Annotated in this window: 46 protein-coding genes (2 of these 46 cut by a window edge); 25 read left to right on the top strand and 21 right to left on the bottom strand. The window is 69.8% G+C overall.

The window, feature by feature from the left end; all coding sequences use genetic code 11:
- From FB557_RS05070 to FB557_RS05060, 3 genes are all read right to left on the bottom strand, one after another.
- On the bottom strand, positions 1-1,270 hold the 5' portion of the coding sequence (locus FB557_RS05070) for an NADP-dependent isocitrate dehydrogenase (RefSeq protein ID WP_144856275.1). 947 nt of this gene lie to the left of the window's left edge; only the first 1,270 of its 2,217 coding nucleotides appear in the window; it begins with the start codon at positions 1,268-1,270; its stop codon lies beyond the left edge, outside the window.
- 102 nt (positions 1,271-1,372) lie between these two features.
- Positions 1,373-2,821 (bottom strand): hypothetical protein, encoded by a 1,449-nt coding sequence (locus FB557_RS05065; protein ID WP_144856273.1) that lies wholly within the window; start codon positions 2,819-2,821, stop codon positions 1,373-1,375.
- Complete coding sequence (locus FB557_RS05060) at positions 2,818-3,801, bottom strand: glycosyltransferase family 2 protein (RefSeq protein WP_144856271.1); 984 nt, start codon at positions 3,799-3,801, stop codon at positions 2,818-2,820. Before FB557_RS05060 ends, FB557_RS05065 begins: the two co-directional genes overlap by 4 nt.
- A 528-nt stretch (positions 3,802-4,329) precedes the next feature.
- Between FB557_RS05060 and FB557_RS05055 the strand changes: the two genes are divergently transcribed.
- The gene (locus FB557_RS05055; RefSeq protein WP_170236200.1) at positions 4,330-5,784 is read left to right on the top strand and encodes a sugar transferase; all 1,455 of its coding nucleotides are present in this window, start codon (positions 4,330-4,332) and stop codon (positions 5,782-5,784) included.
- Positions 5,785-5,811: 27 nt separating this feature from the next.
- Here the strand turns inward: FB557_RS05055 and FB557_RS05050 are convergent, their stop codons facing one another.
- From FB557_RS05050 to FB557_RS05025, 6 genes are all read right to left on the bottom strand, one after another.
- A complete protein-coding gene (locus FB557_RS05050) occupies positions 5,812-6,903 on the bottom strand; it encodes a hypothetical protein (RefSeq protein ID WP_144856267.1) in 1,092 nt (363 codons plus the stop codon).
- Positions 6,904-6,961: 58 nt separating this feature from the next.
- Positions 6,962-7,726, bottom strand: coding sequence for a hypothetical protein (locus FB557_RS05045; protein ID WP_144856265.1), 765 nt, complete (start codon positions 7,724-7,726; stop codon positions 6,962-6,964).
- A 125-nt stretch (positions 7,727-7,851) separates the two neighbouring features.
- Entirely contained in the window at positions 7,852-8,151 is a 300-nt protein-coding gene (locus FB557_RS05040) for a PqqD family protein (protein WP_144856263.1), read from the bottom strand.
- Positions 8,148-12,338, bottom strand: coding sequence for a glycosyltransferase (locus tag FB557_RS05035; RefSeq protein ID WP_144856261.1), 4,191 nt, complete (start codon positions 12,336-12,338; stop codon positions 8,148-8,150). Before FB557_RS05035 ends, FB557_RS05040 begins: the two co-directional genes overlap by 4 nt.
- Positions 12,335-13,657: an O-antigen ligase family protein gene (locus tag FB557_RS05030; protein WP_144856259.1), complete on the bottom strand. Its 1,323-nt coding sequence runs from the start codon at positions 13,655-13,657 to the stop codon at positions 12,335-12,337. The genes FB557_RS05035 and FB557_RS05030 overlap by 4 nt, the downstream gene beginning before the upstream one ends.
- Positions 13,654-15,624, bottom strand: a complete 1,971-nt coding sequence (locus FB557_RS05025; RefSeq protein ID WP_246074466.1) for a glycosyltransferase — start codon at positions 15,622-15,624, stop codon at positions 13,654-13,656. The genes FB557_RS05030 and FB557_RS05025 overlap by 4 nt, the downstream gene beginning before the upstream one ends.
- 97 nt (positions 15,625-15,721) lie before the next feature.
- On the opposite strand from FB557_RS05025, the gene FB557_RS05020 reads away from it, so the two are divergent.
- From FB557_RS05020 to FB557_RS05005, 4 genes are all read left to right on the top strand, one after another.
- Positions 15,722-17,119 carry a tyrosine-protein kinase domain-containing protein gene (locus FB557_RS05020; protein WP_144856257.1) on the top strand — a complete coding sequence of 466 codons (1,398 nt, stop codon included), beginning with the start codon at positions 15,722-15,724 and terminating at the stop codon, positions 17,117-17,119.
- 70 nt (positions 17,120-17,189) lie between these two features.
- Positions 17,190-17,777, top strand: coding sequence for an arsenate reductase/protein-tyrosine-phosphatase family protein (locus FB557_RS05015; protein WP_170236199.1), 588 nt, complete (start codon positions 17,190-17,192; stop codon positions 17,775-17,777).
- Between the two features lie 277 nt (positions 17,778-18,054).
- On the top strand, positions 18,055-18,429 hold the full coding sequence (locus FB557_RS14125) for a phosphatase PAP2 family protein (RefSeq protein ID WP_170236198.1): 375 nt from the start codon (positions 18,055-18,057) through the stop codon (positions 18,427-18,429).
- A 254-nt stretch (positions 18,430-18,683) separates the two neighbouring features.
- The gene (locus FB557_RS05005; RefSeq protein ID WP_425462980.1) at positions 18,684-19,112 is read left to right on the top strand and encodes an NAD-dependent epimerase/dehydratase family protein; all 429 of its coding nucleotides are present in this window, start codon (positions 18,684-18,686) and stop codon (positions 19,110-19,112) included.
- Between the two features lie 206 nt (positions 19,113-19,318).
- Here FB557_RS05005 and FB557_RS05000 read toward each other — a convergent pair whose 3' ends face one another.
- A complete protein-coding gene (locus tag FB557_RS05000; RefSeq protein ID WP_144856253.1) occupies positions 19,319-20,371 on the bottom strand; it encodes a glycosyltransferase family 4 protein in 1,053 nt (350 codons plus the stop codon).
- Positions 20,372-20,434: 63 nt separating this feature from the next.
- Here FB557_RS05000 and FB557_RS04995 point away from each other — a divergent pair, with 63 nt between their 5' ends.
- The 4 genes from FB557_RS04995 to FB557_RS14870 all read left to right on the top strand — a co-directional run bounded on the left by FB557_RS04995 (position 20,435) and on the right by FB557_RS14870 (position 25,020).
- Positions 20,435-21,604, top strand: a complete 1,170-nt coding sequence (locus FB557_RS04995; RefSeq protein ID WP_170236197.1) for a glycosyltransferase family 4 protein — start codon at positions 20,435-20,437, stop codon at positions 21,602-21,604.
- Positions 21,605-21,708: 104 nt separating this feature from the next.
- A complete protein-coding gene (locus tag FB557_RS04990; protein WP_170236196.1) occupies positions 21,709-22,515 on the top strand; it encodes a polysaccharide pyruvyl transferase family protein in 807 nt (268 codons plus the stop codon).
- Positions 22,512-24,050, top strand: coding sequence for a lipopolysaccharide biosynthesis protein (locus FB557_RS04985; protein WP_144856247.1), 1,539 nt, complete (start codon positions 22,512-22,514; stop codon positions 24,048-24,050). Before FB557_RS04990 ends, FB557_RS04985 begins: the two co-directional genes overlap by 4 nt.
- Before the next feature lie 280 nt (positions 24,051-24,330).
- Entirely contained in the window at positions 24,331-25,020 is a 690-nt protein-coding gene (locus tag FB557_RS14870; protein ID WP_425462984.1) for a polysaccharide pyruvyl transferase family protein, read from the top strand.
- A gap of 25 nt (positions 25,021-25,045) precedes the next feature.
- Here the strand turns inward: FB557_RS14870 and FB557_RS04975 are convergent, their stop codons facing one another.
- From FB557_RS04975 to FB557_RS14865, 3 genes are read right to left on the bottom strand one after another with little or no spacing between them, the layout of a single operon-like run.
- On the bottom strand, positions 25,046-25,978 hold the full coding sequence (locus FB557_RS04975) for a glycosyltransferase family protein (protein ID WP_144856243.1): 933 nt from the start codon (positions 25,976-25,978) through the stop codon (positions 25,046-25,048).
- Positions 25,975-27,084 carry a glycosyltransferase gene (locus tag FB557_RS04970; RefSeq protein WP_144856241.1) on the bottom strand — a complete coding sequence of 370 codons (1,110 nt, stop codon included), beginning with the start codon at positions 27,082-27,084 and terminating at the stop codon, positions 25,975-25,977. The genes FB557_RS04975 and FB557_RS04970 overlap by 4 nt, the downstream gene beginning before the upstream one ends.
- Complete coding sequence (locus FB557_RS14865) at positions 26,994-27,638, bottom strand: acyltransferase family protein (RefSeq protein WP_425462983.1); 645 nt, start codon at positions 27,636-27,638, stop codon at positions 26,994-26,996. The genes FB557_RS04970 and FB557_RS14865 overlap by 91 nt, the downstream gene beginning before the upstream one ends.
- Positions 27,639-28,073: 435 nt before the next feature.
- On the opposite strand from FB557_RS14865, the gene FB557_RS04965 reads away from it, so the two are divergent.
- Together FB557_RS04965 and FB557_RS04960 are read left to right on the top strand one after the other, a co-directional pair.
- Positions 28,074-30,356, top strand: a complete 2,283-nt coding sequence (locus FB557_RS04965) for a glycosyltransferase family 4 protein (protein ID WP_144856239.1) — start codon at positions 28,074-28,076, stop codon at positions 30,354-30,356.
- Positions 30,353-31,435: an acyltransferase family protein gene (locus tag FB557_RS04960; protein WP_170236195.1), complete on the top strand. Its 1,083-nt coding sequence runs from the start codon at positions 30,353-30,355 to the stop codon at positions 31,433-31,435. The genes FB557_RS04965 and FB557_RS04960 overlap by 4 nt, the downstream gene beginning before the upstream one ends.
- Here FB557_RS04960 and galK read toward each other — a convergent pair.
- The gene (gene galK / locus FB557_RS04955; RefSeq protein WP_144856235.1) at positions 31,393-32,547 is read right to left on the bottom strand and encodes a galactokinase; all 1,155 of its coding nucleotides are present in this window, start codon (positions 32,545-32,547) and stop codon (positions 31,393-31,395) included. The genes FB557_RS04960 and galK overlap by 43 nt on opposite strands.
- Positions 32,548-32,608: 61 nt before the next feature.
- On the opposite strand from galK, the gene trpS reads away from it, so the two are divergent.
- Together trpS and FB557_RS04945 are read left to right on the top strand one after the other, a co-directional pair.
- Positions 32,609-33,631 carry a tryptophan--tRNA ligase gene (gene trpS, locus FB557_RS04950; RefSeq protein WP_144856233.1) on the top strand — a complete coding sequence of 341 codons (1,023 nt, stop codon included), beginning with the start codon at positions 32,609-32,611 and terminating at the stop codon, positions 33,629-33,631.
- Positions 33,632-33,634: 3 nt separating this feature from the next.
- Positions 33,635-34,147 (top strand): 2'-5' RNA ligase family protein, encoded by a 513-nt coding sequence (locus FB557_RS04945; protein ID WP_144856231.1) that lies wholly within the window; start codon positions 33,635-33,637, stop codon positions 34,145-34,147.
- A 19-nt stretch (positions 34,148-34,166) separates the two neighbouring features.
- Here FB557_RS04945 and FB557_RS04940 read toward each other — a convergent pair whose 3' ends face one another.
- Positions 34,167-35,324: a glycosyltransferase family 4 protein gene (locus tag FB557_RS04940; RefSeq protein WP_211356495.1), complete on the bottom strand. Its 1,158-nt coding sequence runs from the start codon at positions 35,322-35,324 to the stop codon at positions 34,167-34,169.
- A 121-nt stretch (positions 35,325-35,445) separates the two neighbouring features.
- Here FB557_RS04940 and FB557_RS04935 point away from each other — a divergent pair, with 121 nt between their 5' ends.
- The 10 genes from FB557_RS04935 (at position 35,446) to FB557_RS04890 (ending at position 47,135) form a co-directional block, all read left to right on the top strand.
- A complete protein-coding gene (locus FB557_RS04935; RefSeq protein WP_144856227.1) occupies positions 35,446-36,525 on the top strand; it encodes a mannose-1-phosphate guanylyltransferase in 1,080 nt (359 codons plus the stop codon).
- A gap of 75 nt (positions 36,526-36,600) precedes the next feature.
- Complete coding sequence (locus FB557_RS04930) at positions 36,601-37,794, top strand: amidohydrolase (protein WP_144856225.1); 1,194 nt, start codon at positions 36,601-36,603, stop codon at positions 37,792-37,794.
- A 152-nt stretch (positions 37,795-37,946) separates the two neighbouring features.
- Positions 37,947-38,996 (top strand): BMP family lipoprotein, encoded by a 1,050-nt coding sequence (locus FB557_RS04925; protein WP_144856223.1) that lies wholly within the window; start codon positions 37,947-37,949, stop codon positions 38,994-38,996.
- A 270-nt stretch (positions 38,997-39,266) separates the two neighbouring features.
- A complete protein-coding gene (locus FB557_RS04920; protein ID WP_144857089.1) occupies positions 39,267-40,733 on the top strand; it encodes an ABC transporter ATP-binding protein in 1,467 nt (488 codons plus the stop codon).
- Positions 40,730-41,833, top strand: coding sequence for an ABC transporter permease (locus FB557_RS04915; RefSeq protein ID WP_144856221.1), 1,104 nt, complete (start codon positions 40,730-40,732; stop codon positions 41,831-41,833). The genes FB557_RS04920 and FB557_RS04915 overlap by 4 nt, the downstream gene beginning before the upstream one ends.
- Positions 41,830-43,095 (top strand): ABC transporter permease, encoded by a 1,266-nt coding sequence (locus tag FB557_RS04910; protein ID WP_144856219.1) that lies wholly within the window; start codon positions 41,830-41,832, stop codon positions 43,093-43,095. Before FB557_RS04915 ends, FB557_RS04910 begins: the two co-directional genes overlap by 4 nt.
- On the top strand, positions 43,092-43,517 hold the full coding sequence (locus tag FB557_RS04905) for a cytidine deaminase (RefSeq protein WP_144856217.1): 426 nt from the start codon (positions 43,092-43,094) through the stop codon (positions 43,515-43,517). Before FB557_RS04910 ends, FB557_RS04905 begins: the two co-directional genes overlap by 4 nt.
- Before the next feature lie 29 nt (positions 43,518-43,546).
- Positions 43,547-44,878, top strand: coding sequence for a thymidine phosphorylase (locus FB557_RS04900; RefSeq protein WP_144856216.1), 1,332 nt, complete (start codon positions 43,547-43,549; stop codon positions 44,876-44,878).
- Positions 44,875-46,044 (top strand): adenosine deaminase, encoded by a 1,170-nt coding sequence (locus FB557_RS04895; protein WP_144856214.1) that lies wholly within the window; start codon positions 44,875-44,877, stop codon positions 46,042-46,044. Before FB557_RS04900 ends, FB557_RS04895 begins: the two co-directional genes overlap by 4 nt.
- Positions 46,045-46,157: 113 nt before the next feature.
- Positions 46,158-47,135, top strand: coding sequence for a DUF559 domain-containing protein (locus tag FB557_RS04890; protein WP_144856212.1), 978 nt, complete (start codon positions 46,158-46,160; stop codon positions 47,133-47,135).
- A 42-nt stretch (positions 47,136-47,177) separates the two neighbouring features.
- Here FB557_RS04890 and deoC read toward each other — a convergent pair whose 3' ends face one another.
- The 4 genes from deoC to FB557_RS04870 are packed head-to-tail and all read right to left on the bottom strand — an operon-like array spanning position 47,178 to position 51,303.
- Positions 47,178-47,951 (bottom strand): deoxyribose-phosphate aldolase, encoded by a 774-nt coding sequence (gene deoC / locus FB557_RS04885; protein ID WP_144856210.1) that lies wholly within the window; start codon positions 47,949-47,951, stop codon positions 47,178-47,180.
- 21 nt (positions 47,952-47,972) lie between these two features.
- Positions 47,973-48,572, bottom strand: coding sequence for a uridine kinase family protein (locus tag FB557_RS04880; protein WP_246074460.1), 600 nt, complete (start codon positions 48,570-48,572; stop codon positions 47,973-47,975).
- 38 nt (positions 48,573-48,610) lie between these two features.
- Positions 48,611-50,419, bottom strand: coding sequence for a phospho-sugar mutase (locus FB557_RS04875; protein WP_246074459.1), 1,809 nt, complete (start codon positions 50,417-50,419; stop codon positions 48,611-48,613).
- A 17-nt stretch (positions 50,420-50,436) separates the two neighbouring features.
- Positions 50,437-51,303 carry a purine-nucleoside phosphorylase gene (locus tag FB557_RS04870; RefSeq protein WP_144856206.1) on the bottom strand — a complete coding sequence of 289 codons (867 nt, stop codon included), beginning with the start codon at positions 51,301-51,303 and terminating at the stop codon, positions 50,437-50,439.
- Between the two features lie 74 nt (positions 51,304-51,377).
- Here FB557_RS04870 and FB557_RS04865 point away from each other — a divergent pair, with 74 nt between their 5' ends.
- A complete protein-coding gene (locus tag FB557_RS04865; protein ID WP_144856204.1) occupies positions 51,378-52,781 on the top strand; it encodes an NAD(P)H-quinone dehydrogenase in 1,404 nt (467 codons plus the stop codon).
- A gap of 96 nt (positions 52,782-52,877) precedes the next feature.
- On the opposite strand, the gene FB557_RS04860 is transcribed toward FB557_RS04865, so the two are convergent.
- On the bottom strand, positions 52,878-54,647 hold the full coding sequence (locus FB557_RS04860; RefSeq protein WP_144856202.1) for an acetyl/propionyl/methylcrotonyl-CoA carboxylase subunit alpha: 1,770 nt from the start codon (positions 54,645-54,647) through the stop codon (positions 52,878-52,880).
- A gap of 79 nt (positions 54,648-54,726) precedes the next feature.
- On the opposite strand from FB557_RS04860, the gene FB557_RS04855 reads away from it, so the two are divergent.
- Positions 54,727-55,596, top strand: a complete 870-nt coding sequence (locus tag FB557_RS04855) for an aldo/keto reductase (protein ID WP_211356493.1) — start codon at positions 54,727-54,729, stop codon at positions 55,594-55,596.
- 75 nt (positions 55,597-55,671) lie between these two features.
- On the opposite strand, the gene FB557_RS04850 is transcribed toward FB557_RS04855, so the two are convergent.
- Positions 55,672-57,671: the 3' portion of a DUF4153 domain-containing protein gene (locus tag FB557_RS04850; RefSeq protein WP_144856200.1), read on the bottom strand. The gene runs 565 nt beyond the window's last position; the window shows 2,000 of its 2,565 coding nt (coding positions 566-2,565); its start codon lies beyond the right edge, outside the window; the stop codon is at positions 55,672-55,674.

The following is a 57,671-nucleotide window of genomic DNA, read 5'->3' as shown; positions in this document are numbered from 1 at the left end:
TGGTGGGGTGGCTGCCGTACTCCTCGGCCTTCTGCGCCATGAGACCGACATTGGGCACCGACCCGATCGTGGCGGGGTCGAGCGCGCCGTGCTTCTTGTGGTCCTCGATGACGGCCTGGTACATCGGGCCGTAGCTGCGGTCGGGGACCATCGCCAACGTCTCCTGCTGTGCGTCGTCGGCGTTCCACATCTGCCCGGAGTCGCGGATCACTACCGGCATCGAGGCGTCGATGATGATGTCGCTGGGGACGTGCAGGTTGGTGATGCCCTTGCTCGAGTCGACCATCGCCAGAGCGGGGCGCTCCTCAAAGACCGCGTCGATGTCGGCGCGGATCTCCTGCTCCGTGGCCTCGGGGAGGTCCTCGATCGAGGTGTAGAGGGCGGCCAGGCCCTGGTTGGGGTTGACCTGGACCTCGCGAAGGGCGTCCTCGTGCTTGGTCATGACTTCACCGAGCCACACCCGGACCGCGTGCCCGAACATCACCGGGTCGGAGACCTTCATCATCGTCGCCTTGAGGTGCAGGGAGAGGAGGAGGTCTTCGTCCTTGGCGGCCTCGATCTGCTCGGCGTAGAAGTCCTGGAGCGCCTGGACCGACATGTAGGTGGCGTCGACGATCTCGCCCTCGAGCACACTGACATCGTCCTTCAGGACGGTCTCGCCACCCTCGGTGTGCAGGGTGATCGCGAGGGTGTCGTCACCGGCCATGACGTGGCTCTGCTCGTTGGCGTAGAAGTCGCCCTCGCTCATCGAGACGACGCGGGCCTTGTTGTCGGCGGTCCACTCACCGAGCCGGTGCGGGTGCTTCTTGGTGAAGTTCTTCACCGACGCGGGGGCTCGGCGGTCGGAGTTGCCCTCGCGCAGCACGGGGTTGACCGCGGAGCCGAGGACGGTGGCGTAGCGCGCGTTGACCTCGCGCTCCTCGTCGGTGCTCGGCTCGGCCGGGTAGTCGGGGATGTCGTAGCCCTGCTCCTGCAGCTCGGCGATCGCCCGGCGCAGCTGGGGCACGGAGGCCGAGATGTTGGGCAGCTTGATGATGTTGGCCGACGGGTCCTGGGTCAGCTCGCCGAGCTTGCTCAGGTGGTCCTCGACCCGCTGCTCGTCGGTGAGCCGGTCGGGGAACTGGGCGAGGATCCGGCCGGCCAGGGAGATGTCGGAGGAGACCAGGTCGATGCCGCTGCCGTTGGTGAAGGCCTGGACGATCGGGTACAGCGAGTAGCTGGCCAGTGCCGGCGCCTCGTCGATCTCGGTCCAGACGATCTTCGCGGTCATGTGTGTCCCTCCGTGGGGTGTGGGGTAGGTCTCCCCTGATCCTCCCACGGGTCGGGCCGGTCGCGTCCCGCGGTCCGACGAAGGGGGGTCAGCCCCGGTTGATCACCGGATCATGTCGTCCCGGATCGCACGGAGCATCTCCAACGAGACGTCGAGGGCGCCGGCGAGGACACACAGGCCCCAGAGAAGTTCCAACGTGAGGCGCCAGCCGGGTCTGCGGGTGGCGAGATCTTCGACGGCGATGCGCACTGCCACGACGAGCATGACCCACGAGACGATGTGGAAGCGTGTCCGCAGGCCGGCCAGCCCCATGACGATCCAGTGGATCCACGCGGGGACGGCCATGAGGGCGAACCGTCTCAGCACGGCGCCTCCTCGCCAGGCCACGTAACCAATCGCGGGGATGAGCAGCACCTGGACGACGAACGACGTCCGCCCACCCCAGGGCTCGTTCGATCCGATCAGGCCGGTCACGAAGGGCATGACCGGCGCGATGAGCTTGTCGGCCGTCGTCGGCATGCGTGCGAGCATGTCGGCCGTCGGGTTGTCGACGAAGACGCCGGGGTCGGTGGGCGAGCCCGTGATGATCCAGCGCCGCAGTGTCCAGAGGGCGTAGGTCACGGCTGCGGCGGCGCCCATGACGACCCAGCTCCACGCCACGCGGCTGGCTCGCACGCCCTCATTGCGGCCGCGTGCGAGGAGGACCAGTGCGACGACACCGACTGCGCCCAATCCTGTGGGTTTGATGCTGATCGCTATTGCGCACAGCACGGCTGCCAGCGCGATCGCGTTCCGGTCGAGGGGGTGGCGGGCGCCGAGGACGACCGCGACTGCCGCCAACCCGAAGGCCCCGGTCGCCGTGTCGTTGTAGGCCACCCAGGCGCCGTCCCACACTACGGGCATGGCCATGGCCGCCGTGCCGACCGCGGCGGATCCCCGAATCCCCATCGACGTTGCGATGCCGGCGACGACCAGTCCGAGGCCCACGAGAGACATGAGGTGCAGCCAGTGCGCTGCTCCGTAGGCGCCCCACGTCGCGGGCACGGTGTAGATGACCTCCATGAGGGGAAAGCCGTCGACGTGCCGGAAGTCGCTGTCAACCCATGACCCGACCTGTGCCCACTGGAGTGCGGCTGGCCAGTGGTACTCCACCTCGTCGGTGCGTGCCGGTGGAGCCAGCCCGGCGACGAACGCGATGGACAGCGCCACGGCCACCGCGCCGATGGCGATGGGTGACTGGCGCCACTGAGGCGACCATGCGTCACGCACGCGGGACAGCAGGGCCAGGACGTTCTCGCGGTCCAACCAGGCGCAGCCCAGGCCTGCCAGCAGGGCGGCAGCGGGTAGCCACGCGCCCAGACCGTTGAGGTGACCGATGACCAACGTGGCGCTACCCAAGGTGGCGAGGCCCAGGAGCGGGATGAGACCCAGCACGGTGGACAGTGGCAGGTGCAGCCGAGTGCCCGCGCGTACCGCGGACGGGACACCCAGGCCGACGACGGCCGCGACCATGATCACAGCCGGCAGGATCTGCCCGGCGGCCGTAGTCACGACCGTTTCTCACGTTCGTCCGCCACGATGCCACTGCTGGGTGGTCCGAACCGCAGCAGCCGCAGCTGCTCAATGGTCTCCTCCAGGAGCACGCGGTTGGTGCGTTGCAGGTCCGCGATGATCAGCAGGGCGTAGCAGAAGAGCGCACCGATGAGCAGCGTCGTTCCGAAGATCAGGGACTGGATGTGGCCGCCGGAGTCGCCCATGGCCGCAAGGATGAGGAATCGGACGAAGGGGACGAGTCCGAGAAGCAGGAGCGCGGTCCCGAAGACGCCGAAGACCCTGTGTGGCTTGAACATGATGAAGGACCGGACGATGGCGGACGCGGACTTCGCCATGTGCTGCCAGATGCTCGTGAAGAGCCGCGATTCACGGGTCTTGTCGTTGGTGACGACGGGGACGGACTCGATGGCCAGCCGCTTGTGGCCGGCCTGGATGATCGTCTCCATGCAGTAGGAGAACTCGGTGACGATGTTCAGCCGCATGAGGGAGGCGGCGGAGTAGGCGCGGAAGCCGCTGGCCGCGTCGGGCAGGTCGGTGCTCGCGGCCCGGTTGACCACGGCCGACCCGAAGGACTGCATGCGCCGCTTGAAGGGGGAGAAGTGGGCGATCGTGGCGGTCTGCCGGTCGGCCACGACGATGTCCGCGCGGCCGGCGATGATCGGCGCGACGAGGTCGCCGATGCGCTCCTGGGGGTACTGGTTGTCACCGTCGGTGTTGACGAGGATGTCGGCGCGGTGACGCAGGGCGGAGTCGGCACCGTCACGGAAGGAGCGGGCCAGTCCGAGCGGCCGGCTGTGCCGGATGAGGTGCGTGACACCGAGCTCGCGGGCGACGTCTGCGGTACGGTCACTGGAGCCGTCGTCGATGACGAGGGTCTCGATGGTGTCGACGCCGGGGATGTGCGTCGGGATCGTCGCGAAGACCAGGGGCAGGGTCGCCTCTTCGTCGAGGCAGGGGATCTGGATGATCACCTTCATGGTCAGGGCCTCCGCCGACGTTTGTTTGTGGTGCCCCCCGCATCTCAACCCTGGCTGCGGTGCCGCTACGCGGGGTCGTGCGACGAGCGAGCCGTCGTGGACGATCTTCGGCGGGCGACGGAGACCACACGTGAATTTTGGTCAAGGTATGGCAAGGATGGTAAGTGAAAGGTAATGTCCCTTCTCGAGATCGTGGGGGCTGGGGGGGGGGTCCACGAGCTCGGGGCGGACAGACCGCCCCTCGACACTTTACTGGGGAGGCGAGTCCGTGCACATCGAGACGATCGTGTTCTTGGGGTGGGCTTCCGTGCCGGTGGTGGCCTACGGGGTAGGCATGGTCGCACTACGTCGGGCGGGTCGTCGGCCTGGCGACCGGAGTGCGACCGATTCCACGGCGCGGCTGGAGGAGCTGCGCCGTCGACCTGTCGAAGGGAGTGTCACCCGGGGACGGATGGCCGAGGCCATCCGGCTGGCCGACGGTCCGGTTACCGCGTCCCTGACCGACCGGCGAGGCTGACGGTGGTCGGCTTGGCCCGTGTCGTTACCGACGTCGGAGCCGGCCGCGCGGCCCTACGGCCCCTGCAGGGGCTGCTCGCGATCACCGATCTCCTCGTCATCATGTGGGCCACCTTCGGGGCCCAGGTGGTGCGCTTCGGTGTCGAGGGCCGCACGGACGTCGCCGCGAGCACCGACGACTTCTCGATCAGCTACACGTGGTTCAGCATCGCGCTCGTGTCGTTGTGGTGGCTTGCCCTGCGCTTCCACGGTGCCTACGACGTGCACATCCTCGGTCACGGCGCCGCCGAGTACCGCCTCGTGACGGCCGCGTCCCTGCAGGTGTTCGCGCTCGTCGCCATGCTCGCTTTCGCCCTGCAGGTGCAGATCGCCCGCGGTTACATCCTGCTGGCTCTACCGGCCGGCATCGTCGGTCTCTGGGCCGCCCGGAGGGTGTGGCGGACCTGGCTGGGTCGGCGGCGGGTCGCCGGCGACCTGAGCCACGACGTGCTCGTCGTGGGTGACGTGGCCACCGTGCGCCATCTGGTCGACAGCTTCGCCTCGGTGCCCGAGGCCGGGTACCGCGTCATCGGTGTGTGCACCTCCTCCGGGGGTGACGAGGTGGCCGACGTCGCGGTGCTGGGCAGCGAGCGCGAGGGCGCGCGCGTGGCCATCGAGCTGGGCGTCGACCTCGTGGCCTGCGCCGACTCGCACGCGCTCGGCCCCGGAGGTCTTCGCCGGCTCGGCTGGGCGCTCGAGGGCAGTGGGATCGAGCTGGTCGTCTCGCCGGGTCTCACCGAGATCGCCGGCCCGCGCGTGCTCACGCGACCGGTCGCCGGCCTGCCTCTCTTGCACGTCGAGGCCCCGACCTTCGCCGGGCCCCGGCTCGTGCTCAAGTCGACGATCGACTGGGTAGGTGCCCTCCTGCTGACGATCGCCTTCTCACCGCTGCTGCTCGTCGTCGCGGCCCTGGTCAAGCTGTCCGACGGTGGGCCGGTCTTCTTCCGGCAGGAGCGCGTCGGGCTCGACGGCGAGAGCTTCCGGATGACGAAGTTCCGCTCGATGACGGTCGACGCCGAGGCTCGCCTCGACGAGGTGCGGCAGCGCACCGCCGCCGAGATCGACCGTGGGGTCCTCTTCAAGCGCCAGGACGACCCGCGGGTCACGCCGATCGGCTGCTTCATCCGCCGCTGGTCCATCGACGAGCTGCCGCAGCTCTTCGACGTGCTCGCCGGCAAGATGAGCCTCGTCGGCCCCCGCCCGCCGCTGCCCTCGGAGGTCGCCCGCTACGAGGGCGACGTCGGTCGCCGCATGCTCGTCAAGCCGGGCATGACCGGGTTGTGGCAGATCAACGGCCGTAGCGACCTCACGTGGGAGGAGTCGGTGCGCTTCGACCTCTACTACGTCGAGAACTGGTCGGTGGCGCAGGACCTAGTCATCCTGTGGCGCACCCTCCATGCGGTGGTCTCCAAGGACGGGGCGTACTGACCTTTCGCTGCCCGGCCATGGCTCGCTTCACGGTGGTCGCTCATTGAGGTGAAGCAGGCCCGCGGAAATGAGTCGTTGAATGGCGTCCTGGACGAGCGCCTCAGAGGTGGCGTAAGGGCCGTGCTCGGCGACGACCGCAGCGTGGAGGTCGTCGTGTGTTGCGCCGCCCACGGCGGCCTGCCACACGGTCCGTCCGATTGCGCCGAGCAGGACGGGTACCTGCCCGACGAGCGCGAGTGCTGCCTCGCCCACCTGGATGAGGTCGTCAGGCTCGTGTGCGGCCAGGGAGCCTCCGCGAGCCTGGTCACCACTCTGGTCATCGCTCTTGGTCATGGCGATGCCCATCGGTAGCCATTCTTCGATCGGCTCAGGGCCCGCCGTGACCAGCTCCTCGAGCAGATCGTCGCAGTCCTCGATGTCCCGGTAGGTCAGGCGTCGCGCTGGTCCGCACCGACTGATGATCCGGACGGTCTGCTCCAGAGGCCGGTCCAGCTGAGTGAACGCACTCGTGTGACCAATGAGTTCCAGCACGGCGTCGAGGAGTGGGACGTCGTCGATTTTCGGAGAGCCCGCATGGTCGGGGCGTCGGGTCAGGAAGACGATCCCGGCCAGTGTCAGCGGCGTGCTCGGCGTGTGATTGATCCCAAGAGTGTCGGGGCTACGGTGCTCTTTGGCCTGAGGGTGCTGGGGATCGATGACCAAGGAGAGGGGTTTGGCGAAGGGGAAGACGCGACCCTGTGGAGTTATGGCCACGGTTTCGTCAGTGACGTAGCCAAACGTGCCACGGCACAGGTGGTGCGCGGCCGTTGTCTTGCCCGCGCCCGACTCCGCGACGAGCGCCAGGACCCGACCGTTCTCAGTCGTTACTCCAGCCGCATGCAGCATGAGCGCCCGGCCGGCCAGATCGTCGATGCCTCGCTCAGTGAGGTTTGCGACGAGGCGGTGCTTCATCTCGTGGGTGAGCGGGAGCTCCGAGTCAACGACGAGCATGCCGTCATCGGCGTGCCTTGGCTCCCCCTCAGCCACAAGGCAGCGAGACCAGTCTTCGACGACCTGAGCGACCTGGGAGTCGGCGCGCAGCCTCAGGTGCGCGTGCGTGTCCAGGTAGTGCAGATGCACGAGCCCCCCTCCGAGCCGGCGCTCGGAGGGGGGCGGCGCGTCTTCGCGTGCCGGCGTCTCAGTCACCGGTGCCGGCGGAAGGCGTCGGAGCGCTTTCCGCGGTGGGCTCGGACGCGCTGGTGGACTCCGGCGCGGCCTGCCTTGCTGAACTGCTGTTCTGTGGTTGGCACGAATTGAAGTTGATGGGGTCGCTGTTCCACCAGCCCACGCCCACAGTTCTCCACGTCGCGCCTCCGGTGACATTCAAGGTCGTCACCGGAGTCCAGGGCCCGGTACTAGAGGGGCCACGTTGCAGGACGAACTGAATGGTCACGCTTTGCGCGTTATTGGGCGTCGAGTTTTGGTTGGGGGAGTACGGGCGACTTGCCGAGGTGCGGTAGGTGAGGTTGAAGCGCTTGCAGCCGCCGACATCGCCGTACTTGGGCAATTGAAAACTGGGGCGCCACCCCTGGCCCGGCCCGTTCTGGTCGTTGTGCACCCCATCGACTTCGATCTGGAAGTTGCTCAGAGTGTCGGTCTCCTGCCACCGGAACCACTGCTCCGAGTTCTCGCAGTTGCAGATCTCCAAGTACGTTGGGAGGTAGGCGCGCCCGTAATTCGCGCGGATCGTCGTCGGGTTGAGTGTCTGCGACTGGCTGGAGCAGATGGCTCGCACGTCGACGTATTGCTTGGGGCCTACTTGGATAGAGCCCGTCACGGTGCACTTGCTGATCCCGGCATGTGCGGCAGGCGCGCCGACTGCCATCAGAGGAACAGACCAAGCGGCGCCCTTGACGACGTTGCGGCGGGTCTGGTGTGGACGCGCCTGTGGTGTGGCACTCATCGAGAGCTCCCCAATGTGACCGAGGACGAGTACGGAAAGAGTTGCTGAGCGTGACAGTAGCGGAAATTTGCCGACTGGTCCATAGCCGCCAGCAATCGAGCACCAGTCGCCAGCAACCGATACCCTCAGGCTGAGGTGTCATCCTCGCCACGCAGGAAGGGTTGCGAATCTGTGGTGAGAAGCCCCCGGGACACGAGGGAGACAAGGAATGCCTCGACGTCGTCGATGATCGCCGATTCGGCCACACCGAAGTGCTCGGCGACGATCCGAGGGAAGTCGTGCACGGTCGTGTTCGCTACGAGGGACCACAACACGGCGGCAGAACCCTCGAGCACCATGATGGGGCCGCTGGGCACCCGCGCGGCAAAGACCGTGTCGTCGTGCACGACGACGGCGACTGCCTTCGGTACGACGTACTGCGTCATGAGCGACCCCTGCGAATGATGCGGGCCGTGAGTTCGCGGAACCCAGCGGCGGACCTGCGGCCGAACTCTGCTGCAACCTCGACGCCCGTGGGGCGACGACCGAGAAGCATGGCGAGATGGTCTGTGTTGACCGTCGGAGCCCTCAGCAGCACGCTCAGGCGCGTCCTGAGGTCGGGCGCGGCGGCGATCCGAGCACGCCACTCATCGAGTCGACTGTCACCGACAGACACCGCGTGCCAGAGGTTGTGATCTGGGTGGCCGGTGTGCTCATGGAGGCGCCCCGTGGCTGCGGCGATAGCGACTTCCGCGTGCAACTCGTCGGCGAGGTCCAGAAGGGCTGGACGTAGGTGCGGATCCGGATGATGCACCACGTGCATCAGATCGTTGCGAGGTTGCGCTCCGAGCCGGCTGCGGGCCGCGTGCAGGACGAGCATGAGCGCTTGAGCGGCCAAGGGTGGGACTGCGCACTCCCGACCCCCGAGCAAGACCGTGTTCCGGCGCTCCCAGAGCAGATCAAAGCTCTCCTTCGGAGTGGGGCCAATGCCGGGGAAGAGTCGGTGGACGTCGACATCGCCCCATTGGTCGTGCCGAAGGGTGGCGGAGTGCTCGAAGGGGGAGCTCGTCGCGAAGCGTCCAAGGAGTTCGAAGCCCACGCCCTGGAGCGCACCCACCAACGCGTCAGCGTCGTCCGGTCGCGCGAGGACGTCGACATCGGTTGGGGTGCGGCCGGGGTACTGCAAAGAATCGTCCAGGGCGAGCCCCTTGATGTGGAGTATGTCGATGCCGTGTGTTTCCGCGACATGCTGGACGACGTGGTGAGCCATCTCGAGACGTACTGAGAGCGGGACGTCGCGGAGCGTGCCGAGCCTCGTCGGAGACTCCTGTACGTTGGCGATCACTGTCGCCATCTCGTCAACCCGCTCAGCCCACGACGGGATGTCGTCCTGGATGTCGTCTTGACCGCTTGGCAGGTCGTGGGTAGCGCTCGCAAGCACTGCCGCGACCATGTTGGCGAAGTCCGACCGATTGACCACAGTGATGGCAGTACCGCGAACCTCGCGGAACCCTGCCACTGGGGTGGTGACGATCGGTCGGCCGACCGCCCTGTACTCGTAGAGCTTGATCGGATCGAGGCTGTCGGTGAAGGCATCGACGACGTGGGGAACGACGAGGACGTCCGCGTGTTGGAGGTATCCAGGGACCTCGCGATGGTCTTTGGGTCCCAGCAGTGCAACTCCGGCGTCGTCGAGTCGTCGCCGCTGGGCAGAGGTCAGGGCATCGGGGCCGACCAGGACGAGGCGGCCGGGCGGCAACCGGCGCGCCGTGTCGACGCAGAGGCTGATGTCGAGGCGGTCGCTGTGCAGCGTCCCCAGGTACAGCGCCACCGGGCGGCTGGGCAGGTCCTGCGGCCGGGGTGCTGGGGCGCGGTAGGCCGGGACATCAACGGCGTTGCGCACGAGGACGACCGGTCGGGTGGTGCCCTTGCTCTGCTGGAGACCTTTCGAGCACACAACGACCTGGCGGGCACGATCCATAAGCGTGCGTTCCTGTCGAACGAGACGTGCGTGGGTCGCAGCGTCACGGTCGGCTTCGAGCCAGTCGTCGGTGATGTCGTAGAGTGCCGGCCACTCGCTGAGGTCGAGGAGCTCGGCACCTTGGGGGTCGTTGACCCACAGGGTCGGTTCGGTGATCCCGATCCTGCTCGCGGCACGCACAACAGAGCGTGCCCAGCGTTGGTCTTGCTGAGGGTCCAGAAGACGGGGCAGGGACTTCGTCGGCTGATACAGCCACAGTGCACCGGGATCAACGCCCTCGACACGCGGGCCCCGTCTCAGGCCAGCGCCACGACGGGGTGCGTTGCCCGAGCGCAGGGCATGAAGGAGATCCACGGCGGGCTCAACAAAGAGCACTGTCAGAGACGGGTCGCGTCTCAGCAGACCGCTGATGAGGTGCTGGTTGCGTCGCCAGATGCGGTCCCAGGGCTCGAGTGAGACGATGACGAGGTCGGGCCCGTCGGTGCGCACGTGTGCAGCACGCGCGTGTGCATACACCGCATCCATCTGCTCAGCTTGAGCCGTGGGGGAGAAGTGCATCCGCTGTCGGCGGCGCAACGCCAGCCCATAGGCGTGGCGACGGTCAGCCTCGGAGGCCAGCTCGCGCAGGAGTTGTCCAGCGGCGGCCGGGTCCCCCGGGGGGAAGAGTGCAGCGCCCTCGGTACCCCCGACGCTCTCGAGGTGGCCGCCAGCTGCCGCCGCAACGACAGGGAGGCCGTTGGACATGGCTTCCAGCACACTCATGCCCAACCCCTCGACGGCGCAGGGCGCGAGAAAGATTGCGGCGTCGGACATGAGCTGGTCTACATCGGTACGGTGACCGAGGAAGTCTGTCGCGTCCGCGATCTCCAGCCGTGCGGCCAAGTCCTCCAAAGTGCCGCGCTGGGATCCACCACCGGCGATCTGCAAGCGCCAACCCTCCTTGGGGAGCCCGGAGGCCGCGAATGCCTCGAGGGCCGTGTCGGTGGATTTCTCAATCTCGAGCCGCTGGGCGACGAGCACGGTCCGTTCACGGTCGTGGGCGGCCCGACCCTCAGGCCGGGTTGTGACACCTGGGTGGACCACCCAGGTGTCACCAGCCACGTGTCGCGCGATGTACTCGCTCACAGCCACCTCACTGCAGATGCGCTTCGCAACGATGGCCAACAGTGCCCGGTGAGGGCCCCGTGCGCCGCGTCGCGCCGCAAAGTGTCGCGTGCTCACAATGGGCGCCCCGCGCAAAGGGATCATGCTGGCTGCGAGCTCTGCGGCACTCATGTGCGTGTGCACTACGCTGGGCCGGTCCGTGATCACCAAACGGGCCAGTTGCCATGCAGCTCCCGCCACCGTGGCGGCCGGACGGAATCGAACCCTGGCGGGCAGGCTGGTACGCATGTCCTCGGCCCGACCACCGATGACGCTGACGCGATGCCCGAGTTGGGCTTGCGCACCCGCGAGCGTTGCAACGTGCCTTTCGACTCCCGCGAAGCCTGTGGAGCGGATGACGTGTGCAATGTGGGTGCGGCTGGTTTGGGATTCTCCCTCGTGCAGTTCCTCGAAGAGCTGGAGGTATCGCTGGGCGATGGAACGCCATGAATGGCGCATGGCGACGGCTCGGGCGGCCTCACGCATTCGCCGGCGGTCGGCGTTCGCCACACGCTGCAGGGCCGCTCGGATCGAGGAGGGCTCTTGCGTGCAGAGCCAGCCCGTTGCACCGTCGAGGACGAGGTCGGCGGCACAACCGGTCGGCGTCGCCACGACAGGAAGGCCGCAGGCCATCGCTTCAAGAACCACGAGGCCGTAGGACTCGTAACTGCTCGGGGTGGCGAGCACGTCCGCGGCGTGGAGGAAGGAAGTCGGGTCCGCAACCGGCCCGACGAGGTGGAGACGCTCGGCAAGACTTCCTGCGGCCGTTGTTGCCCTGAGTCGATCGAGGAGACCGTCGTCGCCACCGACCACGACGAGGTGCCACTCCGGTGGGCCCGCGGCGACGGCCTCGACGAGCTGAGACAGCCCCTTTCGCTCGAACTCGTGCCCGACGAAGAGGATGGTGAAGTCCTCAGCGGGGATGCCTGCCGCCGCGCGCGCGGCAGTTCGCTCGTTGACGGTCGGTGGTCGATAGGTATCCGTGTCCACGCCGTTGCCGATGACGCGGCTCGGGACTCGCATGCGAGGGTAGGTCGCGCGCAGATCTGATTCCTCGGTCGCGACGAGATTGATCACGACCCGATGGAAGCGACGGGATGCGTAGCGGATGGTGTCGCGGACGCCGGTGAAGGCGTGTATGGGGTTACGGATCGTGCGCCACCAGCGGCGCCCCTGGGCGGCCAGGGCGACGTGGATGATCCCGTGGTTGACGTAGACGTCGCCAGCCATGACGTCATTGTGGCAAACGGACACCGCGTCCGGGTGCTGACGCAGCATGTGCCGCGCGAGGAGGGTTCCGACAGTGGAGAACCACACGACGCGCATGAGCAGTGCGATCTTCCCGGCCGCACCCTTCCCGGCGGCGGGGAGCCAGTCGCCCCGCGCATCGGCCATGGTGAACCGCAGGGTTTCCACGCCGAGCTGCTGCCACTCCTGCTCAAGGTGATAGGCAACAGACTCAACTCCGCTGCCACGACCGACGGACGGGACTATCTGGATGACTTTCATCGCTGGACCACGGCCGATTCGTCGACGGAGGAGGACTCCCCGAGAGAACTCGCGATCGAGTGCTGTTTCGGCTCACTGTCCACACGAGCAAGTTCGCCGAGGCAAATGCCGACGATCACGAACGGCAGGGAGACCTGCACTGCGGTCCAGAAGAGATCGAACTGTGCTTGGACAAAACGCGAGAGGACCACGAGGGCTGCGAGCGTGCCGTACTCCGGGGGCAATCGCCACAGGATGGTGAGGCTTCCGGTGATCAGGATGAGGAAAGCGACTAGACCAATGATCCCGGCCGAGGTGAGTACCTCCAACTCGGCGTTTGGCGGTTGGAAGCGGTAGTCGAAGGTGTCGGTGTACCACCAGCGCAACCCCACACCGAAGACGGGGCTGGTCTGCCAGACCTCGATCGAATCGGAGAACCAAGCGAGTCGTTGGAAGAAGGAGTTGAATTCGTTGCTGCTGCTCGCCTGCTCCCTCACGACGCTGAGAACGTACAGGAAGGCGGTAATGACGGCGAAAACGATCAACATTGGACGACGCTGCTGGGTGCGGGTGCGCAGCACGAGGACGATCAGGGCAATCCCCAGCGCGATGATGGCCTGTCGAGACTGGGAAAAGGCAACTCCGATCGTGAGCCAAGCGAAGACCGCCATCCCGAGGGACTTGCTCCATCCCATCCATACCGGGTGGACGTAGGCGACGACCGCCATGATGCCCAAGGTCGTGCCGATGAAGTTCTTGTGCATACCGAAGGGCCAGTCAAGGAACACCGGCTCAAAGGACCCCTTCATCGCTGCGGTCACCCCCGAGATGATGACGAGAAGCGATATCGCGCTGGCGGTCGTGAGCATGACGCTGAGCGCCTTCGCTCCGAACCCCTCGCGGCCGACTGACCACCCCACGAACAGCGCACCACCGAGAAGAACTGCGGAGTGGACCCACTCGATCACATTGGCGAGGTACGGGTTCGCCGCGACGGTGAACAGCGTCGAGAAGAGGTAGAGCGCGATAAGCCACATCAAGGATCGCATCGCTGGCGACAGAGTTCTGCTCAGGGCGACCGCAGGCAGGGTGGCAACAGCAAGCCCGACATCGGAGATCGAAACGTCGACGCCCGAGTAGCTGACCCGGCCGACGATGAAGAGCACGGGCAGCACCAGCAGCGGGACGAACGCACGATTGATCGCCGAGAGCCCCATCGCGAGAACCCCCACCGAGACCGCTACCGCGAGTAGCGGTTGCCCAGGGACGACATAGCCGACGATGAGAGCGCCGAGCGTCAGCCCGAGCCCAGCAATCAGACGCAGGAGACGCTCTTTCACTCGGGGCTCCTCGCAGGAGGGGACGAGGCAGCGAACTGCCGCGCCATCGGCCCTCGAAGATAGTGAAGGGCACGATCGCGGGCGTGAGTCGCTCGCTCGCCACGGAGCACAAGGGCACGCGCTGCAGAGCCCGCGATGATCGCAGCTCGCGCGATCTGCCACCCGAACGCTCCGAAGTGCTTGCGGTGGTACCGCTCCTGGGACGCGTGGAAATGCGCCTCGCGGCGTATCGGGTCCGAACTCGTAGCGGACCCGATGTGGAGGGCTTGGACGTCGTTGACGAGTTGGTGGTGCCAGCCCAGTCTGACCGCACGTCGGGCCCAGTCCGCTTCTTCTGCATAGAGGAAGAACGACTCGTCGAATCCGCCGATTTGTGCCAAGGCTTCAGCCCGCAACAGCAGAACCGACCCGATGACATAGGTGTTGCGCCGTCGGCTGCCCAGCCCGATGGCCTCGATGGCGGCGCCTGCAGGAGAGGGCAGCGGCCACGCCACCCGGCTCGGAATGCCTTGTCCGTCAACCTGAGCAGGCCCGACGCTGGCGAGATCTGGTCGTGCGCGCAGCGCAGAGTGGAGGCGTCGGATGCCTGACTCGTCGATGACCGCGTCGGGATTGAGCAGGAGAACGTCCCTGCCGGTCGGAGATTGGTGGGCGAGCCCGTGGTTGACGCCCGCGGCAAAGCCACCGTTGCGTCCGGGGTCGAGGTACCGCACGCCGAGTTCTTCGCACAGTGCTCGCACGTCGGGGTCGGACGAGTTGTCTACGACGGTGACCGACAGGTGAGCGACTGGAGCGAGCGTTTCCCGCAGGAGATCAGCATTGTGGAAGGCGACCACGATGATGTCGGGCATGGCGTCGGCGCCACCCGTCGGACTCACTCCGGCCACGTTCTCGTACAGCGCCACGTACTCTCCGCCGATCACGTCCCAGTCGTACGCCTGTGCACGCGCAATCCCTGCAGCACGCATTCTCCCCGCGAGTTCAGCATCCGTGCCCACCTGCTTGAGTGCCGCAGCCAACTCTAATGCGTCTCCTGGTGCAACAAGCAGTCCGGCTCCACCGACCACCTCGGGGAGAGCTCCGCTGTCGCTGGCCACGACAGGGGTGCCGCACGCCATGGCCTCGATGACGACCCGCCCGAATTGCTCGACCCATCCAGGCGTGGTCAAGGACGGTACGGCCAGGACGTCGAGGCTGCGGTAGAAGTCGGGAAGTTGCGTCTGGTCGACCGGCCCCACGAATTCGACCCGGTTGCGGGTGCCGTCGCGCTCGGCGCGGACGCGGAGCGCTTCCTCCTCTGGGCCTGCTCCGGCGAGGGCGAGGTGAAGGGTGGAGTCCCGAGCGAGCGCCTTGAGCAGCACGTGGACACCTTTTTGAGGCGCCAGTCGGCCAACATAGCCGACTCGAATGACGCTCCGCTCCGACGTGGTGTGAGGCGCGGGGGTGAAGGCGCTGGTGTCCAGCCCCAACCCGACAACAACGGCACGGCCGGTGAGCCCCTTGCGGGTGACAATCTCAGCGGCCCGTGAGTTGCACACGCTTACTGCCCGCGCGTGACGCAGGGCCCACCGCTCAAGCCATCGGAACGGCGGCGGGTACCGTTTGTCGATGTTCTGGGCCGAATACAACAGGTACGGAATATGCAAGCCCTGCAGGGCGCGGATTGCGAGAACTTCCGCAGTGGCCAGGGCGAAGGGCTCCTCGTGCAGGTCGATGACATCCCAGTCCTGCCGCAAGAGGCGCCAGAGTGGGCGCGGGTCGTAGAGAAAGAGTGCCGGGTGCTTCCCCCACGTGCGCACGCCCTCTACCTCCTCCCCTGGGCGGGCTACGAGGGGAGTCTCGACGCCCCCTTCGTCCCAGACGAGCGCACTCACCGAACGGACGTGGTGGCCGTGTCGACGAGCCACGCGCTCGCGCACGCGCCATGCGTCAACCACAGCGCTGTGGGAGATTCGCAGGATGCGCACGCTATACACTCCAGACAGTGATGTGGGGGAGTCGTCAAACGATATCTCCGGGGCGGGTGGCTGATGTCGGTGGCCGTGGGGCGATCAGGAGTGAAGCGTGGATCTCAGCGAGTTCTTCGGAGTGTTGCGAGCGCAGTGGCGCATCATCGCGGGGTGTGTGATTCTGGCTGTCTTGTCCGCGGTGACAGTCACCGCTCTGACCACGCCGGTGTACACAGCGCAGGCGCGGGTGTATCTCAGCACCTCCGGACAAGAGGGTGGCGGCCAGGACGCGGGTACCTTCGTGCTCACCGAGGACGACCTCGACACTTATGTCTCGATCCTCGACACGCCGGCTGTCCTCAACCCGATCCGCGAAGAACTGGACTTGCCGAAGGGCCATCCGGTCAACGTGACTGCCGAGGTGACTGGCGCCACCTCGATCCTCAGGATCACTGCGCAAGCGCCTGACCCCCAGGAAGCAGCCGCGGTCGCCAACGAAACGGGCCCACAACTGGGCAAGGTGGCCGGCGAGTTCTCAACGCTGCTGGCTGCTTCGGGACAAAAGGTCGTGTCGACTCCGATCGCTCCGGCGACGCCACCCTCGAGGCCAACCTCGCCCGACCCAGTGCGAAACATGGGTCTTGCGCTCTTGGTAGGCTTGGCTCTCGGTCTCGGGCTGGCGCTGCTGCGCCATGCCCTGGACACCAAGGTCCGCACTGAGGCCGACATCAAGGCGTGGTCCGACAATCCGATGCTCGGAGGACTGCCGATGGTGAAGACCTCCTCCGGCCAGGATTTGCTCAGCGTGGAGACCGAGCCGCACAGCCGGTATGCCGAAGCGATCCGCAGGTTGCGCACCAACTTGATGTTCGTTGATGTGACGACTGGCAAGCACTCCTTCGTGGTCACGTCTGCGATGCCCGGTGAGGGCAAGACGACAACGGCCGCCAACCTGGGGCTCGCCCTCGCTGATTCGGGCACCCGGACCCTACTTGTCGACGCGGACCTGCGAAACCCATCAGTCGCCAAGACGATGGGCCTGGAGGGCGGAGTGGGGCTCACCACCATCTTGCTGGGTGAAACGGATCCGCAGGATGTGATTCAGCGCTGGGGTTCGACAGATCTTTACGTGCTGCCTGCGGGGCAGATCCCGCCCAACCCGAGTGAGCTGCTCGGATCGAAGCCGATGGAGTTACTCATGGCTCGGCTGCTCGACGATTACGACTTCGTGCTCATCGACAGTCCGCCGGTGGTTCCGGTCATTGATGCCGTCATCGTCGAACGTCTCACCGGTGGGCTCTTGATGGTGGTTGGAGTGGATCGGACGAAGAAGAAGGATCTAGCCAACGCGCTGAAGCAGTTGCACACGGTGGGTGCCAACGTGTCTGGATTTGCCCGCAACTTCGTGTCCTCGAAGCAGGGGAGCGAGTACCGGTATGGGTACCACCGCTATGAGGAGGCCGCGGCCAAGGGGACTCGGCGTGCCCGAAAAAAGGCCACCGCTCGGGGGTGACCAGGATTGAGTCGGCGTCGTCAATGTCGTGCGTGAGCGTGAGCAATTTGGGGCGGGAAGGGGAGCGGGGGTGACCTTTCGCGTCTTGTTCATATGCACCGGCAACATCTGTCGTTCTCCGTCTGCGGAACGACTCCTGACCTCAGCCCTTGCGCATCACCGTTCGTCGGGCGAGGTACTCGTTGGCAGCGCCGGCACCAAGCCGGTGCTCGATGCTGCGATCGAGCCGCAGGCTGCACAGCTCCTCAGTGCGGCGGGCGCGGACGTCGCAGGGTTCTCCGCGCGTCGACTGACTCCCTCGCTCCTTGATGAAGCGGACCTAGTGCTCGGGCTGGCGCGGGAGCACCGCAGCTCTGCCGCGCAGATGTGGCCGTCCGCGCTGAGGAGATCCTTCACCCTGCGCGAGTTCGCGCGCCTGGTTTCACGCATCACAACAGCCGAGTTGGCTGCCGTCGTGGGAGACGGCGCTCCGCTCCCGGATCGCCTTCGCGCCATCGCCGAGCTCGCACCTCTTCACCGCGCGCCTGTCGCCCACCCCGACCTCGACGATGTGCCAGACCCGTACGGGCGAGAGGCGGAGGCCTTCGAGGCTGCGCACGTGCAGATCGTTCGAGCCGTCGAAGCGATCGGGGCGGCTCTCGAGCTCAGCCATGCCTGACGCTGGCTTGATGCCCCGCACCGGGGCGGGGCGCCCACCTTGGCTGTGGAGCTTAGTCTGCACTGCAGCCTTTCTCGTTGTGTATGTCACGGCAGTCCGCTGGGGACCGGGTCAGTGGCTTGATGCGAAAGTCTTGGGGTGGGCCCAAGCCCTCGGCGTCGGCCCTGCGGCCACGTGGTTGCCGTTCCTCGCCCGCAGTGTCCTGCCCATCGTGTTGGCCACCCTCGTGTTCCTCGCGAGTGTGGGAGCGATTGGGGAGAGGAGGTGGCTGTCAGTCGTGATCGCAGTGCTGGTCGCTGTGCTTCCGGTGCTGCTGTCCCCCGTGTTGCGCGACCACATCCTTACGCGACCACAGCATGGAGAGGGCTACGGCTACGCGTTCAACACCTTCCCCTCCACCCACGTTGTCGTGGTGGGGTCGCTGATCGCTGCACTCTCGATCGTGCTCGACAGCCATCCAGGGTGGCTTGGTTGGCTGATTATCCCTGCTGTGCTCTTCGTGATGGTAGGTAACGTAGTGGGCCACGCCCATAGGCCAAGTGATGTCATCGGATCGGTGCTGCTGGTGGGGGCGCTGTACGGCCTTTTTGCTCCATGGCTCTCGCGGTCGTCCCGACCGCGGAATGGCCTGCGAGACCGCGATCCCATGTGACATTGTCGGCGCGAGCGCGCCTGCACATTGTGAGCGCGTCACCGTGGGTGCTTTGACATCGCATGGATGACGCCCCGCGCGCCGCCTTGGCTGATGGGGGGGCACGAGCAAACGCCGTGACGGCAACCTCAGGGAACTCGTGGTGGTTCCCCGACCATGAGGCCCGTCCTTGCCATCGAGCGCTGCAAAGTTGAACGGCTCTTTCAGGGCCGGGACGATGGCGGCTTCGGCAGCGCACATGAGCCAGGGATGAATTGCGGACCAAGGCCAAGATCTTGCTGTCGTCGACCTCCGAGGTCTATGGCGACCCGCAGGTGCACCCGCAGACCGAGGACCACTGGGGCAACGTCAATCCCATCGGCATTCGCTCGTGTTACGACGAGGGCAAGCGCTGCGCCGAGAAGCTCTTCTTCGACTACCGCCGCCAGCACAACCTCGCCCTCAAGGTCGCCCGCATCTTCAACACCTACGGCCCACGCATGCAGCCCGACGACGGTCGGGTCGTCTCCAACTTCATCGTGCAGGCACTCGCCGGCGAGCCGCTCACGATCTACGGCGACGGCAGCAAGACCCGCTCCTTCTGCTTCATCGATGACCTCGTCGACGGGCTCATGGGTCTAATGGCCACCCGCACGAGGTCACCGGGCCGATCAACATCGGCAACCCCGTGGAGTTCACGATGATCGAGCTTGCCGAGCAGGTCCTTGAGCTGACCGGCAGCTCCTCACCGATCGAGCACCGTCCGCTCCCGCAGGACGACCCGACCGGTCGCCGGCCGGACATCACCCGGGCGCGCGAGACCCTCGGGTGGGCGCCGACCACGCAACTGCGCGACTGGGCTGGAGCGCACGATCGGCTACTTCGCCGAGCACGCATGGGCCTGAGGGGGCTACCGGTCGGCCACGGCACGCCAGACGGCGGCGTGCCCCGCGAGGCTGCGTTCCCAGGTGAAGCCGTCGGCGCGCGCCCGCCCGCGGGCGGTCATCCGCTCGACCTCGGGGTCTCCCGAGGTGATGTCGAGGACACCTGCGGCGAGCGAGGGGGCATCCGGCCCGACGAGGAGGCCGCCGTCGCCGACGACCTCGGGCAGCGAGCTCGTCGCGGCCGCGACGACGGGTGTGCCCACGGCCATCCCCTCCAGCGCGGGGAAGCCGAAGCCCTCGTAGAGCGAGGGCACGACGACGGCCTCCGCCGCGGCGATGAGGCCGGGGACGAGCTCGGCGTCGACGAGCCCCGCCAGGACGACCTCGGGGAGACCACTAAAGAGCGCCGTCCGCCGCGGGTGCGGGGGGCCGGTGAGGACGAGCGAGAGATCCGGTCGGGCTCGGTGGACGATCGGCCACGCCTCGGCCAGACCAGCGAGGTTCTTGCGCTCGGAGGCGCCACCCGTGGTCAGGACGAAGGGGGGAGTGATCCCCAGCCGTTCGAGCTCGGGCGCGGAAACGGGCTCCGCGTCGAAGAAGCGCCCGTCGACGCCGTTGTGCACGACGTGCGGGGGATCGATGCCGAGGAGGTCGACAGCCTCGCCCGCGCTGAAGGCCGAGACACAGATGACGCCGGCCGCGCGCCGGATCTCTTCCGTCGCCGCCGGGACGGGTGCCGACTCGTCGGGGAACTTCCAGGCCACCACGTCGTGCAGGGTGAGGACGTCGGCGTGCGGAGACGGTGGCAGCTCGAGACTCATCCGGTGGACCACTGCCTCGCGGGGGTAGAGCGCGCGTCCCGCGAGGCGCCGGACCGCGGCGGGAGCAGTGGTGAGCTTCCCGAGGGGCAGGCGGTGCGTCCCCGGCAGAGGTGAGCGAAGGGAGCGGACCACCGTGTCGTCGACCTGCCAGTCCGTGGGTGGCAGGGCGTCGGACGCGCGGCTGATTACCTCGTGCTGGTACACATCGGTGCCGAGCAACGTGTCGGAGGCGATTCGCGCGATGGTGAGGCGTGGCATGGTCACTTCCGACGGTCGGTGGTGGGTGACATGATGGCACGCGCGGGGGACGAAAGGGACTGCATGACAGGCACGCAGGGGCGGGTCAGGGTGGCGCTCGTCGCGTCGTCCTTCCACCCGCACACCGGCGGGGTCGAGCAGCACGTGCGCCAGGTCGCGACCGAGCTGTCCCGCGCCGGGGTGGACGTGGAGGTGTGGACCGTCGATCGGGGCGAGGGGCTCGGTGAGCAGGACGTCGACGGGGTCCGCGTGCGCTACCTCCCCACGCCCCTGCCGGCGCGGAGCGCCGCGGCGCTGGGGCGCCTGCTCCGCGCGGCGCCCCGGGCGGCGGCCGCGTGGCGCCGGGCCCACCGTGAGTTCCGCCCGGACGTCCTGCACGTGCAGTGCTTCGGTCCCAACGGACTGTATGCGCTCGCCCTAAACCATCTGACGCGGACGCCCCTCGTAGTGACCTCCCACGGCGAGACCGTCGCGGACGACTACGGGGCCTTCGACCGGTCCGCCTTGCTGCGTGCCGGCCTGCGTCACGCCATCTCGCGGACGAGAGTGGTGACGGCACCGTCGGAGCTCGTGCTCGAGGACCTGCGCTCGCGGTTCGGCCTTCACGGGGGAGTGGTGGTGCCCAACGGAGTCCACCTCGATGCGCCGGTGGGTGATCCTCCGGCACTGCCGCCCGGGCCGGTCGTCCTCGCCGTGGGCCGCCTCGAGCGGATGAAGGGTTTCGACCTCCTGCTGGATGCGGTCGCGGCTCTGGACGACCCGCGTGTACAGGTGGCCATCGGTGGTGACGGGTCTCAGCGTGAAGCCCTGAAGGACCAGGCGGCCCGGCTCGGGCTGTCGGAGCGGGTTCACCTGCTCGGGCGCCTGTCCGACCGCGATGTCGCCGGAGCGATGCGCGCCGCAGACGTCGTCGTCGTGCCGAGCCGGTGGGAGGCCTTCGGGATCGTCGCCCTCGAGGCCTGGCGGGCCGGTACGCCGCTGGTGGCGTCGGTGCACGGAGGCATGCCGGAGTTCATCAGGGACGGTGTAGACGGCCTCGTCGTCGACCCGGTGGACCCCGAGGCCTTGGCTTCCGCCATTCGCGGCCTGCTCGAGGCCCCCATCACCGCTGCTGACCTTGCTGCTGCAGGCTCCGAGCGCGTGCGCCACTACTCGTGGGGGTCGGTGGCTGGCCGCTACGCGACCATCCATGCAGGCGCCGGTGCAGGTGCGACGGCGGGTGTGGGGGCATGAGTGCGCGGGAGCGCGTCGACAGTCGTTGGCCCTACGACAGTCCGTCCCGCCGGCGCGCTCGAGCAGCCCGGAGGCTCGTCGACGCGACGGCGCGGTCCCGATCGGTGAGTCCACGCATCCTGCCGGCCTACTGGTGGGACGGTCATCCCAACTTCGGTGACGCGCTGACGCCATGGATCCTCGCCCGCTACGGGATTGCCGCGGTCCACACGTCACCTCGGGTCGCACGGATGTCCGGGGTGGGCAGTATCGTCGAGCAGCTCCCCGCGACGTTCAACGGTGTCATCTGGGGGTCCGGGCTTCTGCGGGGTGAACCTGTTGATCTGCCCCAGGCCCGTGTTCTCGCTGTGCGTGGCCCGCTCACCAAGGCGGCTCTGGGCGTGGCGGACGACGTGGCGCTGGGCGATCCCGGGATCCTCGTGGCACGTCATGCAACTCGCCGGAGGGCGAGATGGGGGCTCGGCATCGTCCCGCACGGATTCCACCGCCGGGACGAAGCGCTGCGCGATGTGAGCACGTCGCGGGGGGTCACTGTGGTGGATGTCGCTCGAGGCCCGGGGGCGGTCATCGGGCACATTGCTGAGTGCTCCGCGATTCTCTCCACGTCATTGCACGGCTTGATCATCGCCGACGGCCTGGGCATTCCTGCTGCGTGGGCCCAGAGGCGCCCAGCCCTCTGGGGCGGCGACTTCAAGTTCCGGGACTACGAGGCGGTCATGACCCCCGGGCGAACCCGGGAGATTCACCTGACTCAAGGGACGGGTGTCCGAGACATAGAGTTGGGCGTGGCCGGACCGGATGGCGATGCACGCGAGGAAGCGATCCGTTCGCTCGAGGAGACGATCCCGCTCCTGCCCACCACCACGGAACGAGTGTGGAGATCCTTCGCACTGAGAGGAGTTCCGGAATGACGGGCCAGCCGTCGCTCAGTCGCGAAGAGTTCCAGTCCCGCGCCGTCCACGGCATCAGGTGGACGCTCGTGCACACCGTCGTCGCCATTATCATCGGTTTCGGGGTCAACATCGTCATGGCGAGAGTCCTCGGTGTCAGCGAGTACGGGCGGCTTGCCTATCTAACCTTGATGATCACGACCGCGGGGCAAGCCGCTGAGCTGGGGCTGGCCGGTGGTGTGGTCCAGTTCGGCACCAAGCGGCATGCCCGAGGGGACCACGCCGACGTGGCCGAACTCCTTCGCAAGTCCTTGGGCTTTCGACTCCTGACCTTCGCCCCGGCGGTCACCTGCATGATTCTGGCAATTGTGCAACTGGACCCGCTCGTCCTCGCTGTTGCGATCCTGTTGGGCGTGTGGGTCAAGTCCTTCTTGGGTGGGGCTACGCTCAGCCTCTCGATCGAGAACAAGACTCATCGGGCGGCCCAGAACGCCCTTGTCGTCAACGTCCTGACCCAATCGGCGGTCCTAGCGGCGGTGCTGCTTGCCGGCCGGGCGGATGCCGTCTGGGCGACGCAGGTGATCATGGCGACTGTTGGGGTCACGCTCGCGCTGAGGTTCGTCGACCCCCACTACCGGCGAGCTCTGATACGCCCCAAGCTCCCGCGACGGATGCCCGCGGGGTTCTGGCGCTATGCGCTGCCCGCTGGGGCAGCTGCCATCATCGGCAACCTCCTCATATCCAGGACTGAGGTGCTTTTCCTCACCTGGTGGGACATGACGGTGGCGGCCGGGCTGTTCGCAGCCGCTTTTGGCATGGCCAACCACGTTTTCAGCCCAGCAATGGCGTTGGTGGGCCCGCTGATCCCAGCGGTCTCGGGGCTGCGGGAGGTGGATGCCGCTTCCGTCGGCGCCGCCCTGCGCAGGGTCGTGCGGACGAGCTCGACCGCTGTCGGGGCGCTGGTAGCGACGGCCATCGCACCGATCGCCCTCCTCCTCCCCGTGATCTATGGAGAGGACTACTCGCGGGCCGCGCCGGCCTTCGTCGCCCTGGGCCTCGGAGCTGGGGCTGCGACGGTCGGCGGCCCGCTGTCCGCCTTCCTTCAGGCCCGTTTAGGGGGAGGGCGTCTCCTGCGGATCAACACCACGTCGCTGGTCGTCAATGTCGTGGCCATTGTGACCCTTCTGCCGCTGATCGGGCTGTGGGGCGCCGTCATCGCGAACCTCTGTGGCTCGTTCACCCGCGTCTCCCTGCTGTTCATCGGTGAGGTCAGGGATACTGCAGTAGGCCTTCCGGGGGGCCTACACGACGTGCTTCCTTTGGCTGCCGGTGCCTTGTCCGCGCTCGTGGCCTTCGGGGTGGGGTCCGTTCTCCCATGGGCGGCATGGATAGGGGCCCCGGCTGCTGGTCTCGCGGGCCTGGCGTCGTATGCAATAGGGCTCGTGGTGACTCGCGCCGGTTTGGAACCCAGCGACGCTGCGGTGGTAGCGACGATGGCGCCGGGGCGACTGCGCGGGCCCCTCGCCTTGGGGCTCCGGGTGATCACCCGTGGCTGAGTTGGACTACGCCGCCCCGGCTCGTCGGCGCGCTCGCGTGGTAGGCCGCTATCTTCGCTATGCGGGTCATCCTGGACTGCTCCCGCGGGGCTACTACGTCCCCACCTACTGGTGGGACCAGCAGCGCAACTTCGGTGATCAATTAACTCCCGCCCTTCTCCCGTCCTTGGGCGTCGCGCCGGTGCATGTGCAGCCTAGGTACGCCGCTCTCGTCGGGGTGGGCAGTGTGATCGAGCACTTGCCTCCCGACTACCGAGGAACGTTGTGGGGGGGCGGCTTGATGTTCGACCACCGACTCCAACTCCCAGACGCCACGTTCGCCGCAGTCCGTGGCCTGCTGAGTGCTGAGCGACTGGGACTGTCCTCCACCGTCGCCACCGGTGACCCTGGCCTGTTGCTGCGCTCGCGTGCGTGTGTGGGGAATGAGCGTCGGTACACGACGCTCATCCCGCACTACCGACACCGGACTGACGACCTGTGGGGGAGATTGCGCGGGGCCTTCGGCCCGCGGACGCAGCAGATTGACGTCCGCAGCCGGCCCGGTGTGGTCGCGGCGCGGGTTGCTGAGTCTTTGGTGGTGATTACCAGTTCCCTTCATGGGCTCATCACCGCGGACGCGCACGGAGTCCCCGCCGTGTGGACCCTGCCTCGACCGTGGGGCGACGGTGGCGCCTACAAGTTCCTCGATTACGAGTCGAACTTTGGACGCACCTGGGAGCGTCAGGTACCCACGTCCGCACCCGCACGTGCCTTTGTCGACAGAGCCGCCGTGAGCGATCCGCGTCGGGTCGACGAACTTCGTGACGGGTTGGTGGATGCCATGCGTGCGGCCTTGGCGAACCCTGGCTGGAAGCCATACCGGCAATCTCCGATCGTCGCGGTCAAGGCTCGATGGCCCCGTTCAGAGTTCGGCTCCGAGGGCAACCAGTGGCCCTCAGCGCCCACCGAGGTCAGACCTCGTGGCGAATGACCGCGCCGACTGGGCCGCGCGCCCCTCAGCGACTGGACCATCGATCCATGCCGCGTAGCGCCCGACGAGCGAGGGAGGCCCACCGGGACTCGGCCGTTCTTCGATGGGCATGAGAGCCCAGTTTGGATCGGAGCGGCATGGGCTGTTCCAGCGCGAGGGTCAGACCGATGGCCAGCTGCCGGGCGTAGTACTGGTGGTCGTGGATGGGCCCGGCGAGCAACTCACGCAGCTTGGGGTTGTCCTCGGGTACGCGGACGTCTGTCCCGCAGGCACGGGCTTCGAGTACCGAGCGTTCCCCTCCCCCGTGGAGGGTGCACGCCACAACGACGGTCGTGGCGCGCGCGTAGTACTCGGCCAACTCGTGGTATGGCACGAAGTCCAGTACGTCGATGCCACCGTTGACGAGATCACGGATCGTCCGCTCAGGAACACCGCGCAGATCCCCGACCAGGACACGTCGTCCGGTCAGCGATAGGAGTTCATCGGGTCTCTTGTAGAAGGCGGGCTGCCCGACCATCAGCCAGTCGATGTCCTTCGGGACCTCACGTCTAGGGCGCATGATGGTGGTGTCGACGCCGAACGCATGGATGACGTTGGGGTGTCGGGCCACGAATGGGAGGTACCAGTCCGTCTCGTGGAACAGAACGTCGAAGCGACCCAAGTCCCCACGCCGAGGTGGTCCGGTGCCGGAGATCATGAGGCACGTTGGGACGCTCGGAAAATGGGCCAGAACAGGACGTGACCATGCATCAGGAGCCCCACCGAAGGAGCTCTTGACGAGGACAACGTCCGTCGCGGCGACCGCACGCTCCAGCATCTGCGGTGTGGCGGACAGGGCGTTGATCCACTCGATGTCGTGGAGGTCGGACAGGACCTCGACAGCGGCGGTGAACCCGTCGTGCCACATGTCGAACTTGCGTGACCCGGGTGGGACGCCGTAGACGATCGTCACCCTCATGGCGCGAGGGTGCGGGGTGGTCCCGCTGCTTCGTCGCCGGGTTCGGGCCCACATCTGCGATGGGTCACCCAACGCTCGAGTCCGACGAGCGCTGCGGACCATGAGAGATCGTCGAGCTGGGCTTGTCGTTCGTCCGGGGCGAGGACCGCCGGCACGAGCGACTCATCCAGCCATGTGGTGAGGGTGCTGATCCATACCGAGACGTCGTCACTGATCACAGGTAGGTCGCGATGGCCCGGAGCGCCCTGCTCTGTGGTGATGACCGGGGCACCGACCGCCAGCGCCTCGGCGTACTTCACCGGGGAACCGACGGACTCGGGGAGCGGGATCGCGAGTGCCCAGGCGTCCGAGAGGAAGCCCTGCAGGTCGTCCACTCGGCCGTGGGCCACGAGCCCAGGGGTCGAGGCCACCTCGGGATCGACGCCGGAGCCTGCGACCTCGCACCGGGCTCCCGTGGCGGCGTGGACGTGCGGCCACACCTCTCTCGCGAACCAGGACAGGCCCGCGGTGTTGGGCGCCCACGACCAGTTGCCGAAGAGCTTGACGACCGGCGTGGCAGCGGGGAGGGGGTCCACCGGCCACTCCGCCGGGTCGATGCCATTCTCGACCACGAGCACGGGTGCCGGTCCCCCGGGCACGGCGCCGGCTTCGCGGCCCGAGGTCACGGTGACGAGATCTGCCGACTCCCGGATGCGCCGCTCGAGGTCGCGCCACCGATCGTCCTCGGCCGTGCTGCGGGACCAGCGACTGAAGACGTTGTGCAGGTCAACCACCGTGGGGACTCCCTCGGGCAGGGCCCAGGCGAAACGCTCCCAGCTCTCGCCGTGGGCGACCACGACGACATCCCCCCAATGCGCCAGACGCCGTTGCACCGCCTGCCGACGCCACGGAAGGGGGACGCGCCCCCGTGCCTCGAGCCGGGGGACACGGTGGACGTCGGCGGCGACGTCGCGGACCGAGGTGTCGTCCTGGGGGCCCGAGAGCGTGACGACGCGCACCTCGTGACCCGCTCGCGTCAGAGCCTCGATCTGGAAGAACTGCCGCCGCTGTCCCCCCTGCCCGAAGCGGTCAGGGGTCTCGTTGCTGACCCAGTGCACGTCCACCACGGGTGCAGCATTCCACGGTCGTGGCCGACACCCCGGGTCACGCGGGCTGGCGGGCGACCGGATGACGGCGACGATCGGGGCGAGGTACTCCCTTCGCCCACCGGATGCACGGCTGCTCCACGGCGAGGAAGAGGAGCTGGCCGAAGGCCATCACCGTGATCAGCCCGATCGTCCACAGGAGGGTCAGTCCACAGGAGGGTCAGCTTCCCAGGGCCGTCGGCCACGCCTAGCGCTTTGTTCAGGAACTCGCTGACGTACCAAGCGACTGGCTGGTGGACGAGGAACATGCTGTAGGCGCGGTAGCCGAGCCATGAGACGGGGCGCCAGGCGAAGACCCGCTCGACGGGGGCGAAGGTCACGGCCGCGACGATGAGGGCGCCGAAGGTCAGTCCCAGCGCGGTCTCGCGCACCGCGAGCCACGACGGCCAGACCTGCGTCGCGAGGAGGTAGCCCCCGAGCGCAGTCACGAGCACCGCCGGCCCCAGGTGCCGGGGTCGGCGCTCGCGCCACCGGAACATCAGCACGGCCGCGCCCGCCCCGGCGAGGAACTCCATGAACCGACCGACGGCGGTGGCCGCGACGAGGAAGTCCACGGGGAAGTCGGCTCAGGAGGCCCCCGACCGTGGGGACCGGCTGCCACGAGGCCTCCAGCCCGACGGCCCGTACGATCACGACGAGGGTCTGGGGGAGCAGGACGGCCAGGACGAGTCCCGCGTAGTACGGCAGGACGATGCGGCGGAGCCGACGGCACAGGTAGGGCCGCGACCGGAAGGCTCCGGCGCGGGAGGGGTCTCGGGCGAAGGGGAGGAAGGCGAGCGCGCGCAGCCCATCCACGGAGTCGATCCGCCCCGGTCGCTCTGCCACCTTCTCCCCTGTGGTCACGGGAGGATCGTGGCAGATCTGCCACCGGGTGCGTGCAGGCAGTTGCCACTGCTGTCCCCGGACCGGTCTACGCTGCCCGGGACGGCCGAGAACGATCTGGGGGAGAGATGGACCGACCGGTGCGCGTGGCGATCCTCGACCACACGGCACAGCTCGGCGGGGTCGAGCTGGCGCTCGTGCGCCTCATGGACACCCTCGCCGAGCGTGACGACGTCGACGCGAGAGTCATCCTGTTCGCCGACGGCCCCTTGGTCGGTCGGTTGCGCGAGCGCGGGCATGCGGTCGAGGTGCTGCCCCTCGACGAGGGCATCGGCACGACCACTCGTGAGCAGGCAGCGGGGTTGCGCACGGCGGCGCGCTCCGCGGTGGGGGCCGCCCCCTTCGTCCGACGTCTGGCCCGACGGCTGCGTGAGCTCGACGTCGACGTCGTCCACACGACGACGCTCAAGGCGGACGTCCTCGGCGTGCCAGCGGCCCGCCTGGCCCGCCGGCCGCTGGTGTGGCACGTGCACGACCGCATCGCCCCCGACTACCTGCCGGGTCCGCTGGTGCGCCTCATGCGCCACGTGGCGACGTGGGGCCCGCAGCGGGTCGTCGCCAACTCCCGCGCCACGGGCGCGACCCTGCCGGGGGTCGAGGTCACCGTCGCCCACCCCGGCCTCGTGCCGGCGCAGATCCGCCCCGAGCCGCGCCCCCGACCTGCCGACCCGGTCGTCGGGCTCCTCGGGCGCATCAGCCCGACCAAGGGTCAGCTCGAGCTCGTCCGCGCCGCCGCGCAGGTCGTGCGCCGTCATCCGGAGGTGACCTTCCGCATCATCGGTTCGCCGATGTTCGGTCACGAGAAGTACGAAGGGGAGATCCGTCGCGAGATCGAGCGGCTTGGTTTGGGCGGGCGAGTCGAGCTCGTCGGCTTCACCGATGACCCGGTCGCCGAGCTCGATGCCATGACCGTCGCCGTGCACGCGTCGCCGGTGCCCGAGCCCTACGGCCAGGTCGTCGCCGAGGCGATGGCCCGCGGCGTGCCCGTCGTGGGCACCGACGCCGGAGGAGTGCCCGAGATCGTCACCGGTGGCCCGGCGCCCGTCGGCTGGCTCGTCCCGCCGGGCGACGTCGACGCCCTGGCCGCCGCCATCACCTCAGCCCTTGACGACCCCGACGAGGCCGAGCGCCGCGGCGCCTCGGGCTGGAAGCGGGCGCGCACCGACCTCGGCATCGGCCCGATCACCGACACCATCGTGGGCGTGTGGCGCGAGGTGGCCGGCCTGCTGGGCACGAGCACGCACCCGCGCCCCCGCGTGGCGATCGCCCACGACTACCTCACCCAGCGTGGAGGCGCGGAGCGAGTCGTCCTGGCGATGCTCGAGGCCTTCCCCGACACGACCGTCCACACGACGCTCTACGACCCCGAGGGCACCTTCCCCGAGTTCCGCGACGTCGACATCCGGGTCAGCCCGCTCAACCGCGTCGGCCCGCTGCGACGCCACCACCGCGCGGCGCTGCCCTTCCTCCCCTTCGCCTCGAGCGCACTGCGCATCGACGCCGACCTCGTGATCGCGAGCAGCAGCGGCTGGGCCCACGGGTTCCCCACGACCGGCCAGACCCTCGTCTACTGCCACGCGCCCGCGCGGTGGCTCTACCAGAGCGAGCGCTACCTCGGCGGCGACCCGCGGCGCTCGCCGACCGGGCTGGCGCTGCTGGCGCTGCGGACCCCCCTTCGCCGCTGGGACCGCAGGGCCGCCGCCCGCAGCGACGCCTACCTCGCCAACTCGCACGTCGTCGCAGAGCGCATCCACGACGCCTACGGCATCGACGCCGAGGTGCTCGCTCCCCCCTTCGCGGTGGACACGACGGGGCCGGAGGAGCCGGTGCCGGAGGTCGCCGACTGGCGCGACCACCACCTCGTCGTCTCCCGGCTGCTGCCGTACAAGAACGTCGACCGCATCATCGAGGCCTTCCGCGACCTGCCCGAGCGGCTCCTCGTCGTCGGTGCCGGGCCGATGCTCGAGCAGCTGCGCGCGGCTGCCCCCGACAACGTCGCGGTCGTCACCGACCTCACCGACGCGCAGATGCGGTGGGCCTACGCCCACTGCCGGGCGCTCGTCGCGGCCAGCCACGAGGACTTCGGGCTGACGCCGCTCGAGGCCGGCGCCTTCGGCAAGCCGACCCTCGCCCTGCGTGCCGGCGGCTACCTCGACACGGTCCGCGAGGGAGTCACCGGGGCATTCTTCGAGGCGCCCACAGCCGGAGCTATCCGGGCCACGGTCGTGGCCAATTGCACCCGGGACTGGGACCCCCAGGCCATCCGATCCCACGTCGACAACTTCTCGCTCGACCGATTCGTCGAGCGGCTCCGCGATGCCGCCCAACGGCTCCTGACGGAGACCACGTGACCCACTCCCGCGACCGGACCGTCGACGTCGCCAAGGGCATCACCATCGTCCTGATCGTGCTCAGTCACGCCATCGTCGGCGTCTGGCACGAGCACGCCGTGCAGGACGAGGCACGCGGTCCGCTCATGCCGGCGCTCTACCTGGTGCACATCGTCGTCTTTGCCTTCCTCGCCGGTCTCTTCGTCCAGCGGGGGGTCGAGAGGTCCGGTGCTGTCTCCTACCTGACCTCTCGAGCAGCGCTCTTCGCGTGGCTCTACCTGCTGTGGACCGTGCTGCAGCGCGGTGCGCGTGTCCTGGGCGGCCCGTTCTCCGAGAACCAGGCATCTGCGACGGAGCTGCTCCGGCTGTGGCGGCCGGAGGCACAGCTGTGGTTCCTGCCGTGGTTGCTTGCCGCGACCGCGCTCGTCGTCGTGGTGCGGCCGTGGATGTCCCCGGGTCGGGGCTGGGGGTTGCTCGTGGTCAGCTCCGTCCTGGCCCTGCTCGTCTGGGGGTGGGAGCCCAACGTTTTCGTCCTGCAGGGGCTGGCGATCACCCCGTTCTTCGTCGCGGGCAGCCTGGTCCGGGGCGACCGTCTGTCGCGCCTGGCGGCATCGTCCCGTGCCCCTGCCCTGGTGCTCGCCCTGGCCGGGTCGGCAGCGGTCTACGCGCTCGTGATCGTGGTCGCGCACTTCGCGATGCCGACCGCCAAGAGCCCGGACCGCTCGCTCGTGCCCGTCCTGTGGGGAGCGCTCGGGTCGGTCAGCGGGCTGGTGCTCGTCCTGGCCGGCAGCGCGCTGCTGGCGCGGGCGCGAGGGGTTGAGCCGCTGGGGGCGCTGGGACGCCGCAGCATGGAGATCTACCTCGCGCACATCCTCGTCCTCTCGCTGGCACGAGCGGGCCTGGTACGCCTGGGCGTCGACGACGGGCTCATCCACCTGGTCCTCGGCACGACCGCTGGGGTGCTCGTGCCGGTAGCGATCTGGTGGGCCGCCCGGCGGTTGCGTCTCGGCTGGTTGTTCGTCCTGCCGAAGGGGGCGCAGCGTCGCCTCTCGGCGTCTCAGGCCTCGCGTGCGGCCGGCCCGGAGGGCCGCACCGCATAGCTGACGGGGGACTCCCACCCCTTCGCCGCGAACGCCTGCCGCACGCGCCGCTCGACCGACGCCGCCAGATGGTCTGGCACCAGGGCGACCGTCGAGCCGCCGAACCCGCCGCCGGTCATCCGGGCTCCCAGCGCCCCGGCCTCGACGGCCGCCTCTACGGCGACGTCGAGCTGGGGCACGGTCACCTCGAAGTCGTCGCGCAACGACTCGTGCCCCTCGACCAGCAGCCTGCCGACGGTGGTCAGGTCGCCCCTGGCGAGCGCGTCAACCACGCCGTGGACCCGCGCGTTCTCGGTCACGACGTGGCGGGCTCGAGCGGCGGCCACCTCGTCCAGCCGCGGCAGCAGCCGCGGCAGGTCGTCGACCTCGAGCTCGGCGAGGTTACCGACACCCGCTGCCTCGGCCGCGCGCTCGCAGTCACGCCGGCGGGCGGCGTACTGGCCGTCGACCAGGGCGTGCGGGGCACGGGTGTCGGTGACGAGCACGACGTGACCGTCGAGGTGGGCAGGGACCTGCTCGGCCGTGCCGCGGGCGAAGTCCAGCAGCAGGAGGTGATCGGCGCGCGCCCGCAGGGAGACCGCCTGGTCCATCCCCCCGGTCGCCGCCCCGGCGACCTCGTTCTCCGCCCGCACGCACGCGGCAGCCAGCGCCGCCCTCCCTTCGTCCGTCTCGAGCAAACCCAGGCCGAAGAGGTCGCTCGCCGCCGCGGCGACGGCGCACTCCAGGGCCGCCGAGCTGGACAGGCCCGCCCCGACCGGCACCCGCGACTCGACGGCCAGCTCCATCCCACCGACCGGGTGGCCCTCCTCCCGCAGCGCCCAGAGGACGCCCGCGACGTAGGCCGCCCACCCCTTCGGGCGGCCCGGCCCGACCTTGCCCAGGTCGACCGTGAGCACCCGGCCGAACCCTCGAGAGGACATCACCACCAGGTCGTCGTCCCGGCGCGCGGCGGCCGCCCGGGTGCGGTGGGGAAGTGCCATGGGCAGGGACAGCCCCTGGTTGTAGTCGGTGTGCTCGCCGATGAGGTTGACCCGCCCAGGCGCCGACCACACCCCTTCGCAGGTCCCGCCGGTGCGGGCCCGAAGAGTCTCGCGGATCTCGTCGACGTCCATCCCGGCACCGTACCGACGCCGCGCACCAGGCCGGTCAGGGTGCGGCCGACCGTTTGCGACAATGACACCCATGGCCCCGACCGCGAAGCCACGCATCCTCTCCGGCATGCAGCCCACCAGCGACAGCCTGCACCTCGGCAACTACCTCGGGGCGCTGGTCAACTGGCGCACCCTGCAGGCCGACTTCGACGCCTACTTCTTCGTGGCCGACCTGCACAGCCTCACCGTCGCGACCGACCCGGAGGTCATCCGCCGGCGCACCCGCCTCACCGCCGCCCAGTTCATCGCTGCGGGGATCGACCCCGAGCGCAGCGCCGTCTTCTGCCAGAGCCACATCCGCGAGACCACCGAGGTGGCCTGGGTGCTGGGCTGCCAGGCCGCCGTCGGCGAGATGAACCGGATGACCCAGTTCAAGGACAAGACCAGCAAGGGCCAGAGCGCCAACGTCGGCCTCTTCACCTACCCCGTGCTCATGGCCAGCGACATCCTGCTCTACAACCCGCAGTACGTGCCGGTCGGGGACGACCAGCGCCAGCACCTGGAGATCACCCGTGACCTCGCGCTGCGCTTCAACGCCCGCTTCGGCGAGGTCTTCGAGGTGCCCGAGGGCTACATCCCCAAGGAGTCCGCGCGGATCATGGATCTGCAGGACCCTACGAGCAAGATGAGCAAGAGCTCGAGCTCGCCCAAGGGGCTCCTCGACATCATGGACGATCCCGCTCGGCTGGCGAAGAAGGTGCGCTCCGCCGTCACCGACACCGAGGCGGAGATCCGCTACGACGTGGAGCGCAAGCCTGGGGTGTCCAACCTGCTCGTCATGGCCTCCGTCCTTGGCGACACCCCGATCGCGACGCTGGAGCAGCAGTACTCCGGCCGGGGCTACGGCGACCTGAAGAAGGACGTCGCCGAGCTGGTGGTCGAGACCGTCACTCCCTTCCGGCAGCGGATCGACGAGCTGCTGGACGACCCCGCAGAGCTCGACGGCATCCTGGCCCGGGGTGCCGAGCGAGCCGGTGAGGTCGCCTTGGCGACCCGCGACGCGGTCTTCGACGCGGTCGGGCTGCTCCCGGCGGGGAGCCGCTGAGACATGGCGGTGTACGGCGTCGCGGTCGCGGTCCCGGACCCGTGGGCCGAAGAGCTGCAGACCTGGCGGGAGCGGGTCGGTGACCCGCTCGCCCGGGCGATCCCACCGCACGTCACCCTGCTGCCCCCTACCGAGATCGAGGACGACGCTCTCCCTCGCTACACCGAGTACCTCCGGGCGGTCGGTGCCGGGCATGCGGCGTTCCCGATGCACCTGCGCGGGTCGGGCACCTTCCGGCCGGTCAGCCCGGTGGTGTTCGTCCAGGTCGCCCAGGGCATCCCCGGGTGCGAGCAGCTCGAGCGCGCAGTGCGTTCCGGACCCGTCGAGCGGGCCCTTGAGTTCCCGTACCACCCGCACGTCACCGTCGCGCACCACATCGACGAGGCAGCCCTCGACCGGGCCTTCGACGGCCTGGGCGCCTTCGAGGCGCGCTTCGAGGTCACGCAGTTCTCCCTCTACGCCCACGGAGCGGACGAGGTCTGGCGGCCGATCCAGGACTTCACGCTGCGCGGCTGACCCCACGCCGACCGGCCCGTCAGGCGACCCGGCCGGCGATCACCCCTTCGTAGTGGGTGACGAGCTGGGCGGTCAGGGCGGCCCACGACCGGCCGGCGACCCGCTCCGCGCCCGCCCGTGCCATCCGCTCCCGCAGCGCCGGCGACTCGGCAAGCTGGGCGACGGCGGCCCGGAGCGCCCCCGGACGCGCCGGGTCGTAGTGCAGCCCTGTGACGCCGTGGTCCACCAGATCCAGGGGGCCCCCGGCGCAGGGGGCGACGACCGGCATCCCGGTGGCGGCGGCCTCCTGCAGGGTCTGCCCGAAGGTCTCCTTGGTGCCGGTGTGCACGAAGACGTCGAAGGCGGCGTATGCACGCGCAAGGGCGTGCCCCGTGCGCGAGCCGAGGAAGGCCGGCGGGAGGTTGGGCCGACGCCCGCTGGTCGCCACGGCCTCGGTGAGGAGCGCGCCGAGCTCGTTGCGGCTCGGTCCCTCTCCTACGAGCACCAGCCGGGTGCCCGGCAGACTGGCCAGCTCGACGAGCCGGTGCAGCTCCTTCTCCGGCGCCAGGCGACCGACATACCCGAGGATCACCTCGCCGCGGGGGGCCAACGCCTCGCGCAGCGCAAGGGTGCCCTCCTCCTCGCGCCACGACGGGGAGAACAGGCGGGTATCCACGCCGCGGCCCCAAAGGCCCGTGCGGGGGACGCCGTGCCGGCGCAGCTCCTCGAGGGTGGGTTGAGACGGGGCGAGGGTGAGGTCGGCGCGCTCGTGCAGGCGCCGGATCCACCGCCAGGTCAGTGCGCCCGCCCCGCGCCCGACGGCGCCCGGCCCGTGCTGCTGGACGTAGCTCGGCATGTCGGTCTGGTAGATCGCGACCGTCGGGACGTCGCGCGAGAGCGCCTCGCGCACCCCACATGCCCCGACGAGGAAGGGTGAGGCGAGGTGCACGACGTCCGGGCGGAAGTCGTGCAGAGCCCGGCTGAGCTCGCGCGTCGGCAGCCCTGCCCGGAAGCCGCGCACGGTGACCCCGGGCAGTGAGCGGACCGGGTGGCCGACGTAGGACGCGGGCGCAGGGCCCGGGGCGATGATCATCGCCTCGTGCCCCTGCTCGCCGAGCTCCTCGGTGACTCGGCAGACGCTCGTGGTGACGCCGTTGAGGCTGGGCAGGAACGACTCGGTGGCAATCGCGACTCGCACGACTCCCACGCTCCAGCCACCGGGCTGACCGGCGGTGACGAAGGGGGTGGTGTCGGGTGACCAGTCGGTGACACCTTGTCGACGCCCGGGTCGGGCGGATCGGGCGGTACCGTCGGTCCCCATGAGCGAGATCGAAGGGTTCTGGGCGGTCGTTCCGGCCGGGGGATCGGGGACCCGGCTGTGGCCGGTGTCGCGGGCCACGTCGCCGAAGTTCCTCCATGACCTCACCGGGTCCGGGCGCACCCTGATCCAGGCCACCGTCGACCGCCTTCGCCCCCTGGCAGGCCAACGCGTCCTTGTCGTGACCGGTGCCCGGCACGTCGACGCCGTCGCTCGCCAGGTGCCGGAGCTCGACTCCGACCACGTCCTCGCCGAGCCCTCACCTCGTGACTCCATGGCCGCCATCGCCTGGGCGGCCGCCGTCCTCGAGGCACGGGACGCGGACGCTGTGCTGGGCTCCTTCGCCGCCGATCACGTCATCGACGGGGAGGCCGAGTTCCGCGCTGCGGTGACCGAGGCGGTCGCCGTCGCCCGCGAGGACTACCTCGTGACCATCGGGATCGAGCCGACCCACCCGTCGACCGGCTTCGGCTATATCCAGGCGGGTCGCCAGTTGCCCGGCTTCGCGACCGCCTGCCGGGCCCGCCAGTTCGTGGAGAAGCCGGATGCCGAGCGTGCCGCCACCTATCTCGCGACCGGTGAGTTCCGGTGGAACGCCGGGATGTTCGTGGTCCGCGCGCGCGTGCTGCTCGACCTGCTCCAGCGGTGGCACCCCGAGCTGGCGGCCGGCGCGCGGGCACTGGCGGCCGCGCCGGACCGCCGCGACGAGATCTGGCCGACCCTGGAGAAGATCGCGATCGACCACGCGGTCGCCGAGCCGGCGGCCGACGAGGGGCTGGTCGCGGTCGTGCCCGGCAGCTTCGGGTGGGACGACATCGGCGACTTCCGCTCGCTCGCCGAGCTGCTCCCGGGGGACGCCTCGAACGGGGTCACGACGGTGGGGCCAGGACAGGTCGAGACGGTCGACTCGACGGGCCTGGTGCTCACCGCGTCGGACCGCACCATCGCACTCGTCGGGGTCGAGGACGTCGTGGTCGTCGAGACCCACGACGCCATCCTCGTGACGACCACGGATCGCGCCCAGGACGTGAAGAAGATCGTCCAGCGCCTGGGGGACCGGGGCCGGGACGCGCTGCTGTGAGGCGGTCAGCGGGCTCGGCCGCAGGTCGGGTCGTGGAGGGGACCCGACGCGGCGCGAGTAGAGTCGTCTGCTGACATGACTGCGCCCCTCGCCCCCACGCTGCTGCGTGTCGTCGACGACCTGGTGCCCGAGCTCATCGCCTTCCGCCGCGACCTGCACCAGCACCCCGAGCTGAGCTTCGCCGAGCACCGGACGACCGAGCGCCTGCGCGGACGCCTGGAGGCCGCCGGCCTGGAGACGGTCGATGTGGGAGCCACCGGGGTGGTCGTCGATCTCGGAGCGGCCAAGCCGCGGCGCAGGGTGGCCGTCCGGGGGGACATCGATGCCCTCCCGATCCGGGAACGCACCGGTCTGGACTGGGCGTCGACCACCGACGGGGTCAGCCACGCCTGCGGCCATGACGTGCACACCACCGTGGTTCTCGGTGCCGGCCTGGCGCTGAGCACGGTGGCGGACGAGCTGGCCGAGCGGGGGGTCGGGGTGCGTCTGGTCTTCCAGCCGGCCGAGGAGTCGATGCCCGGCGGGGCAGAGCATCTTGTCGACCTGGGGGTGATGCGCGGGGTCGACGTGGCCTATGCCGTGCACTGCGACCCCGGGGTCGACGTCGGCGAGGTCGGGCTCAAGGAAGGGCCCTTGACCGCGGCCGCCGACCGGGTGCAGGTCACCCTCGCCGGGCGTGGCGGCCACACCTCCAGACCACACCTGTCCGAGGACCTCACCTTCGCCCTGGCCAAGCTCGTGACCGAGGTGCCGGCGATCCTCTCCCGCCGCCTCGACCCACGAAGCGGGGTAGCGCTCGTGTGGGGGCAGATCCACGCCGGCGGAGCCGCCAACGTCATCCCGTCCACCGGTGTGGCGGAGGGCACGTTGCGCATGCTCGACCCGTCCGTGTGGGACGGCATGGAGGAGCTCGTCCGGGCGGTCGTCCGTGACGTCATCGAGCCCTACGGCGTGCGCGCTCGGGTCGACTACGTCCGGGGAGTGCCGCCCGTCGACAACGACCCGTCGGCCGTCGCCGCGCTCGGACGGGCCGCCATGACCGCCGGACTCCGGCCGGTGTCGACGCCCCAGTCGCTGGGTGGTGAGGACTTCGGCTGGTTGATCAACGAGAGCGGCGGCGCCATGGCCCGCCTGGGGACCCGCACCCCCGGTGGGACGACCTACGACCTGCACCAGGGCGATCTCGTCGTCGACGAAGCCGCGGTCCGAGCCGGCACCGCACTCCTTGCCCTCGCGGCGGCGGGCGAGTGGACCCGGGTGGAGGACTGATCCCACGCGGGTCACGACCGCGTCGCGACTCGGTAACAACCCGGGCGGGATCTTGCGGATCGGTCAAGAGGTTGCGCTCTGCCACCTAGCATGACTCGTGTTGGCCGACCCCTGTGGGCCACCTCGATTCGCACAAGAAGAAGGAGAACGCCGTGCGCCACTCCCTGCTCAAGGTCGCTGCATTGTCGTCAGCGGCCACCCTCACCCTCGCAGCGTGCGGGGGCTCGGACTCCGACACCGACGCCACCTCCGGCGGTGGCGAGGGCGGCGAGGGCACCGACGTCAAGGCCTGCCTCGCGTACGACGTGGGCGGTCGCGGTGACCAGTCCTTCAACGACTCGGCTGCCAAGGGCCTGGACCGTGCCAAGGACGAGCTGAAGATCGAGGCCGAGGAGGTCGAGGCCAGCCAGGGCGAGAACGACGCCGCCCGTGAGGACCGCCTCAACCAGCTGGTCGATGCAGGCTGCACCAACGTCATCGGCGTCGGCTTCATCTACGCGACCGCCATGGGCAACGCAGCCAAGGCCAACCCGGACGTCCAGTTCGCCATCATCGACGACGCCTCCGAGGCCTCGGCGGGCGACAACGTCGCCCAGCTGACCTTCGCCGAGCACGAGGGCTCCTTCCTCGTCGGTGCCGCGGCCGCGATGAAGTCCAAGAGCAACAAGGTCGGCTTCATCGGCGGCATGGACGTCCCGCTGATCAACAAGTTCGAGGCGGGCTTCGAGGCCGGCGCGAAGGAGGTCAACCCCGACATCGAGGTGCAGACGAAGTACCTCGCCGAGGATGGCTCCGGCTTCGCCGACCCGGCCAAGGGGCAGACGGCTGCCGAGGGCATGTTCGACAAGGGAGCGGACGTCGTCTACCACGCCGCCGGCGGGTCAGGCGCGGGTGTCTTCAAGGCGGCCAAGGCGGCCAAGAAGATGGCCATCGGTGTGGACTCCGACCAGGCGAAGACGGCCGAGGCCGACGTCCAGGACGTCATCCTTACCTCGATGGTGAAGAACGTCGACGTCGCGGTCTTCGACAACATCAAGGCGACCGTCGACGGGGAGAAGCAGTCCGGCAACATCGTCTTCGACCTCAAGGCCGGCGGCGTGGACTACGCGACCACCGGTGGCAAGGTCGACGACATCAAGGACAAGCTCGAGGAGTACAAGCAGAAGATCATCGACGGCGACATCACCGTCCCCGAGAAGTGATCGGCTCGGTCTCACGGACCTGAGTCACCGGCGGGCCCGCCCCATGTGCCTCTCGCACGTCGGGCGGGCCCGCTGCTCACGCTGCGGTTACTCTTTCCCTGCTCGACCGGTCCCCGGGGCGCACCCCGCGTCCCAGGCACCGCACGACCCTCGCTGACGAGGAGGCCCACCATCAGCTCGCAGGCTCCTACCAAGAGCTCGGACGGCTCGACCCGCGCCGGTGACGTCGCGGTCCGGCTCGAGGGCATCACCAAGCGGTTCCCCGGCGTCATCGCCAACCAGGACGTCGGCTTCTCGGTGCGTCGTGGCACGGTCCACGCGATCGTCGGGGAGAACGGCGCGGGCAAGTCGACGCTGATGAAGATCCTCTACGGCGTGCAGCGCCCGGACGAGGGCCGGATCGAGGTCGACGGCGCGAAGGTCGACCTGCGCTCACCGAGCGATGCCATCGACCACGGCATCGGCATGGTCTTCCAGCACTTCATGCTCGCCGACAACCTCACCGTCCTGGAGAACGTCGTTCTCGGCGCGGAGAAGCTGCACGGCATCGGCGCCGGTGCCCGCACCGAGATCAACCGGATCAGCGACGAGTACGGGTTGGGCGTCGACCCCGACGCCCTGGTCGCCGACCTCGGGGTCGGTGCCCGGCAGCGGGTGGAGATCCTCAAGGTGCTCTACCGCGGGGCGCGGACGATCATCCTCGACGAGCCGACGGCGGTCCTCGTCCCGCAGGAGGTCGACGAGCTCTTCGACAACCTGCGCGAGCTCAAGGCCGAAGGACTGGCGGTCATCTTCATCTCGCACAAGCTCGACGAGGTGCTGGCCGTCGCCGACGCAATCACAGTCATCCGCCGCGGACGAACGGTCGAGACCGTCGAGGACCCGTCGTCGATCACCAGCCGCCAGCTCGCCGAGATGATGGTCGGCTCCGAGCTGCCCAGCCCGGCGATCGAGGAGTCCACGGTGCGCGACCAGGTCGTGCTCGCCACGCGAGGCCTGAGCCTCGCCCCGGCCGCCGGCGGCTCCCGTGACCTGCTGCACGACGTCACCCTCGACATCCGTGCGGGAGAGGTCCTCGGCATCGCCGGGGTCGAGGGCAACGGGCAGGCCGAGCTGGTCGAGGTCATCATGGGGATGCGCGAGCCCACGAGCGGGACCGTCGTGCTCGACGGGACGGACATCTCGGACTGGGACGTTCGCCAGATCCGCGAGGCCGGGGTCGGCTACGTTCCCGAGGACCGACACCGACACGGCCTCCTGCTGGACGCACCGTTGTGGGAGAACGTCGTGCTCGGACACCAGACGCAGGAGCCCAACGTCAAGAACGGGATGATCCAGGCACGAGCGGCCAAGGACGACACCGCGCGGATCGTCGAGGAGTACGACGTGCGAACCCCGGGCATCACCGTCACCGCCGGGTCGCTCTCCGGCGGCAACCAGCAGAAGCTCATCATCGGGCGCGAGATGAGCCACCACCCCAAGGTCCTCGTGGCGGCTCACCCCACCCGTGGCGTCGATGTCGGGGCCCAGGCAGCGATCTGGGACCAGATCCGCCAGGCTCGCCGGGAAGGGCTCGGAGTGCTCCTCATCAGCGCCGATCTCGAAGAGCTCATCGGACTCTCCGACCGCATCCGGGTGATCCTGAGGGGTCGGGTCAGTGGGACCTTCGACCCCGACCAGGTCACGAGCCAGGAGCTCGGCAGCGCGATGACCGGCGCCGGCAAGGAGAGCGCATGAACCTCAACCCTCGCCGGATCGCCCTGACCCTCGCCGCTCCCGTCCTGGCGATCGCCGTCGCGTTCGTCATCACCAGCCTCGTCCTGGCCGCCGTCGGCGACCCCGTCGGGACGGTGTGGAAGGTGCTGCTCGACGAACCTCGACCGCGAACCCTGGTGAACATCGTCAACAGCGCGACCACCTACTACATCGCCGCCGTCGCGGTCGCCATCGGCTTCAAGATGAAGCTCTTCAACATCGGTGTCGACGGCCAGTACCGGATCGCCTCCTTCGGCGCCGCTCTCGTCGCCGGCTACGGCTGGCTCCCCGGGCCGCTCAACATCATCTTCGCGATGCTCGTCGCCATGCTCATCGGTGGGGCGTGGGCCGGCATCGCCGCCTGGCTCAAGGTGACTCGAGGTGTCTCCGAGGTCATCTCGACGATCATGCTGAACACCATCTCGGCCGGTCTTGTCGGGTGGGGGCTGCGCTCCTGGGGTCAGCGGCCCGAGGGCAGCAACTCGCGGACGACGACGCCGATCCCCGAGGGCAGCCGGCTCGAGGGGATCGCGCTCATCCCCGACGCGCCCAACCGGGTGTACACCCTCATCCTCCTGGCGCTCCTCGTCGGGGTCGCCTACTGGTTCATCATCAACAAGACCCGCTTCGGGTTCGACCTGCGCGCCGCAGGCGCCTCGGAGACCGCCGCGGTCGCCAGCGGTGTCGACTACAAGCGGATGATCTTCATCTCGATCGTCGCCTCCGGCGCGGTTGCCGGACTTGTCGGGATGCCGGCCTTCTTCGGGCTCGACCACGCCTACGGGATGAACTTCCAGGAGGGGGTCGGGTTCGTCGGCATCGGGGTCGCGCTGCTCGGGCGCAACCACCCGGTCGGCATCGCCGCCGCTGCGCTCCTGTGGTCCTGGCTGGAGAAGTCCAGCGACGGGCTGCAGCTGCAGGCCGGGGTCTCGCCCGCCCTGGTCTACATCATCCAGGGGTCGATCCTGCTCGCGGTGGTCGTCGCCTACGAGGTCGTCGCGCGGATCGAGAAGCGCCTCGAGCAGAGTCAGGTGAGCCGCCAGCTCCAAGCTCGCGAGGCGACGGAAGGAGCGCCGGCATGAGCACCGAAGCCATGATCGACCACTCGGTCGACGCCACTCCCACAGCGGCGCGCCGGCTCCCGCTGTGGGCCTGGCCCGTCGGCATCTTCGCCGCCATCGCCGTGCTCTCCCTCGTGCGGCTGATCACCGGCCGCAACGACATCGCCTCCTCGGGCACGCTCAGCGCGGCCCTGGCCCTGGCCATGCCGATCGCCTTCGCCGGCCTCGGCGGGCTGTGGTCCGAGCGCTCGGGCGTGATCAACATCGGGCTCGAAGGGATGATGGTGCTCGGTACCTGGGGTGGCGCCTACGGCGCCCTCATCGGTGGCCCCTGGGCAGGCATCCTCATGGCCGCGTTCTGCGGCGCCGTCGGTGGGCTGATCCACGCTCTCGCGACCGTCACCTTCGGTGTCGACCACATCGTCAGCGGTGTCGCGATCAACATCGTGGCGGTCGGCGCGGCGAGCTTCCTCGCGGCGCGGTTCTTCGGCGACCTCGACGGCGGCAGCGACGTCCAGTCGCCCCCGGTGGCCCAGCCGCCGAAGGTCGGCATCCCCGGCATCGCCGACCCACTGTCGACCATCGAGCAGAAGGGCTGGTTCTTCCTCTCCGAGCTGGCCGCCCTGCTCAAGGCCCTCACCACCGGTCTGAGCGCCCTCACGGTCATCGGGCTGGCGCTCTTCGTCCTCACCTTCTACGTCCTGTGGCGCACTCCCTTCGGCCTGCGGATCCGCAGCTGCGGCGAGTCGCCGACGGCCGCCGAGTCCCTCGGGGTCAACGTCTACCTGCACAAGTACCTCGCGGTGACGATCTCCGGGGCGCTCGCCGGGCTGGGCGGCGGCTTCCTGTCGATGGTGGCGACGAACATCTACCGCGAGTCCCAGGTCGACGGGCGCGGTTACATCGGCCTCGCCGCGATGATCTTCGGCAACTGGCGACCCGGTGGCCTGCTCATGGGCTCCGGCCTCTTCGGCTTCATGGACGCCCTGCAGCTGCGCGGTGGAGGAGCGGCGCTGCACGCCCTGCTCCTGCTCATCGCGCTCCTGCTGCTGGCCCTCGGGCTGTGGCAGATCATCCGCCGGGGACGCACGATCCAGGGTGCCGTGGCCATCGCCGTCGCCATCGCGGTGGCTCTGATCTGGGTGGTGACCGACTCCGTACCGGGCGACATCACCCCCTTCGCCCCGCACCTCACGACCCTCCTCGTCCTCGCCTTCGCCAGCCAACGGCTGCGGCCACCGAAGTCCATCGGCCAGGTGTATCGGAAGGGTGAGGGGCACTGACCCCGACCGATCCGGCGGCGGTCGACTGGGACCACCTGCACCGTGCGGCCACCGACGCGATGCGGGCCGCGTACGCGCCGTACAGCCACTTCCGCGTGGGCGTCGCCGGCCTGGTCGACGACGGCCGCACCGTGACCGGATGCAACGTCGAGAACGCCTCCTACGGTGTCGGCCTGTGCGCCGAGTGCGGCATGGTCTCCGACCTGGTCAAGGGCGGCGGTGGACGCCTCGTCGCGGTGTGGTGCGTCGACGGCGCCGGGCGCACGCTCATGCCGTGCGGGCGGTGCCGGCAGCTGCTCTGGGAGCATGGTGGGGCGGCCTGCCTGCTGCGGACCCCCGAGGGCGATCTGACCATGCGGGAGGTCCTGCCCCAGGCGTTCGGGCCGGAGGACCTGCAGAGCGAGTACCCCCCGCAGCGCTGAGCCGCTGCACCCGAGCACAGGAGGACCTCTTGAGCGAGCAGCACGACGTCGTCGACGTGATCCGGGCCAAGCGCGACCGGGCCGGCCTCAGCGACGAGCAGATCGACTGGGTGGTCGACGCGTACACCCGAGGTGTCGTCGCCGACGAGCAGATGAGCGCGCTGGCCATGGCGATCCTGCTCAACGGGATGGACCGGCGTGAGATCAGCCGCTGGACCGCGGCGATGATCGCGTCGGGGGAGCGGATGGACTTCGCCAGCCTGGCGCGACCGACTGCCGACAAGCACTCGACCGGCGGTGTCGGCGACAAGATCACCCTGCCGCTGGCGCCCCTCGTGGCGGCCTTCGGCGTCGCCGTGCCGCAGCTCTCCGGGCGGGGCCTCGGGCACACCGGGGGCACCCTGGACAAGCTCGAGGCGATCCCCGGCTGGCGGGCCGACCTCACGGGCGAGGCGATGATGCGCCAGCTCGACGAGGTCGGCGCGGTGATCTGCGCGGCCGGTGCCGGGCTGGCTCCGGCGGACAAGAAGCTCTACGCCCTGCGCGACGTCACCGGCACGGTCGAGGCGATCCCGCTCATCGCCAGCTCGATCATGAGCAAGAAGATCGCCGAGGGGACCGGCGCGCTCGTCCTCGACGTCAAGGTCGGGTCGGGCGCCTTCATGAAGACCGAGCAGCAGGCGCGCGAGCTCGCCGAGACGATGGTCTCGCTCGGTACCGACGCCGGCGTGAGCACCGTCGCGCTGCTCACCGACATGTCGACCCCGCTCGGCCGGACGGCCGGGAACGCTCTCGAGGTCCGCGAGTCGCTCGAGGTCCTCGCCGGCGGCGGGCCGACCGATGTCGTCGACCTCACCGTGGCCCTCGCGGTCGAGATGCTTGCCGGTGCGGGCCGCCCGCAGGACGAAGGGGAGGTCCGCGCGGCCCTGTCCGACGGCCGGGCGATGGACGTATGGCGGCGGATGATCGCGGCGCAGGGGGGAGACCCCGACGCGGAGCTGCCGATCGCGCGCGAGCGCGAGACCGTCACCGTCGAGGCCGACGGTGTGCTCACCTCGCTCGACGCCCTCGCCGTCGGCGTCGCCGCCTGGCGGCTCGGAGCCGGTCGGGCCCGCAAGGAGGACCCGGTGCAGGCCGGTGCCGGGGTCGAGATCCACGCCAAGCCGGGCGACCCGGTCAGGGCCGGGCAGCCGCTGCTCACCCTGCACACCGACGAGCCGGGACGTTTCGAGCGGGCGCGAGCGGCGCTGGAGGGCGCGTGGACCGTCGGGCCGGAGCAGTCGGGGCGGCCCGCTGGCTCGGTGGTGCTGGACCGGGTCGACGCCGACGCCGCAGCGTCGGGCGAAGGGAGCCGAGCATGACGTCGTCGCTCACGCGGGAGCAGGTCGCGGGACTGCCCAAGGTGCTGCTGCACGACCACCTCGACGGCGGGGTGCGCTCGGCGACGGTGCTGGAGCTGGCGGCACAGATCGGCCACGAGCTACCCGGGGACGGGACGGTCGACGGTCTCGCCGAGTGGTTCCGCGCCAGCGCCGACTCGGGGTCGCTGGAGCGTTACCTCGAGACCTTCGTGCACACGGTGGCGGTGATGCAGACCCGGGATCACCTGTACCGGGTGGCGCGGGAGTGCGTGCTCGACCTCGCCGCCGACGGGGTGGTCTACGCCGAGAGCAGGTACGCGCCGGAGCAGCACCTGCAGCGCGGCCTGACCCTCGACGAGGTGGTCGAGGCGGTCAACGCGGGGTTCCGCGACGGTGAGGCGCAGGCCGCCGCCGAGGGGCGGCCGATCGTCGTCCGGGCCCTGCTAACGGCGATGCGGCATGCGGCGCAGTCCACCGAGATCGCCGAGCTCGCCGTGCGCTACCGCGGCCAGGGTGTCGCCGGCTTCGACATCGCCGGCGCCGAGGCGGGGTTCCCGCCGAGCCGGCACCTCGCCGCCTTCGAGATGATGAAGCGGGCCAACGCCCACGTCACGATCCACGCGGGCGAAGCCTTTGGGCTGCCGAGCATCTGGGAGGCGCTGCAGCTGTGCGGCGCCGACCGGCTGGGCCACGGGGTCCGGATCGGCGACGACATCGGGCTCGGCGACGGCACGGTCACCGACGACCCGGCCCGGGCCAACCAGGTCGCTGCTGACGACCCCTCGGCGCTGCGCCTGGGCAGCCTCGCGGCATACGTCCGGGACACCCGGGTGCCCCTCGAGCTGTGCCCCCACAGCAACGTCCAGACCGGGGCCGCGCCGAGCATCGCCGCGCACCCGATCACCGCCCTGGCTCGGCTGCGCTACCGGGTGACCCTGAACACCGACAACCGGCTGATGTCCGACACGACGATGACGAAGGAGATGTGGGCCCTCGTCGAGGAGGCCGGCTGGGACCTCGATGACCTGCGGTGGGTGACGGTCAACGCGATGAAGTCGGCATTCCTCCCCTTCGACCAGCGGCTCGCCCTCATCGAGGACGTCATCAAACCCGCCTACTCCTGCTCCTCCTCCGGCTCCTCCGCCCCCAGATCCGAATCTCCCTAGGTTTCTGTCAGCCGCCCAGGAAAGTTCTCGGGCGGCTTGTCTGGAAGGTCGGGGTCTGTCACCCCTGTGGATAACTCGGGACGGCGAAGGGGGAATCCGGCCAGGCTTCGTCCATGCCTTCTTTCGACCTTGCCAGCCTTGGCGGCGTGCCGATCTTCAGCACGGCGGTGGCCGCCGACCACGGGATGAGCGGACGCACCCTGCACCAGCTGACCGCCAAGGACATCCTGACCAGGCTCCTGCACGGGTGGTACACGGCGCTCGCGATCGTCGGCGACGAGCACCGACACCTCCTCACGGCCCTGGCCGCAGTCGCTCAGCTCGACGAGCGCTGCGTCGCCTCCCATCACTCGGCCCTGGTGCTGCACGGCCTACCCGTGCATCAGGTCGACCTGCGCCGGGTGTACCTCGAGCGGTCCGACCGCTCCCACGGCCGCACCCGCACCGGCGTCGTCGTCCGGTCGGGCCGCTCGCTGCGTGCCGAGGCTCAGGTGGAGGGGTGGGCCCGCCCGGTGCCGACGGTCAGCGTGGCCGATGCCTGCATCCTGTCCGGTGCGGAGCACGGCGCGACGACCGGTCTAGTCGCTGCGGACGCCGCCTTGCGTCGTGGGCTGTGCGATATGACGCAGCTCGCCGCGGCGATCGATCGGGCGAAGGGGTATCCCGGGATCGAGGGGGTCAGAGCCATCATGCGGCACGCCGACGGGCGCCACGAGTCGCCGGGTGAGACCCTGACCGGGGTGCGGTTGCGCGCGACCGGGCTGAATTTCGAGCCGCAGGTCGAGATCGAGACGAGGACCGGCACCTACCGGGTCGACTTCCTCGACCGGGAGCGCCGGCTCATCGCCGAGTTCGACGGCCTGTCGAAGTACGCGACGGCCGAGGACCTCGTCGCAGAGAAGATCCGGGAGGACTCCCTTCGCGCTCTGGGTTACACCATCGTGCGCATCGTCTGGCGCGACCTCTTCGACGAGACAGCAGTCGCGGCGAAGATCCATGCGGCGCTCGTGAGCCAACAGTCGGGGCACACAGGCGCCGAGGTTCCGATCACCGCGCCCGGGAACTTTCCTAGGGGCCTGGCAGGAACCTAGGGAGATTCGGATCTGGGGGTGCGGGGGTCTGCGGGGTGGGGGCTAGTAGGCGGTGGTGGCGGGGATGGCGGCGTCCTGGCCCGGCTCGGGCACGACGAGCTCGCCGGCGTCGGCGAAGCGGGCCGCCTCGTCGAGCAGCCGGTCGGTGCTCGAGGTGCCGATCCGGGTCACTCCCTCGGCGAGCATCGCGAGCAGCGTGGGGATATCACGCACCCCGCCGGAGGCCTTGACCTGCATGCCAGACGGGGTGTGCTCGCGCATGAGCCGCACGTCGGGGATCGTCGCCCCGCCCCCGGCGAAGCCGGTCGAGGTCTTGGTGAAGTCAGCGCCTGCCTCAACGCTGGCCCGGCAGGCGTCGACCTTCTGCGCCTCATCGAGCAGAGCGGTCTCGAAGATCACCTTGACCAGATACCCGTGCTCGTGGCCAACCGCGACCACCGCGGCGATGTCGTCGGTGACCGCCTGCAGCTCGCCCCCGCGCAGCCGGCCGATGTTGAGCACCATGTCGAGCTCGGTCGCGCCGTCGGTGATCGCCTGCCGCGCCTCGGCGACCTTGGCCGCCGTGGAGGTCGTGCCGTGGGGGAACCCGATGACGGTGCACACGCGGGTGGGGGAGCCCTGGACACCCGCGATCGCGTCTCGTGCCAGAGCCACGTCCGACGGGCGCACGCAGACGCTCCAGACCGAGCGCCCGGCGAGCTCGGCGGTGGCCTCGGCCACCTCCTGAGGTGTCAGCTCGGGCTTGAGGAGGGCGTGGTCGATCAGGTCGGCGACGTCCTGCACGGTGAGCGTGGTGCCGGGGGAGAAGTCCGTCATGGCCCCAGGGTACGGAAGTGATCAGCGCCCGCGGGGCGACGCGGCGCCGAGCAGGCGCTCGACGGTTCGGGGACTGGCCGGTCGGGCGCCGGCGGCGACCTGCCTCGCGACGACGGCCGGCTCCTCGCGCAGCAGCACCAGGCCACGCCGCACGAGTGTCGGCCAGGGCTTGCGGTGCTCGGCGACGTCGCGCACGAGCCGCAGCACGAAGGTCACCACGCGGTGGTGCCGGACGCACCAGGCGGAGTGCAGCAGGCCGGTATCACGCAGCTCCGGCACGACCTCGGCGGCGAAGATCCCCTCCGCCACGACCAGTGATGCCGGGGGCAGCGAGAGGACCCGATCACCGACCACCGACGACGTCGACAGGTCGTACACCGGCATCCGAGCCGTCCCGGTCGCCACGAGCTCGGCCAGCGACGTCAGCGCCGCCTCCCCGTCCCATGACCTCGGGTCGTCCCAGTCGACGATGCCCCCGAGAGCTTCGCTGCGCGGCAGGTCGGGGTGATCGTGGGGCCGGTAGAAGTCGTCGAGCCGCACGACGGGCCAGTCGAACCGGGATGACAGCCGGTCGGCCAGCCGGGACTTACCCGACCCGGACGGGCCGGCGAGGACGACCACGCGGCCGGGCCCCAAGGGTCCGCCGCCCGGAGCTCCCTTCACAGCGCGGTCAGCGCGGTGAGGTGCTCGCGAAGGGAGGTGAGCCGCTCGTCGGCGAGTCGGCGGGCCTGCGCGAGACCGTCGTCGTCACCGGGCTCGGCGTACGTCACCGCCTCGAGGTACACCTTGAGCTTCGGCTCGGTCCCGGACGGTCGCACGATGACCCGGGCACCGTCCTCGAGCACCCACCGCAGGCCGTCGGTCGGGGGCAGCCCGCCGTCCCCCTTCGCCAGGTCGTCGAAGGTGACGACCGCGGTCCCGGCGATCTGCGCCGGCGGCTCCGCCCGCAGCCGCGCCATGATCGGGGCCACCTGCTCGACCCGCTCGACCCTGACCGAGAAGGCATCGGTGGCGTGCACGCCGTACTGCCGGTGCAGGTCGTCGAGGACGTCGAGCAGCGAGCGCCCCTCGGCCTTGAGGATCGCGACGAGCTCGGCGACGAGCAGCGCCGCGCTCACGCCGTCCTTGTCCTTGACCCACTGCGGCGCGACGCAGTAGCCCAGCGCCTCCTCGTATCCGTAGGCCAGCCCGGGCACCTTGCTGATCCACTTGAACCCGGTGAGGGTCTCCTCGTGCCGGATGCCGACGGCCTCGCACATGCGGGCCAGCAGTCGTGAGCTGACGATCGAGCAGGCGAAGGAGCCGCCCTCGGGCACCCCACGCATGATGAGGTGGCTGCCCAGCAGCGCCCCCAGCTCGTCCCCGCGCAGCAGCCGCCACCCGCCCTCGACCGCGGGGTCGGGCACGGCGACCGCGCACCGGTCGGCGTCCGGGTCGTTGGCGATGAGCACGTCGGCGCCCGCCTCGCGCGCGGCGGCCAGCGCCAGGTCGAGCGCGCCGTCCTCCTCGGGGTTGGGGAAGGCCACGGTGGGGAAGTCGGCGTCGGGCCGCGCCTGCCGCTCGACGAGGGTGGGCGTCGGGAATCCGCACCGCCGGAGTGCCTCGACGACGACGTCGGTGCCGACCCCGTGCAGGGCGGTGTGCACGATCCGGACGTCGCGCGGGGAGCCCGGGTCGACGAGCCCGGTGATCGCGTCGAGATAGGCGTCGACGACGTCCTCGCCGAGCGTCACCCACCCGTCCCGGGCGAGCGGGATCTCGGAGGTCGCCCGGATCGCGGCGATGCGCCCGGCGATCTCGGCGTCGATCGGCGGCACGATCTGGCTGCCGTCATCGAGGTAGACCTTGTAGCCGTTGTCCTGCGGCGGGTTGTGGCTGGCGGTGACCATCACCCCGGCGTCGGACCCGGTGTGCGGCGTCGCGAAGGCGAGCACCGGCGTCGGCAGCAGCCGGGGGAGGACCATCGCCCGGCCCCCGGCGGCGGTGACGACCGCTGCGGTGTCGCGGGCGAAGACGTCGGAGAGATGCCGTCCGTCGTAGCCGATGACGACGACCGGGACGTCGTGGGGGGCGAAGGGGGGACCAGCGGCGTCCGGAGTGGTGCGGACCGACTCCTGGCGTGCGGCGATGGTCGCGGTGAGCGCGGCAGCGGTGCGGATGACGACCGACCGGTTCATCCGGTTGGGGCCGGCGCCGATCGCGCCACGCAGTCCGGCGGTGCCGAACTCGAGCATCCCGGCGAAGCGGTCGGCGAGATCGGCGCGGGCGTCCGCGGCGTCCGCGCCGCCGTCCTCGACCTGCTGCACGAGCCGGAGCAGCTCGGCGCTCGCCCGGGCGTCCGGGTCGTCTGCGGCCCATTCGCGCGCCGCTCGCAGCAGGTCGTCCGGCGCGGCCTGCGCCTCACCGTGCTCACCCGCCTCAGCCGACCGGCCCGGCCGACCGCTGCCGTGCCGTCCCTCGTAGTCCACCGGATCCTCCTTCGCCGTCATGCCGCGCGGTCCGCCCCGAGGCGGCCGACGATGTCGGCCAGCAGGCGCCCGCAGCGCGGGGCGGCCGCCTTGCCCGCAGCGACGACCTCGTCGTGGGAGAGGGGGTCTTCGCTCACGCCGGCGGCGGCGTTGGTGACCAGCGAGATCCCGAGCACCTCCAGCCCGGCCGCGCGGGCGGCGATCGCCTCGAGGGTGGTCGACATCCCGACGAGGTCGGCGCCGAGGACGCCGGCCATGCGCACCTCGGCGGGGGTCTCGTAGTGCGGCCCACGGAACTGGGCGTACACCCCTTCGTCCAGGGTCGGGTCCACGGCGCGGGCGATGTCGCGCAACCGCCCGCTGTACAGGTCGGTGAGGTCGACGAAGTGGGCGCCCTCGATCGGCGAGGTCGCCGTGAGGTTGAGGTGATCGCTGATGAGCACCGGGGTACCCGGGGCCCATTCCGGGCGCAGGCCGCCGCAGCCGTTGGTCAGGACGACCGTCGAGCACCCAGCGGCCGCCGCCGTGCGCACCGCGTGCACGACGGCGCGCACCCCCCGCCCCTCGTAGAAGTGAGTGCGGGTGCCGTAGACCAGCGCCCGCCGCCCGGACTCGCCGATCGCCACCGAGCGCATCGTGCCGCTGTGCCCGGCGACCGCGGCCCTGGCGAAGCCGGGCACGTCGGTGTTGTCGATCGTCGCGAGCGTCTCGCCGATGAGGTCTCCGGCCTCGCCCCAGCCCGACCCGAGGACGAGGGCGACGTCATGGGTGTCGCTCCCGGTGCGCTCGGCGATGACCCGGGCCGCGGCGCGCGCCACGTCCATGGGGTCGGTGGCCGGGTCGTCGAGGCTCGGGGTGGGGGCGTCAGCGGCGTGGTCAGGCATCGCTGCAGGCTACCGCGTGGGTCGCTACGGGCCGGGCAGGTCGGGGCCGGCCACGGAGGTGGTTTCATGGTGGGGTGATCTCTCGAACCTCTTCTGTGGTGATCCTCGGCGGCGGCCCCGGCGGGTACGAGGCGGCGCTCGTCGCCTCCTCGCTCGGTGCCGAGGTCACGCTCGTCGACCGGGACGGGATCGGTGGCGCTGCGGTGCTCACCGACTGCGTGCCGAGCAAGACCCTCATCGCCACGGCCGACTACATGCACGAGTGGGAGACGGCCGCCGATCTCGGCGTGCACCTCGCGGACCACGAGGGTGACCAGGTCACCGACGCGACGGCGGTGCTCGACGAGGTCAACACCCGCGTCCTCGACCTCGCCAAGGCTCAGTCCGGCGACATCGCCACCCAGCTGAGGGACGTCGGCGTGCGGATCATCGAGGGCACCGGCCGGCTCGACGGGCCGGGTGCCGTCGTCGCCACCACCGACGACGGCGACGAGCGGATCGAGGCCGACTTCGTCCTCGTCTCCACCGGGGCGACGCCTCGGGTCCTGCCCGGTGCAGAGCCGGACGGCGAGCGGATCCTCACCTGGCAGCAGATCTACGAGCTCCCCGAGCTGCCGGAGCACCTCATCGTCGTCGGGTCCGGTGTCACCGGTGCCGAGCTCGCGCAGGGGATGCTCGGCCTCGGGGCAAAGGTCACGCTGGTGTCCTCGCGCGACCTCGTGCTCCCCGGCGAGGACCAGGACGCCGCGGCGGTCATCGAGGACGTCTTCCGGCGGAGGGGGATGACCGTGCTCAACCGGTCCCGGATGGAGTCGGCGCAGCGAACCGACGAAGGGGTGAGCGTCACCCTGACCGACGGGCGCACCGTGCACGGCAGCCACGTCCTCATCGCGGTCGGAGCCGTACCGCAGACCCAGGGGATCGGCCTCGAGGAGGCCGGCGTCGAGCTGTCCGACTCCGGGCATATCGTCGTCGACAAGGTCTCGCGGACCACGGCGCGCGGGGTCTACGCCGCCGGCGACTGCACCGGCGTCTTCGCCCTGGCCTCGGTCGCGGCGGCGCAGGGCCGGACCGCGATGGCGCACGCGCTCGGCGACGCCGTCTCCCCCCTTCGACTGCGCGCCATCGCCGCGAACGTCTTCACCGACCCCGAGATCGCCACCGTCGGCCGGAGCAAGGCGGTGATCGAGGGGCAGAGCTCGGTCGACGAGGTGTATCTGCCGTTGGCGCGGAACCCGCGCGCGAAGATGCTCGGCATCCGCGAGGGGTTCGTCAAGCTGTACAGCTCACGAGGGTCGGGCACGGTCGTCGGTGGGGTCGTCGTCGCCCCGCGCGCCTCGGAGCTGATCTACCCGATCGCCGTCGCGGTGCAGAACAGAATGACCGTCGACCAGCTGTCCGCGACGATCTCGGTGTACCCGTCGCTGTCCGGATCGATCGCCGAGGCCGCCCGCCGGCTGCACACCACCGACAGCTGACCCGGCCCGCTGGTCTGCGGGGTCTCCCGTCGAGGCTCCTTCGTCGCACCTCAGGAAGCGAAGGGGGGTCGTCGCGCCCGAGGGGAGCGATGGGGGCTACTCGGCGTCGGTGATCTCGCAGAGCACCGCGCCGTTGGTCACGGTGCCGCCCTGCTCCGCGGTGAGCCCGGAGATCGTCCCCGCCTTGTGGGCGGTGATCGGCTGCTCCATCTTCATCGCCTCGAGCACGACGACGAGGTCGCCCTCGGCCACGGTCTGACCGTCCTCGACGGCCACCTTGACGATCGTGCCCTGCATCGGCGCGGTGAGGGAGTCACCGGAGACCGCGCTGCCGCCGCTCTTGGCGCCGCTGCGCTTGGGGGCCTTCTTCTTCCCACCGCCGCCGCCACCGACGGCGAGGTCGGCGGGCAGGACGACGTCCAGGCGCCGACCACCGACCTCGACGGTGATGCGCTGCCGCTCGCCCGCGTCGGGTCCCTCGGCGATCTCGCCGGCGTAGGGCTCGATGTCGTTGACCATCTCGGTCTCGATCCAGCGGGTGTGCACGGCGAAGGCTTCGTCCGGGTCGCTGGGCGCGAAGGCGGGGTCGGAGACGACCTTGCGGTGGAAGGGGACGACGGTAGGCATCCCCTCGACGACGAGCTCTTCGAGGGCACGGCGCGAGCGGGCAAGTGCCTGCTCACGGGTGCGCCCGGTGACGACGAGCTTGGCGATCATCGAGTCGAACGCACCGGCGACGGTGTCGCCCTCGACGATGCCGGCGTCCCAGCGCACGCCTGGCCCCTGGGGGACGACCATGCGCGAGACCGTGCCCGGGGCGGGGATGAAGCCCTTGCCGGCGTCCTCGCCGTTGATCCGAAACTCGATGGAGTGGGCGTGCGGCTCGGGGTCGTCGTAGTCGAGGCGCTCGCCGTCGGCGATCCGGAACATCTCGCGGACGAGGTCGATGCCGGTGACCTCTTCGCTGACCGGGTGCTCGACCTGAAGGCGGGTGTTGACCTCGAGGAAGGAGATGTCGCCCTGTGGCCCGACGAGGAACTCGCAGGTGCCGGCACCGACGTAGCCGGCCTCCTTGAGGATGGCCTTGGACGCGCGCAGCAGCTCGGTGTGCTGCTCCTCGGTGAGGAAGGGCGCCGGGGCCTCCTCGACCAGCTTCTGGTTGCGGCGCTGCAAGGAGCAGTCTCGGGTCGAGACGACGACGACGTTGCCGTGCTGGTCGGCCAGGCACTGGGTCTCCACGTGCCGGGGGTGGTCGAGGAAGCGCTCGACGAAGCACTCGCCACGGCCGAACGCCGTGACCGCCTCACGGACCGCGGACTCGTAGAGCTCGGGGATCTCCTCGGTGGTCCGGGCGACCTTCAGGCCGCGACCGCCACCACCGTAGGCGGCTTTGATCGCGACGGGCAGCCCGTGCTCCTCGGCGAAGGCGACGACCTCGTCGGGTCCGTCGACCGGGTCCTTGGTGCCGGGCACCAGCGGGGCGTCGGCCTTGAGCGCGATGTGGCGGGCCTTGACCTTGTCGCCGAGACTGTCGATGGCCTGGGGGCCCGGGCCGATCCAGACCAGCCCGGCGTCGATGACCTTGCTCGCGAAGTCGCCGTTCTCGGCGAGGAAACCGTAGCCGGGATGCACGGCGTCCGCCCCGGACTCCTTGGCCACCTCGATCAGCTTGTCCTGCAGCAGATAGGAGTCCCCGGGCGTGGTGCCGCCGAGCGCGTAGGCCTCGTCGGCGACCTTGACGTGCAGGGCGTCGCGGTCCGGCTCGGCGTACACGGCGACCGACGCGATGCCGTGGTCCTTGCAGGCTCGGGCGATCCGGACGGCGATCTCGCCCCGGTTGGCGATGAGGACTTTGCTGATGGCCATGCCCTGACACTATCGGGCCGGGTGACAGGGCTCACAACGTGAGGCCCCGATCCTCACCGCGACGAAGTACCGTCGAGGCATGACGCAACCGAAGAACATGAACCTCACCGCCCCGGACGGCATCGTCGAGATCCCCAAGCTTGGCTTCGGCGTCTTCCAGGTCGACGACGGTGACGTCGACGAAGCTGTGGCCGCCGCGCTCGGCGCCGGGTATCGCCACATCGACACTGCCGCGGCCTACGGCAACGAGGAGGGGGTCGGACGTGCCCTCGCCGCCGCGCCCTACCCGCGCAGCGACCTCTTCATCACCACCAAGCTGTGGAACTCCGACCAGGGTGACCTCGAGACGGTCCGCGCCGCTCTCACCAGCTCGCTGGAGAAGCTCGGGCTCGACTACATCGACCTCTACCTCATCCACTGGCCGGTCCCCAGCGCCGAGCTCTACCTCGAGAGCTTCCGCGCGATGCTGGCGCTCCAGGGCGAGGGGCTGATCCGCGCCGTCGGTGTGTCCAACTTCGACGAGGAGCACCTCCAGCGGCTGTTCGACATGACCGGGCAGTGGCCGGCGATCAACCAGGTCGAGCTGCACCCGTACTTCCAGCAGTCCTCGCTGCGCGCCTTCCACGACAAGCACGGCATCGTCACCGAGGCGTGGTCGCCGCTGGGTCAGAACAACGGGATCCTCGAGGACGTCACCCTCCAGGAGGTCGCCGCCGAGCACGACTGCACCCCGGCGCAGGCGGTCCTGGCCTGGCACCAGCAGAACAACGTCGTCGCCATCCCGAAGTCGGTCACTCCTGCCCGGATCTCGGAGAACTTCGCCTCGCTCAACGTCGAGCTCGACGACCGCTGCATGAAGCAGATCGGCAAGCTCGACAAGGGAGAGCAGGGCCGGATCGGCCCGGTCCCGGCAGAGTTCGACGCCGACGCCCCGGACACCGACGACTGAGCTCAAGCGCTCGCCGGGACAGTGACGAAGGGGGGCCGCCGAGCGGCCCCCCTTCGCCGTGCGATGCCGACGACCTCAGCGCCATCGCTCCCCGGCAGGGCAGGCGTCCGGTGCACCCAGGTAGGGCGCGCTGACCGCGCGGGCCCGCTCGCGGCCGAGGTTCCACGCCGTCCACGTGGTGCTCTGCTCGCCGACCCGGGCTAGCGCGCACTGCTTGACCTGCTCGGGCAGGCTGCTGCCGACCACCGTGGGGGCGGCGTCGGCGCCCAGGCTGGCGAGGTACTCGGAGTCGATCTGCCCGGTCGCCTCGAAGCGGGCGATGTTGCGCTCGGCGACGAAGGCGCTGACGTTGCCGACGGAGAAGACCATCGCGGCGCTGGCGGCGGCGACCAGCGTCACCCGCCCCACCCACCGCCCGGACCCGGTGACCAGGGAGACCAGCAGCGCGAGCAGCACCACGCCGAAGCTCAGCTCGAGCAGGTCGGCCCCGACCCGCAGCACCGTCCAGCCATACGCCTCCTGGTAGAGGGCCATCCGGTGCAGTGCGGACCCGACGACGAGCAGCGCGAGGAGGCACAGGGCCGCGCACAGCCCGGTGCGCCAGCGACGATGCGCAGCGGTCTGCGCGCTGCCCCAGGTCCGCACGGCCGAGACCAGCGCGATGGTCGCGAGCGTGACGAGGACGAGCTGGCCGAAGCCCTGCCGGGCCGACTCGGCGTAGGTGACCCCGGTGGTGCGCAGCACGTAGTCGTGGCCGCCGATGAGCGAGGCGGCCTGAGCTGCGAGCCAGGCGACGAAGGTGGCCAGGACCACCAGCATCGGCACCTGCCACTCGGTGAAGGGGACGCGTCGGCGGGTGCGGCTCGAGAGCGCCAGGCCGTCCACCGTCGGCGGGTTGATCGCCAGGTAGGCCCCGCACAGGGTCACCCCGGCGAAGAAGACGAGGGTGAAGATGCGCACCACGACGTCGTCGCTGACCTGCGGGGTGAGGGCGCTCAGCCACGAGCCGAGCACCGCGTCGGAGGAGGCGAGCAGACCGCCGAAGACGATGAGGAGCACCATCGAGAGCGCCGCCGCACGCAGCACGCTCCAGGCACCGCTGCGCCGCCCGAGCGCCCGCAGCGTCCGGTCCAGCAGCGGCAGCCCGCGCAGGCCGGCCGCCACCCACGCGACGACGCTGGCGGCCATCCCGGTCAGGGTGCGTGCGCCGGTGCAGGCGACCGCGGCCAGCACCCCCGCGGCCAGGACGGCGGGGACTGCCATGCCGAAGTCCGCGCGCAGGATCGGGCTGAGCGCCAGCGGCACCGCCAGGGCGGCGCTGAGGAGCGACCAGGGGTGAACGCGCCTGGGGGAGAGGAGCCACAGCGTGACCCCACCGGCGAGGAGGACGAGGAAGAGGCCGAGCCCGGCCGGGTGGCCCGGGATGAGCAGGGCCGCGAGCAGGCCGACCCCGGCGGCGGCGAGCAGCGCCCGCGGCTGTGGCCTGCTGTCCCGCTCGGGCCAGAGCTGGCTCAGACGCGGTGGGGAACCGATCTCGTCGCTGGCGCGTTCTACGTCGTCAGGCGAAGGGGTGGTCAGCTCGGTGGTGGACATCGGGATCTCCTCGGGTTGGTGGAGCACGGCACCGTCGGGGCCGGGATGGGTGGGGAGGGTCACCTGCAGGCGAGCTCCGCCGCCCGCCCCGGGGGCGGGGAGTGCGTCGATCGACCCGCCGTGCAGCGACGCCGCCCACCCGGCGATCGCCAGGCCGAGCCCGGTGCCACCGGATGAGTCCGGCCCGCTGCCGAAGCGGCGGGTGAGCCGATCGGCGTCGGAGGGCGGCAGACCGGGCCCTTCGTCGGTGATGGTCAGCCGCCAGTGCTCGGAGCCGGCGGTGCTCGCCGCGACCTCGACGATGCCGCCGACCGGGCTGTGCCGCACGGCGTTGTCCAGGAGATTGGCGACGACCTGCGCCAGCCGAGCCCGGTCGGCGATGACCGTCAGGTCCACCGGCTCCACGCTCACCTCGATCGAGACCTCTCGTCCGAGCAGCGCGGCTTCCCCCTTCGCGCTCTCCAGCAGCTCGGCGACCACGA

This window comes from Marihabitans asiaticum, from assembly GCF_007828725.1.
GTDB lineage: Bacteria > Actinomycetota > Actinomycetes > Actinomycetales > Dermatophilaceae > Marihabitans > Marihabitans asiaticum.
This window is presented reverse-complemented; position numbering and strand designations above follow the sequence as displayed.

Coding starts and splice junctions, on each gene's coding strand:
- FB557_RS05060 (WP_144856271.1), bottom strand. CDS start 3,801: ATGAAGGTGATCATCCAGATCCCCTGCCTCGACGAAGAGGCGACCCTG.
- FB557_RS05045 (WP_144856265.1), bottom strand. CDS start 7,726: ATGAGTGCCACACCACAGGCGCGTCCACACCAGACCCGCCGCAACGTC.
- FB557_RS05040 (WP_144856263.1), bottom strand. CDS start 8,151: ATGACGCAGTACGTCGTACCGAAGGCAGTCGCCGTCGTCGTGCACGAC.
- FB557_RS05035 (WP_144856261.1), bottom strand. CDS start 12,338: ATGAAAGTCATCCAGATAGTCCCGTCCGTCGGTCGTGGCAGCGGAGTT.
- FB557_RS05000 (WP_144856253.1), bottom strand. CDS start 20,371: ATGCCACGCCTCACCATCGCGCGAATCGCCTCCGACACGTTGCTCGGC.
- FB557_RS04995 (WP_170236197.1), top strand. CDS start 20,435: ATGACAGGCACGCAGGGGCGGGTCAGGGTGGCGCTCGTCGCGTCGTCC.
- FB557_RS04985 (WP_144856247.1), top strand. CDS start 22,512: ATGACGGGCCAGCCGTCGCTCAGTCGCGAAGAGTTCCAGTCCCGCGCC.
- FB557_RS14870 (WP_425462984.1), top strand. CDS start 24,331: ATGTTCGACCACCGACTCCAACTCCCAGACGCCACGTTCGCCGCAGTC.
- FB557_RS04975 (WP_144856243.1), bottom strand. CDS start 25,978: ATGAGGGTGACGATCGTCTACGGCGTCCCACCCGGGTCACGCAAGTTC.
- FB557_RS14865 (WP_425462983.1), bottom strand. CDS start 27,638: ATGGAGTTCCTCGCCGGGGCGGGCGCGGCCGTGCTGATGTTCCGGTGG.
- FB557_RS04965 (WP_144856239.1), top strand. CDS start 28,074: ATGGACCGACCGGTGCGCGTGGCGATCCTCGACCACACGGCACAGCTC.
- galK (WP_144856235.1), bottom strand. CDS start 32,547: ATGGACGTCGACGAGATCCGCGAGACTCTTCGGGCCCGCACCGGCGGG.
- trpS (WP_144856233.1), top strand. CDS start 32,609: ATGACACCCATGGCCCCGACCGCGAAGCCACGCATCCTCTCCGGCATG.
- FB557_RS04945 (WP_144856231.1), top strand. CDS start 33,635: ATGGCGGTGTACGGCGTCGCGGTCGCGGTCCCGGACCCGTGGGCCGAA.
- FB557_RS04935 (WP_144856227.1), top strand. CDS start 35,446: ATGAGCGAGATCGAAGGGTTCTGGGCGGTCGTTCCGGCCGGGGGATCG.
- FB557_RS04930 (WP_144856225.1), top strand. CDS start 36,601: ATGACTGCGCCCCTCGCCCCCACGCTGCTGCGTGTCGTCGACGACCTG.
- FB557_RS04915 (WP_144856221.1), top strand. CDS start 40,730: ATGAACCTCAACCCTCGCCGGATCGCCCTGACCCTCGCCGCTCCCGTC.
- FB557_RS04910 (WP_144856219.1), top strand. CDS start 41,830: ATGAGCACCGAAGCCATGATCGACCACTCGGTCGACGCCACTCCCACA.
- FB557_RS04895 (WP_144856214.1), top strand. CDS start 44,875: ATGACGTCGTCGCTCACGCGGGAGCAGGTCGCGGGACTGCCCAAGGTG.
- FB557_RS04890 (WP_144856212.1), top strand. CDS start 46,158: ATGCCTTCTTTCGACCTTGCCAGCCTTGGCGGCGTGCCGATCTTCAGC.
- deoC (WP_144856210.1), bottom strand. CDS start 47,951: ATGACGGACTTCTCCCCCGGCACCACGCTCACCGTGCAGGACGTCGCC.
- FB557_RS04870 (WP_144856206.1), bottom strand. CDS start 51,303: ATGCCTGACCACGCCGCTGACGCCCCCACCCCGAGCCTCGACGACCCG.
- FB557_RS04860 (WP_144856202.1), bottom strand. CDS start 54,647: ATGGCCATCAGCAAAGTCCTCATCGCCAACCGGGGCGAGATCGCCGTC.
- FB557_RS04855 (WP_211356493.1), top strand. CDS start 54,727: ATGACGCAACCGAAGAACATGAACCTCACCGCCCCGGACGGCATCGTC.